Genomic DNA, 55,489 nt, shown 5'->3' with positions numbered 1-55,489 from the left:
TGCAATCACTGAGAAAACGCGAGGGGAGCAGGCCACGGCAAGGGCCAATGGGGAGGCGGTGGATCGTTTTTCCTCGCCCCCACCGCCCCTTACCCGTCCCGTCCTCAGGGGCTGCCGCCCCTTCGACCCCGCTCGTGGGAGAGGTCGGAGGTAAGCGTGTACGGCGAGTGCGGGTGGGTGGTGGTTGTTCGCGCAGTTCCCCGCCCCCCTGAAAGCCAAGGCACGGGGCGGAGGCCCTGCCTTTGCAGGGGGGCGGTGAACTGCGCGACCAGCCCGCACCTACGCGCAGCCGAAGAAGGCACCCATGGGGTCGAAGGGGCGCAGCCCCTGGGGACGGGACGGGACGAGACAGGACGGGACGGGTAAGGGCGGCGGGGGCGAGAAGAACCTGGGTCAGGCGGTCGCTCGGTCCGCCAGGGCGGCCGGGGGCTCGTCGTCCATCTCGAAGGCCATCGGGAAGGGGGCGTGGCCGGCCAGACGGAACCAGCGGACCTTGCGGTGGCGGCGCAGGGCACGGGCAGCACGTACCGCGTCATTGTGGAAGCGCCGCGCCATCGGCACCCGCCGAACGGCCTGCGCCAGTTCGTTCGCCGCGTCCTCACCCCCCGGCGCCGCCCGCACCATCTCCACCTGCTGCGCGTCCGCGAACACCGCCCGCAGCGCCTGGCTCAGCTCGCTCTCGGCGACCTCGCGCTGTTCCTCCTCGGCCTGCCGGGCCGCGTGCGCCGCCTCGTAGAGGACGATCGAGGCGGCCGGGTCCAGGACCCCGGAGGTGGCCAGCTCCTGGGCGACCGAGGCGCGGCGCAGCAACTGCGCGTCGAGCGCGGCGCGGGCGGCGTCGATGCGCGCGTGCAGCCGGTCGAGACGTCCCGCCGTCCAGCTCAGGTAGAGGCCGATCGCGAAGAGGACGACCGCGATCCAGATGAGTGTGGAAGTCACGGGCGGAAAGGCTACCCGTGCCGACCGCGCCGCCCCGCAGCGACCGAACCACGCCTGCCCCTGGGCGCCGCACCCCGAGCCCGGACCCGCACCCCGAAGAACACCCTGTGAAGCACCGGCCCACGAGCCGAGCGCCACCACGGACAGGCCCCGCACGAACGCGACGACGGACAGGCCCCGCACGAACGCGACGACGGACAGGCCCCGCACGAAGATGGGGGCGCCCACTGACGATCCCGGGGCAGCCGGTCCCGATCCTGGGGCAGCCGGTCCGGATGGCCTTGAAGCTGCCGCTCCCGGCGGACCTTTGGGCAACCAGTGCTGACGATCTCAGGCAACTCGTCCGCGACCACCCGCCTGGATCCCCGCTCAGCCGGTCCCACGCGGCCCCTCGGGCAACAAGTCCTGACGCCCCTAACAAGTCCTGACGCCCTTCAGGCAGCCGTCCGCGACCACCCGCGCGCCCGGCCCTCGGCCGGCCGGCACGCGACCGCCACCGGATGCCCTCGGGCAGTAGGCCCGCCGGCACACGGGCCTCGGCGGCTCGTCCGCCGAGCCCCGGCCACGGTGTTCCCGTCAGTCCCGCGCCAGCCCCAACCGCGCCCGCAACCCGGCCCGTTCGTCCGCCGCCACCGAGGCCGCGCCCTCCGTGACCGTCTCGTAGACGCCGAGGATGTCGGCGCCCACGGTCGACCAGTCGAAGCGGCGGACATGCGTGCTGCCCCGCTCGCGCAGCTCGGCACGCCGGTCGGGGTCGCCGAGGAGGCGTACGGCGGCCGCCGCGAGGGCGTCCGCGTCCTCGTTGGCGAACAGTTCGCCCGCCGTGCCCTGGTCGAGGACCTGGGCGAAGGCGTCGAGATCGGAGGCGAGGACGGGGGCGCCCGCGGACATGGCCTCGACGAGGATGATGCCGAAGCTCTCGCCCCCGGTGTTGGGGGCGACGTAGACGTCGACGCTGCGCAGGAAGCGGGCCTTGTCCTCGTCGCTGACCATGCCGAGGAACTCGACGCGGGAGCGCAGCTCCTTGGGCAGGGTCTCGACGGCCTCCTCCTCGTCCCCGCGCCCGGCGACCAGCAGACGGGTCCGGGGCCGCTCGGAGAGGATCTTCGGCAGGGCCTTCATCAGCACCGGCAGGCCCTTGCGGGGCTCGTCGATACGGCCGATGAAGCCGAGTGTGTCGCCCTGCCAGTCGGGGTTGGGCTTGGCGCGGGCGAAGAAGTCGACGTCCACGCCGTTCGGGATGACGACGGCGTCGCCGCCCAGGTGTTCGACGAGAGTGCGACGGGCGTACTCGCTCACCGCGATCCGCGCGCTGATCTTCTCCAGCGCGGGCTGCAGGATCGGGTACGCGGCGATCATGGCCCGGGAGCGCGGGTTGGAGGTGTGGAAGGTGGCGACGATCGGGCCCTGCGCCGCCCAGCAGGCCAGCAGGCCGAGCGACGGGGAGGCCGGCTCATGGATGTGGATCACGTCGAACGTGCCCTCGTGCAGCCAGCGCCGTACCCGGGCCGCCGAGAGGAAGCCGAAGTTCAGGCGGGCCACCGACCCGTTGTACGGCACCGGGACCGCCCGGCCGGCGGAGACGACGTACGGCGGCAGGGGTGTGTCGTCGTCGGCGGGGGCGAGCACCGAGACCTCGTGGCCGAGGCGGATGAGGTGGTCGGCCAGGTCGCGGATGTGGAACTGGACTCCCCCGGGCACGTCCCAGGAGTAGGGGCAGACGATCCCGATCTTCACGGGCGTCCCTTCTCGGACCCTGACGCGGAGCCGGCCTGGGGCTCCCTCCCGGAATCGGCCACGGGGCGCACGATGTCCGGGGACTCCTGGCCCGTGGGCCGGGGGCCGTCGGGGCTCTTCGCGGGATCGACGTCCGTGGGCCGGGGGCCGGCGGGACCCTTCGCGGGATCGAGGTCCGCGAGCCACAAGCGCTGGAGCATGTGCCAGTCCTCCGGGTGGTCGGCGATGCAGGTGGCGAAGGCGTCTGCCAGCGCCTGTGTCATCACAGACGTCTTCTCGGCACGGGTACCTGTCCCGGGTACCTCGATCGGGGGATGCAGGCGTCCTCGCATGACGGGCGAGTCGTCGTACCAGAGCGTCGCCGGCAGCAGCAGTGCGCCGGTGTGCTGGGCGAGGAGGGCGGGGCCCGCGGGCATGCGGGTCGGCTCGCCGAAGAAGTCGACCTCGACGCCGGACGCGGACAGGTCGCGGTCGGCGACCAGGCAGACCAGGCCGCCGTCGCGCAGCCGCCGCGCGAGGGTGCCGAAGGCGGAGCCGCCGCTGTGCGGCAGGACCTCCATGCCGAGGCCCTCGCGGAAGGCGACGAAGCGGTCGTAGAGCGTCTCGGGCTTGAGGCGTTCGGCGACCGTGGTGAAAGGGGTCTTGAGTTCGGTGGTGACCCAGGCACCGGCGAGGTCCCAGTTGGCCAGGTGCGGGAGCGCGAGTACGACGCCCCGGCCGGCGGCGAGGCCGTCGGTGAGGTGGTGCAGGTCCTCGGGGGCGAAACCGGTCCTGATGCGCTCCTCGCTCCAGGCGGGGAGGCGGAAGGACTCCATCCAGTACCGCAGGTACGAGCGCATGCCCGCCCGGGACAGTTCGGCGAGGCGCTCGGGGCCGGCGTCGGGGACCACGCGCGCGTAGTTGGCCTCCAGGCGGCGAACGAGAGGGCCGCGCCGCTTCCAGGTGACGTCGGCGATGGTCCGGCCGAGGCGTACGGCGACGGGCTCGGGGAGCTTCTTGACGGTGCCCCAGCCGAGGCCGTACAGCCCGTCGGTCGCACGCTCCCGCAGAGCGCTCACGGCGTGGCCTCACTGTTCCGGGAGGTGTCCGGCGTCTCCTGGGCCGCCGCCGCGGTGGCCTCCGCCTCCGCCTCGGCGGACTCGCGACGGACGGTGACGACGCGCTGGATCAGCGTGACGAGGCTGCCGACGGCGACAATCCACAGGGCGATGGGCAGCAGGACGTCGATCCCGGGCACACCGAACGCGTGCAGACCCGACAGACCGGCCGCCACCAGTGAGATCACCAGACGCTCGGCACGCTCGACCAGGCCGTTGACCGCCACCGGCAGACCGATCGACTCGCCGCGCGCCTTCGTGTACGACACCACCTGTCCGCTCGCCAGGCAGAAGATCGAGACGGCGCACAGCACGTTGTCGTTGCCGCCGCCCGCGTACCACAGGGCGAAGCCGCCGAAGATCGCGCCGTCGGCCACGCGGTCGAGCGTGGAGTCGAGGAAGGCGCCCCAACGGCTGGAACGGCCCATCTGGCGGGCCATGTTGCCGTCGACGAGGTCCGAGAACACGAAGAGCGTGATGACGACCGTGCCCCAGAAGAACTCGCCCCGGGGGTAGAAGACCAGTGCGCCCGCGATGACTCCGGCGGTACCGAGGAGCGTGACCGTGTCGGGGCTGACGCCCCTGCGGATCAGAAACGCGGCGAACGGTGTGAGGACACGCGTGAAGAATGCACGCGCGTACTTGTTCAGCATGGCCTTCCCGAGGGTCGGTGTCGCCGCGTGGCCCCTGCTGGCCATCCGGCTGGCCCATCGTAGCCACGCGTGCGCGTGTGCGACCGTCGGGCACCGGCCCGCCGTGTCCTGTCCGGAGGGCGCCGGTCTCGCGGCCGGATCGGGGAGTCTGCCGTACCGGCGCCCACCAGGGCGGCGAGGAGCGGTCCCGTCCCCCGTATGGACGAGTGGTGAGGCGAGTGCGAAGCTCGAAGACACCGCGGGCGTCATCGGAGCCGCCACCGCACGCGGATCCGCATGTCCGCGCCCACAGTGACCTCACCGTGCACGGGAGGCAGGATCATGGGCGACAAGGCGAACGCACACCCCGGAGCCGCCGGCAGGGCTACGGCGGCCGACCACCCCGCGTCCGTACGGAATGTGGTGCTGGTCGGCCACTCCGGTTCGGGCAAGACGACCCTGGTGGAGGCTCTCGCGCTGACGGCGGGAGCGGTGAACCGGGCGGGCCGTGTGGAGGACGGCGGCACCGTCTCCGACTACGACGAGATCGAACACCGGCAGCAACGCTCGGTGCAGCTCTCCCTCGTCCCCGTCGAATGGGGCGGGTACAAGATCAATCTGCTGGACACCCCCGGATACGCCGACTTCGTCGGGGAACTCAGGGCCGGTCTGCGAGCGGCGGACGCGGCCCTTTTCGTCGTCTCGGCCTCCGACGGCGTCGACGGCTCCACCCGCATGGTGTGGGAGGAGTGCGCGGCGGTCGGCATGCCGCGGGCGATCGTGATCACGCACCTGGAGGCCGCGCGGGCGGACTTCGAGGAGATGACCAGGATCTGCGCGGAGACGTTCGGCGGGGACGACCCCGACGCCGTGCTCCCGCTCTATCTGCCGCTGCACGGCCCCCAGGGCCCGGACGGGCACGCGCCCGTGACCGGACTGACCGGGCTGCTGTCGCAGAAGCTGTTCGACTACTCCTCCGGGGAGCGCAAGGAGTCCGAGCCCGGCCCGGAGCAGTTGCCCGCGATCGAGGAGGCACGCAACCGGCTCATCGAGGGGATCATCGCCGAGAGCGAGGACGAGACCCTGATGGACCGCTATCTCGGCGGCGAAGCCATCGACGTCAAGTCCCTCATCGACGACCTGGAGCGGGCCGTCGCACGCGGGGTCTTCCATCCCGTACTGGCCGCCGCCCCCGCGGCCGACGGCGCCAAGCAGGGCCTCGGCACGGTCGAGCTGCTCGACCTGGTCACCGGCGGCTTCCCCACGCCCCTGGAACGCGAGACGCCCGCGGTCACCACGCCCGACGGCAGGCCGCGCGAGATCGAGGCGGCCTGCGACCCGGACGGACCGCTGGTCGCCGAGGTCGTGAAGACCGCCAGCGACCCCTATGTGGGCCGCATCTCGCTGGTACGGGTCTTCTCCGGCACCCTGCACCCCGACGAGACGGTGCATGTCTCCGGGCACGGGCTCACCGACCGGGGGCACGAGGACCACGATGTCGACGAGCGGATCGGCGCCCTGTCCACCCCGTTCGGGAAACAGCAGCGGACGCTCACGCACTGCATCGCGGGTGACCTGGCGTGCGTGGCGAAGCTGAACCGCGCCGAGACCGGGGACACCCTTTCCGCCAAGGACGACCCGCTCCTCATGGAACCGTGGGAGATGCCCGACCCGCTGCTGCCGCTCGCCATCCAGGCGCACAGCAAAGCCGACGAGGACAAGCTCTCCCAGGGCCTCGCCCGGCTGGTCGCCGAGGACCCGACCATGCGGCTCGAACAGAACCAGGACACCCACCAGGTGGTCCTCTGGTGCCTCGGCGAGGCGCACGCCGACGTGGCCCTGGAACGGCTGCGCAGCCGGTACGGCGTCCAGGTCGACGTCGTACCGCACAGGGTTTCCCTGCGCGAGACGTTCGCCGACAGGTCGGCCGGGCGCGGCCGGCACGTGAAACAGTCCGGAGGTCACGGGCAGTACGCGATCTGCGAGATCGAGGTGGAGCCGCTGCCCGGCGGCTCGGGCATCGAGTTCGTCGACAAGGTCGTCGGCGGCGCCGTGCCCCGGCAGTTCATCCCGTCCGTCGAGAAGGGGGTGCGGGCGCAGGCCGCCAAGGGGGTCGCGGCGGGCTATCCGCTCATCGACGTCCGGATCACACTGCGGGACGGCAAGGCGCACTCGGTGGACTCCTCCGACGCCGCCTTCCAGACGGCGGGCGCGCTGGCGCTGCGCGAGGCGGCCTCCGACGCGAGGATCCACCTCCTGGAACCCGTGGCCGAGGTGTCGGTCCTGGTCGGCGACTCGTACGTGGGCCCGGTGATGAGTGATCTGTCCGGACGGCGCGGCCGGGTCGTCGGCACCGAGCAGGCGGGCGGCGGACGCACCCTCGTCCGGGCCGAGGTACCGGAGATCGAGATCGACCGGTACGCCGTCGATCTGCGGTCCCTCTCCCACGGCACCGCGCGCTTCGGCCGCCGGTACACACGGCACGAGCCGATGCCCTCCCATGTCGCCGAGAAGGTCCGCGAACAGGCCAAGGAGAACTGACGCCTGACAGTTCGGGATCGACGAAGGGTGCGGGTGACCGCGCGGCGGGCGGCTGTGGCCGCCCGCCGTCGGACGCGGGACCCCAAGACCGGGTCGCGGCCGGTGGGTTCCGTGAATGTCCGTTCCTCACGCCGCGCGATGACCACGGCTGCGGATACGCTGATCACCTGATCGACAAGTGTGGCTTGATCAGGTCCGGATCGGGTGATGACCTGATCAACAGGTGTGCGGAGCACGGAAGTCGGGAAGAGCCGCAGAAGCGAGTGTGCGGCGATGGGGGCGGCAACGGTGGCGGACGGATTCGATTTCACTCCCGGGGCACAGGTGCCGTTGACGGGCGCCGCGGGCCAGACCGCGGCGACGTACGCCCTGGCGTCCGCGGCCTACCGGGACAACGAGATAGCGGAGCTCCTCAAGGCCGACAACGACTGGCACAAGTCCACGGTGAAGCCGGGCCGCAAGTGGGCGACCATCTTCCGGCCCAACCTCGGGGAGGCGTTCTCCCTCGCGGTGCGGGACCGGATGGTCGGCGCGGGCCGCAAGCCGCTCATCCAGTCGTTCGGCATGGAGCCCCAGGTCGTTGTCGAGCACTGCCTCGCGGCGACCAACATCCGCAGGGAGCGCGACAACTGGCTCTCCGCGGTGGTGGTTTTGTGCGGGGTGCTCTTCCTTCCCGGGCTGCTCCTGTGGCTGCTGGTCTTCCAGATCCGTACGACGATGGCCAGGCGTGAGGACAAGCGGGCCGGAGCCCTCGGCACCACGCTGCTGTTCGCCGTGGGCGCCCTCGCCGTGATCTTCCTGCTCAGAACGCCGTTCGACGGTTTCTGGGCCTGGTACGCGCGCGCGTGCGTCGTGCTTCCCGTCGTCGGCTGGTTCTGGGCCAAGCAGATCTGCGAGCGCACGGCCAAGGACCTGCGGGACCGCTGGGCCGGCCTGCTGGCCGGTGGCGGCATCGGCGCCAAGATCCCCGAGGCCGTGCCCGGCAGCCCCGGCGAGACCAAGGCCGAGCAGTTGCGCAAGGAACTGGCCCGGCTCAGCGCCGAGCAGCGCTCCAACCTCGTCTTCTACGCCGGCCCCAAGGGCATCCTCGGCATGGGCACCCGCTGGGGAAGCTGGCAGCTCGCCGAGGACCTGGTTCCGGCCGAGGCCGGCAAGGAGATCCACCCGTTCCGCAGTTGGGACGTCATACGCGCCATTCACGACCAGTTGCGCATGCTGGAGCGCACCCCCCTCAACACCGGGGGTTTCACGGCGCCCTCCATCAAGCACTGGATCGTCAGCCCCATCAGCGAGGGCGCCGGTGCCGTCGCCCGGCCCGACAGCACCGACGTGGACGCCTACCAGTACAAGACCCACGCCATACAGGAGATCTGCAACAAGCAGCACTTCGGCGGCGGCAACCGCCACTACCTGGGCGTCCAGTGGACGCTCTGGGACGGCCAGTTGATCATCACCATGCTGGTCACGGTCACCGTCCTCCACCAGACCCTCCGCATCGAGGTGACCGGGCACGCCCTGGGCCCGGTCCACGGGCTGTTCACGACGGGGCCGGCGGCCAAGGAGAAGGAAGTCCAGAAGTCGCTCCGCTTCTGGGAGACCCGCAAGGTGAAACTCCCGCTCGTCGACGCCGACGAGGTCGTACGACTCACCGCGCGCGCCCCGCTGACCTGGTACCCGCCGCTGCTCAACTGGCTCGGCGGCTCCATCGGGCTGCCCGAGCCGTTCGGCCTGCGGCACGCCTGGGCCGCCCAGCCGTGGCGCCACCGCTTCATGGCCGACGACGCGCTGCGCGCCGCCACGCCGGTGCTCCGTGTGGTCCACAACGCCGCGATCAAGGTGCTCCAGGAGAACGGCGTGGACACCGAGAAGTTCGGGTCGCGGGCCGGGTTCCTCAGTGGGGCGGTGCAGGATCCTACGCCGCGGAAGGCGGACCTCTACGACGCGTGAGCGCTGCGCCCGCCTTGGCCGGGGAGTGCGTGGGGGCCGGGGGCCGATTTCGGGTGCGGGTCCGGTGGGGCTTCTCGCGCAGTTCCCCGCGCCCCTGGAAAGCCGGGGCCGCGCCCGTGCTTTTCCGGGCGCAGCCCCGGCCGACGACGTACCCGACCCGGCGGCTACACCGTCGGCCAGGCCTCCGCCAGCATCTTCCTCGTGTCGGCCAGGAGTTGCGGCAGGATCCGGGTGTGGCCGACCACCGGCATGAAGTTCGTGTCGCCGCCCCAGCGGGGCACGATGTGCTGGTGGAGGTGGGCCGCGATGCCCGCTCCCGCGACCGAGCCCTGGTTCATGCCGATGTTGAAGCCGTGGGCGCCTGAGGCGGTGCGCAGCGCGGTCATGGACTGCTTGGTCAGCTCACCCAGCTCGGCGGTCTCCGGCCCGGTGAGGTCGGTGTAGTCCGCGACGTGCCGGTAGGGCACGACCATGAGGTGGCCGCCGTTGTACGGGTAGAGGTTGAGCACCGCGTACACGTGCTCCCCGCGCCTGATGACCAGGCCGTCCTCATCCGACTTTGCCGGGATCGAGCAGAACGGACAGCCGTCGCCGGCCCCAGGACCGGTCGGCTTGTTCTCGCCCTGGATGTACGCCATCCGGTGGGGCGTCCACAGGCGCTGGAACGCGTCCTGCGTTCCCACTCCGATCTGCTGCTCCGGCTCACTCGTCATGCAGTGCAGCATATGGCTTCGCCCGTTCGCGGCGTGTCGCCGGGGGCGGGGGCGGGAGGGGCGGGGCCAAGCTGAGGCGATGGACCACGACAGCCGTGTACTCCGGTGGGAGCGGCGCACCGGACGCGCCCTCGCCGGGGCGTCGGCCCTCTTCCTCGCCTCGTACGCGGTACGGGTACTCGGCCACGGTCTGGAGCAGGGCTGGCTCGACCTCTGTCTCGCGGTGACGCTGCTGACCTGGGCGGTCTTCGCCCTCGACTACGCGGTGCGGTGGCGGCTGAGCGGGCTGGGGCCGAAGTTCGTGCGCGTCCACTGGCTGGACACCCTCGTCCTGGTGCTGCCGCTGCTGAGGCCGCTGCGCGTCGTGCAGATCCACGACGCCGTACAGCGTCACCACGACAGGCCCCGGCTGTCGCTGCACGCGCGCGTGGCCGTGTACGCGGGCCTCTCGGTGACTCTGCTCGGCTTCACCGGTGCCCTCGCCGTCTACCAGCAGGAACACGCGGTGCCCGACGCGACGATCCTGACCTTCGGTGACGCCGTGTGGTGGACCTGCGCCACGCTCGCCACGGTGGGGTACGGGGACGTCACCCCCGTGACACCGGTGGGCCGGTTGATCGCGGTGTTCCTGATGGCATGCGGTCTCGCGCTGCTCGGGGCGGTGACGGGGTCGTTCTCGTCGTGGCTGCTCAAGGTGTTCGCACGGGAGGACGACCGCAGGCCCCCGGGGAGCTGAACCCTGAGGGCCTGCGGCTCGGCTGTGCGGCCGGCTCAGATCTGGACGCGGTCCTCCACGACCTTCACGATCTTCGCGATGGCCTCCTCGACGGGGATGCCGTTCTCCTGGGAGCCGTCGCGGTACCGGAAGGAGACGGCGCCGGCCGTCATGTCCTCGTCGCCCGCGATGACCATGAAGGGCACCTTCGCCTTCTGGGCGTTGCGGATCTTCTTCTGCATGCGGTCGGAGGAGGCGTCGACGTCGACGCGCAGACCTGCGGCCTTGGCCTTCTTGGCGAACTCCGCCAGGTAGGGCACATGCGCGTCACCGATCGGGATGCCGAGTGCCTGCACCGGCGCCAGCCAGGCCGGGAACGCACCCGCGTAGTGCTCCAGGAGCACCGCGAAGAAGCGCTCGATCGAGCCGAACAGCGCACGGTGGATCATGACCGGCTGCTGCTTGGACCCGTCAGCCGCGGTGTACTCCAGCTGGAACCGCTTGGGCTGCTGGAAATCGACCTGGATGGTGGACATCTGCCAGGAGCGGCCGATCGCGTCCTTGGCCTGGACGGAGATCTTCGGCCCGTAGTAGGCGGCACCGCCCGGGTCGGGCACAAGGGGCAGGCCCTGCTTCTCGGCGGCTTGGCGGAGCGCCTCGGTGGCCTCCTCCCACTCGGCGTCCTCACCGATGAATTTCGGGGAGTCGTCCCGGGTGGACAGCTCCAGCTCGAAGTCGCTCAGGCCGTAGTCGCGCAGCAGGTCCAGAACGAAGGTGAGCAGGGAGTCCAGCTCGTCCGCCATCTGCTCCTTGGTGCAGTAGATGTGCGAGTCGTCCTGAGTGAAGCCGCGCGCGCGGGTCAGGCCGTGCACGACGCCGGACTTCTCGTAACGGTAGACCGTGCCGAACTCGAAGAGCCGTAGAGGCAATTCGCGGTACGAGCGGCCGCGCGCCTTGAAGATCAGGTTGTGCATGGGGCAGTTCATCGCCTTGAGGCGGTAGTTCTGGCCGTCGAACTCCAGGGGCGGGAACATGCCGTCCGAGTAGTTCGGCAGGTGCCCAGAGGTCACGAAGAGGTTTTCCTTCGCGATGTGCGGGGTGTTCACGAACTCGTAGTCCGCGTCCTCGTGCTTCTGCCGCGAGTAGGTCTCCATCTCCCGGCGCACAATGCCGCCCTTGGGGTGGAACACCGCGAGACCGGAGCCCAGCTCCTCCGGGATGGAGAACAGGTCCAGCTCGGCGCCGAGCTTGCGGTGGTCCCGTTTCTCGGCCTCGACGAGGAAGTCGAGGTACGCCTTCAGCTCGTCCCTCGACGGCCAAGCGGTGCCATAGATCCGCTGGAGCTGCGGGTTCTTCTCGCTGCCACGCCAGTAGGCGGCGGCCGACCGCATCAGCTTGAACGCCGGGATGTTCCGGGTGGTGGGCAGGTGAGGACCGCGGCAGAGGTCCTTCCAGCACAGCTCGCCGGTCTTGGCGTCGAGGTTGTCGTAGATGGTCAGCTCACCGGCCCCGACCTCGGCGTCCGCGCCCTCGGCCGCGTTCGCGGCGTTGCCCTTGAGGCCGATCAGCTCCAGCTTGTACGGCTCGTCGGCCAGCTCGACGCGCGCGTCCTCGTCATTGGTGACCCGACGGGAGAACCGTTGTCCCCGCTTCTGGATCTCCTGCATCTTCTTCTCGATGCGCTTGAGGTCCTCGGGGGTGAACGGCTCGGCCACATCGAAGTCGTAGTAGAAACCGTCCCGGACCGGCGGGCCGATGCCCAGCTTCGCCTCCGGGAACAGCTCCTGCACCGCCTGGGCCATGACGTGCGCGGTGGAGTGGCGCAGGATGTTGAGGCCGTCCTCGGAGGAGATCTCCACGCCTTCGACGGTCTCGCCGTCCTGCACCTCGTACGTGAGGTCCTTGAGCTCACCGGCCACGCGGGCCGCGACGATGGTCCGCTCGCCGGCGAAGAGGTCGGCGGCCGTAGTGCCCGTCGTCACCACGCGCTCTTCCCGCTCGGAATCGCGTTGGATGATCACACGGACGTCTGACACCGGACTCTCCTGCCTGATGGTGGTCGCGCACGCGTCCGCGTACGCAGACAGGAATCGTACCGAGCCATGGGCGCGCTCCGCTAAACGGTTACGGCTCCCCGGGCGGGGCCCCGGTGTCACTCCTCTCCACGCGCCTCCTCGAAGAAGTCCAGGTTCTCCTGGAGGGACTTCATCAGCTGGTCCCGTTCGGCCTCGTCGATCTGTACGGGTGCGATCCCGTCGGGGTTGGTGAGCCGTCGGAAGCCCCCGCGGCTCTCCAGCCGCCCGTTCACCCGGACCGGCAGCCCGACGAGGTGGGCGTGCCCGGCTATCCGGTACGCCTCCTCGTCCAGGGTCATCCGGACGTGCGGGACTGCGGCCCCGGCGATGACCCGCAGTCGTACCGTGCCCTCGCCGCGCGCGGCCGACCGGCGCATCCGCACCACGGCGCCGGTGATCCGCACCGGCATCGAGGGCTCCTCGCGCAGATAGCGGGCCCCGGCCTCGCGCAGCACGGGCAGGTCGCCCGGTGAGAACTCGACGGGCTCGGCCGGTGTGCCGCCGCCCTCGGGGATCCCGGCGGCGGGCGCCCAGTCGACGGCGATCCGGGCGCCCTCGGTGCCCCGGACGAGGGCGCCGAGGGCCTCGGTCAACTCGTGACTCACTCCGGCCGCGACGGCGCCGTCGAAGGCGTCCATGCCGCCGGTGGCGCGCTGGTAGTCGATGGCCTCGCGGGCGGCGTACAGGGCCTGGTGGAGGCGCAGGGCGAGGGGGCGGCCGGTGGCCACGGGCACGAAGGCGGTGAGGTGGCGGCCGCCGGGGGCGGTGCCGACGAGGACTCCGTCGAGGGAGGCCGTGGCGGGCAGGCGGTGCCGGGCGCCGTGGTAGCCGGCCCGGGCGCGTGTGGCCAGTGCCGCCGCGAGGAGCATCTGGCGGGCGGCGGAGCGCAGTTGGTCCTCGACGGCCCAGGAGGCGGTACCCAGGGGGCCGGTCGGCACGTCACGCCACCAGTGGATCTCGTCGCTGGGCACGGCGAGGGCGACCAGCACGTCGCGCGCGGCGGGAGAGCCGCTGCGGGACAGGGCGGTGAGGGCTTCGCCGAGCAGGTCGTCGCTGTCGGGGAAGGCCCGGTTCTCGGGGACGAGCAGGCTCATGCCCCGGCCGGCCGGTCCCGGTGGGGTCCAACGGCCGTACCGTCCGGCGGCTCCGCCGCGCCGCTGCCAGCCGTGGCGGCGCAGGAGGGTGCCGAGGACCGCGGGGTCGACCTGGGCGGGGTCGGGTGGCCGAGTCCAGGCGGGTTCGGTGGAGTGGGGCCGCACGGGGCGTGCGGGGTCGCCGATGGGCCGGCGTGCGGACACGTCCTGGCCGGGCGGGCGTCGGCCGGACACGTCGTCGTCGATGGGGCCGTGGGTCAAGGTCTGCCTCCCGTTCCGACCCGCGTCATGATCTCGCAGAGCGCTCGGTCGTCGAATATGCGCGAGGTCGGGATGCGCACGGTGGTGCGGCGCCGGCCGGTGATCGGGTGTCCGGCGAGATTGGTCCAGTAGCAGCAGTGCCGCAGGTCGAGCCGGTCGTGGCCGGCCCGCAGCCACTGCTCCCGCGACCTGGGGACGATCATCACGACGAGGATCTTGTGCACCGAGACCGGGGTGCGGGCGAGCTTCGCCAGGTGCTCGTTGTCGAGGGTGAAGGAGAAGAAGCGGCCCGGGGGGTTGGGCGCTAGCTGGTAGGTGGCCTTGAGCTGCACCTTGATGGTGACCTCGTCGTCGACCGTGTGCCCGGGTGAGCCGTGGCTGACGTGCCAGTCGATGCCGTTGTCCGGGAAGGGCTGGGACAGCGAGCAGCCGGCCGCGGCCGCCACCGCGTGCAGATAGCCCACCTGCAGTGTCTCCATGCAGGCGGTGGTGGCGAGGGAGCCGCGATGCGATGCCGCGTGCTCGGGCAGCAGCCCGCCCCGCTCGGGCTGCGCTATGGCCATGACCAACAGCCTTCCACATGCAGGTGTTTCCCTGTACCGAGCCTCTGAACTGCACGGACCCGTACTTCTGTTGTCTCCTTCCGGCGTACGGCGCAAACAGCCCGGGTATCACCAAACAGGCAGAAGACGGGACGTCAGCTGCCGTGGGTGAACGAGGAGTTGTGTACCTATGACGTATTGGTACGAGGGACCCTTGGCGGCGTTCGACACGGAGACCACGGGTGTGGACGTCGAGACCGACCGGATCGTGTCGGCCGCCGTCGTCGTCCAGGACGCGCCCGGCACCCGCCCCCGGGTGACGCGGTGGCTGGTGAACCCGGGGGTGCCGGTGCCCGAGGCGGCGACGGCCGTGCACGGGCTGACGGAGGAGCGTCTGCAGCGCGACGGCCGCTGGCCGGCGCCGGTGATGGAGGAGATAGCCAGGGCGCTGGCCGAGCAGGCGGTGCGCGGCCGTCCGCTGGTGGTGATGAACGCGCCGTTCGATCTGACGCTGCTGGACCGCGAGTTGCGTCGCCACCGCGCGTCGTCGCTGGACCGCTGGTTCGAGACCACGCCGTTGCGTGTGCTCGATCCCCGGGTCCTGGACAAGCATCTGGACCGCTATCGCAAGGGCCGTCGTACGCTCACCGACCTCTGTGCGCACTACGAGGTCGTCCTGGACGGCGCGCACGACGCGGCGGCCGACGCACAGGCGGCGATGGATGTCGTGCGTGCGGTGGGACGCCGTTTCGCGGGCCGACTCGAACGCCTCTCCCCCGCCGAACTGCACACGCTGCAGGCGGTGTGGCACGCGGCGCAGGCGCGTGGTCTGCAGGCGTGGTTCGCGCGCAGCGGCACGGAGGAGGCGGTGGACCCGGCGTGGCCGCTGCGTCCGGATCTTCCGGCGGCGGCATGAAAAAAGCCGGTCCGCGTGTGCGGACCGGCCTTACCCGGTGGGCGATACTGGGTTCGAACCAGTGACCTCTTCGGTGTGAACGAAGCGCTCTCCCACTGAGCTAATCGCCCGGGAACGCAGTGAACAATACAGGCCCTGACTGGTCTGGTTCAAACCGCTTGCCCACCGGCCTCGAGGTACCCGAGGAGCCCCCTCCTGCCCGCCCGCATCATCAGCGCGTGGTTGGCGCGGAACACGGCCCGGCCCGGTACGGCGAGCCGGCGCAGCAGGGGCTTGGTGACGTCGACTTCCTGGTCGTAGCAGGCGAGGGTGTTGTCGCCGTCGGCGGTGAGCGTCCAGCGGGCCCAGCCGTCCATGTCACCGGTCATCGCGATCTCCAGGATCCCGGCTCCCCGGTCGCCGCGCACCTCGCGGGCGGTGAAGGCGAGGTCGTACGGGAGGACGGAGCGGATGGTGAGGATGCCGGTGGTGTCGTCGATCCGGGTCACCTCGCGCACCTGCGGCCACCAGTGGGGGTAGTCGTCGGCCCGCCGGAGCACGTCGTACACGGCGTCGGGCGGCGCGGGCAGGTTCCAGCGGCTGTGGAAACGGTAGTGGCACCAGTCCATGGTCGGATTGTGCCTGCGCGGAGAGTGCCTGTGCGACGCACGCCGAGTGCGGGAGGCGCTCGGAAACTGACGTGAGACCCCTGAGGAGCGCCCCGCGCCTCGTGAGGGGCGCGGGGAACTGCGCGGCCAGCCACAACGAACCCGCAGTTCCCCACCGAGCCCAGGCCCCCACCCCCCGGCTCCCCCAGCGGAGCGTCACGGCATCTTGTCACCCACCAACGCCAGGTTCTGGATCGCCGCCAGCCCGTACAGCGCCGTCGCGTTGGTGGACACCCACGCCGCCTCGCTGCCAGGCACCAGCGCCGTCGGCCCCTCGATCTTCTTCGTGGACCAGTCGGTGGACTCCTTGTAGTCCCAGGTGTCGGCGCTGTTGTAGAACTGCCGCCAGGCACGGGCAGCGAGCTTGTCGTCCTTCAACTGCACGGCGGCGTACGCGTCCTGCCGCGAGTGGCCCTGGAAGAGCAGCAGCGTCCCGAAGTTGGAGCCGTAGCGGGCGGTCTGCTCGGCCTTTGTGGCGTTGAAGTAGCGGCAGTAGTCCAGCCATGCCTCCTTGAACTTGGGCATGTCGATCTGGTCGAGGAGTTCCGCGCACATCTCGACCAGGCCGAACATGGCCGACAGATGGGAGACGCTGACCGCGGGCTTGTCCGGGACGGCGAACTTGCCCGTGTCCAGGTCGTACAGTCCGTTGCCCTGGACGAAGCCGTTGGGCTGGGCCGCGATCGTCTCCATCGTGGAGAGCACGCGCGCCTTGGCCTTCTCCCACTTGGGTCCGCGTCGCTCCCACTCGGTCAGCCAGGCAGAGACCAGCCCGGACCAGTCGGTGCCGAAGCCGATCGACAGCGCGTTGCGGTCGGGGGTGTACGGCTCGGTGCGGATCTTGCGGATGGGGTCGAGGACGAGGAACGTCTCGTCGGAGTCGACGTTGGCGTGCATCAGGTCACCGACGCGTTCGTCAGCGGTGAGGAAGTAGTAGTAGCGGCGGTAGGTGGTGTTGGCGATGCGCTGCTGCTTGGCGCTGTCGGCGTAGTGCTGCACGCCGTGGCGGGTGCCGAGGCCCGCCCACTTGCCGAGATGGTAGACGTCGACCTCACCGGTGTGCCGGGTCATCGCCTCGGCGAACCGGAAGATGTCGGCGCGTCCGGAGCGCATGTAGGCGAACCACAGCCACAGGTCGGGCGAGAGCTCGGAGTTGTCCCAGGCGTAGCCGCCGACGTCGTAGCACCACTGGTGGCGGCTGGGGTCGTAGCTGTGCATGATGTCGCCGTAGTCCCAGAAGCCGTACCACCGGCGCATCTCCACCTGGTCCTTGTAGTAGGTGAAGAGGAAGTCGAGGTGGTCCTCGATCTTCGCCTTGGCGGCGGTGGAACGGTCCGGCTCGGAGAACAGCCGGCCGAAGACACCCGCCTTGATGAGCTGCTTCGGCGGGGCGGCGAGCTGCGGGGGCGTACGGACGGCCTCGACCTGCTTGGCCATGTCCTCGGCGCTCGGGGTGGACTCGTGGGCCCAGAAGAGGAGTTCGCTGGTGCGGGCGATGCCGTAAGGGGTGCCGAACCCGGGCTCGTAGTCCTCGTAGGTGATGTTGAGGCCTTCGAGCTGCTCGGGGTAGGTGTCCTGGCCCATGCCGTCGTGGTAGAAGCGCAGGTCCATGGGCTGCGCCTCGGGCGACCAGAGCCAGAGGGTGACCTCGGCCGTGTCGGTCTGGGCGTCGCGGATGTCGAGCTGCGCGGGGAACTTCTCCCAGAAGTCCCGTAGGCCGAAGGCGAACCCACCGGACGCGCCACCGACGTACCCGAAGCCGCTCGCCCGCCGGCCGCCACCGGCCGGGATCCAGCCGTGGCCCTTCTTGGTGCGTTTGCGGACGCCGAACCCGTCGGCGGAGAGCTGCGAGAGCGTGTAGTCGCCCCACTCGGGGATGTACTGGAGGCGGGTGGTGACCCGCTGGTCCCAGGTGGCGGGGTCGGGCAGCTTCTTCCCCTCGAACTGGGCCGTGCGCACCGCCGCGCCCGGGTCGCGCCGCAGGCCGGTGACGCCCTTGACCGCCTCGCGCAGCAGACCGGTCCCGTCGCCGCCGATGCGGATGTGGCGGTCGTACGCGGCGTCGCGCATCGGCACCTTGAAGCGGACGCCGATGCCGCGGATGAAGTCGCCGCTTGCCTTTCCGGGCTCCTGGGTGCCGTCGAAGGTGATGGTGTGCACCATGCGGAACGACTCGGCGCCCGCGTAGAAGTAGAGGCGGACGGAGAACGGCAGCCAGCCGCGGCCGCCCTTGCGGTGCTTGCCGTCGATGCGGACGACCGCGCGGACGGGACCCTCCTGCTCGACCTCGACGTCGCCGATGACGCTCTCGAAGCGTTCGTACTTCTCCGTGCCCTGGTCGCCGTCCTCGATCTCCGGCTGGCGCAGCAGCACCAGGCGGCCGGTGTGGGCGATCTCGGTGGAGCCGCGTCGCACGGACTTGACCAGGGTGGAGCCGCTCTTGCCTATCTTGGCGGTGATGACGCCGGTCGACACGTCGATGGTGCCGCCGCGCTTGTCGACGGTGATCTTCTGGGCGGGCGCCGCGGGGCTGCCTGCGGCGAGGGTGAGCTTGCCGGAGCCGGCGCCCGCGCCGACCGCGTGCGCCGTCCACTTGACCGATCCGTCGGGCCAGTAGCCGATGGGCCAGGACTGGACGGGAACGTCCTTGCCGTCCGCGTCCTTCAAGGAGAACGACTGTTCCTTCTCGTAGGCGCCCTTAGGCCACGGCACACCCACGGTGGACCCCGGAGCGGCGCCGAGCCCGCCGTCCTCCAGCCAGTCCAGGGTCACCGGGTCCGCCTCAGCGGCCTCGGCTCTCGGTGCCGCCTGTGCGGTCGTATTCCCTAGCGCCCAGCTGAACTGCGCGGCGGCTCCGGCGACGGCGGCCGCCTTGAGAAGGGACCTGCGGTCGATGGGGGACATGGCCTTTCCTTTCCGTACGGGAAGTCTTGCGTGCGGTAGTCAGGGGCATGACAGAGAGAGGTGCGACGCCCCGGGGCGCCGACCTTGTGCGAGGCACCGCCTTCGGTCAGTGGCGGCGCCGGTACCGTTCCTCCACCGCGACGGCGGCCGCCACGACGGCCCCGAGTACCGGGACCGCCAGCGGCGCGACGAACCAGGCGGAGCAGGCCACGACGGCCAGCCCGCCGACGACGAGGAAGGACCCGGCGGGGTCGAGCACGGTTCGCCGCCCGGCCCCGGCGAGCAGCGCCGGCCAGCCGCCGCCGGGCTCCCAGACCGCCGCCGCGCGCAGTGCGGCCACGGCGGCGCCGATCAGCGCCAGGATCCCGACGACGCCGACCAACGGCCCACCCGGGACCCCGGCGCGCACTGCCTGGACGTCCACCCATACCGCCGCGAGCGCCGCCCACCCGGCGAGCCCGACGAGCCATCCGCCGCGCACCGCCGCCCGGAAGTCGGCCACGAACTCCCGCCAGCCGCCGCCCTGATGGGTCGCGCGACGGCGCAGATGCCGTGAGCCGGCAGCCAACGCGGCGGGGTACGTCACCAGCGGCAGCGAGGCCACCGCGATCCACACCCCGGTGAGCAGACACTCGGCGAACAGCGCGAACCGCTCGGCTAGCAGTGACTCCCCACGGGGTTCGGCGGCCTTCACCCGGGCCCGGGTCATGTTCAGCTCACCTCAGCCCTTCAGGCCGGACGTGGCCATACCGTCGATCAGGTACCGCTGGAAGGCCAGGAAGAAGGCCAGCACCGGCAGCAGGGCGACCAGCGACATGGCGATCATTCCGCCGTAGTTGGCCACGGCGTCCTGGTCCACGAACATCTTCAGGCCGAGCGAGACCGTGTACTTGTCGGGCGTATTCACATAGATCAGCGGGCCCATGAAGTCGTTCCAGGCGTTGATGAAGGTGAAGATCGCGCTGGTGATGAGCGCGGGCCGGCACAGCGGCAGCACGATCGACCAGTAGATGCGGAAGTGGCCGCAGCCGTCGAGCCGGGCCGCCTCGTCGAGCTCCTTGGGCAGGTTCCGCATGAACTGCACCATCAGGAAGACGAAGAACGCCTCCGTGGCCAGGTATTTCGGGAGCAGGAGTGGGGTGTAGGTGTCGATCGCGTCCATGTTGCGGAACAGCACGTACTGCGGGATCAGCAGCACGTGGTAGGGCAACAGGAGGGTGCCGATCATCAGGGTGAAGAGCAGGTTGCGGCCGGCGAACCTGATCTTCGCGAAGGCGTACGCGGTGAGCGAGCAGGAGACGAGGATCCCGACCACCGAACCCACGGCGAGTGTGAGCGAGTTGAGGAAGAAGGTGGAGATCGGGATGTCGGCGATGCCGTCGGTGAGCCGTGTGTAGTTGGAGATGATCGGGTCGCTCGGAAACAGGTCCAGGCTGCCGACGATGTCGTCACTGTGCTTGAACGAGCCCCCCACGACCCAGAGCACCGGATAGAGGATCACCGCCAGGATCAGCAGGGAGCCGATGTGCCAGGCGAGGGAGCCGGGCAGCTTGCGCCTGAGGGCGCCCTCCTTCGCGGGCGGGGCGGGGGCTGGGGTGATCTCGGTGGCCTGTGCGCTCATCAGGCACCCTCCTCGTAGTGCACCCAGCGCTTCTGGGACCAGAACAGCACCGCCGTCACCAGGGCGACCGCGACCAGCAGCACCCAGGCCATGGCGGAGGCCAGGCCCATGCGGCTGTTCTCGAAGCCCTGGACGTACAGATAACAGGTGTAGACCATCGAGCCGTCGGCCGGACCGCAGGCGCTGCCTCCGGCACCGCCGCCGACGATGTACGCCGAGCTGAAGATCTGGAAGGAGTGGATCGTCTCCAGCAGGACGTTGAAGAACAGGACCGGGGAGATCATCGGCAGGGTGATGTTCCAGAACCGCCGGAACGTACCCGCCCCGTCGACCTCGGCCGCCTCGTACAGCTCGCGCGGGACCTGCTTGAGACCGGCGAGGAAGATCACCATCGGAGCACCGAACTGCCAGACGGTGAGCGCCACCAGGCTGTAGATGATCAGGTCCGGGTCACCGGTCCAGCCGCCGACGTCGATGCCGAAGAGCTTCTGTGTACGGTCGACGACGGCGTCGTCCGAGAAGATCGCCTTCCACACGATGGCGATGGAGACGCTCGCCCCGATCAGCGACGGGGCGTAGAAGGCGGCACGGTAGAAGGCCTGTCCGCGCCGCTTCTGGGCCAGCAGCAGCGCCACACCGAGGGCGGCGACCAGCTTGATCGGCGTACCCACGACGACGTACCAGAGCGTCACCCGCACCGAGTTCTGCCAGCGTGGATCGGCGAACATCTCGGAGAAGTTGTCGAGGCCGATCCACTTGGGGGCGTCGAACAGGTTGTAGTCGGTGAAGGCGAAGTAGAGCGAGGCGACCATCGGGCCCGCTGTCAGCAGCAGGAACCCGGCGATCCAAGGAGACATGAAGAGATAGCCGGCCAGGGTCTCCCGGCGGCCCCGCCGCTTGAGTGCGGCGGGGCGCGGGGACTTGGCCGGACGGTGCCGCGGCTCGGAGTCCTTGGTCAGGTCCTCCATCGCAGGGGCGTGTGTCACGGCGGTTCCCATCAGCTGCCGAGAGCCGTCTTCGACTCGGTGAAGAACTGCTTGACGGCGTCGTCGACCGACCGCTTGCCCAGGGCGAGTTCCTCGGCGATGCGCATGAACCCGGCCTCACAGATGTCCGCCCCGTTCGGATGCGGGGTGATGGGCTCCAGGACGCCCGCCGCGACGAGGGACTCCTCGTACTCGGCGATGGCCTTGTTCACCGGGTCGGTCGGCTTGAACGCGTCGTACTGGGCCTGTGTCGCGGGAACACCGCGGTCGTAGCCCATGATCTCGGCGACCTCGGGCTCGTGCACCATGAAGTTGATGAACTGCGCGACTTCCTTGGGGTGCTGGGTGCGCTTGGACGCGCTGAGCATGAGGGAGCCGAGGTACTGGCCGGTCTTCTTGCCGTCGGTGGTCGGGATGGGAGCCAGACCGTACTCGCTCTTGCCCTCGGAGGTGTAGCGGACGGTGAAGTTGTCCCAGGTGAACTCACCGGCGGCGAGCTCCGCGGCGACCGCCGACTTGGGCTTGGTCTGGGCGACCTTCTTGGGGTCGGCGTAGATACCCTCCTTGATGCCCTTCTCGGCCTTCGTCCACCACTCCTTCAGGTCCGCCTCGGTGAAGCCGAGACCCTCCTCGGTGAAGAACGCCTTGCCGTTCTGGCGCAGGTAGAGGTCGTAGAGGTACATGACCCCGTACATGCCGCTGTCGCCGGCGCGCCCCGCCTTGTCCCGGATCTTCTTCATCGCCGCGTCGAAGTCGTCCCAGGTCCAGCCCTGCTCCGGCTTCACACCGGACTTGGTGTAGACGGGCTTGTCGATCACCAGCGCCATCGAGTTGGAACCGACCGGAATCCCGAGCAGCTTTCCGTCGACCTCGCCGAACTTCTCCAGGCCCGCCCGGAAGCCGTCCAGGGAGAGGTTGCCCGCCTCGACCTGTGCGTTGAGATCGAGCAGCACATTCTTCGCATCGTATTTCCGCAGGAAACCGATGGCATTCTGGAAGACATCCGGCGGATTGCCACCGGAGGCCTGGGTGTTGAACTTCTTCCAGAAATCGGGATACACCTGGAAGTCCGTCTTCACCTTGATCTTCGGGTACTTCTTCTCGAAAAGCGCGATGGTCTTCTTGATGCGCTCCGCGCGGTCCTCGGCACCCCACCACGCGTAACGGATCGTCACCGTCCCGTCCCCCGACCCGCTGCCACCGCCGCAGGCCGTGGCCGTCGCCCCCAGCCCCGCGACGGCCAGTGAGGCTCCGGCCGCCTTGAGGATCGTCCGCCTCTCCACGTTGTTGCCCTGCTGCATGGTTGAGCCTCCCCGCGACCGCACGTCCGCCTCATGAATCGTTTCAAGTAAGCGCTTGCTGGCACAAGCTACGGAGCCCCGCAGGAGACGTCAATGATTCGGACAGGATTTACTCGAACGCGAGGAGGCGGCCGGGCGGGCCGCGCGGGCCGTGTCGTGACGGCCGGTCAAGTAAAGTCCCAGGTAGGAGAGTTGCCACGGACGGAACAGCCGCGACGACGACCTTGAGACGCGGTCGCGGCGGGGCCGCAAGCGCCACCGGGCGGTCAGGACCCCGCCACGCGCCGCGATCAGGTCGCGGCGGCGCCGACCGTGGCGGGTGAGGTGCGCGCTCCGACGGAGGCCGCGTCCGTCCGGTCCGGGAGAACGCCACCGGCGACCGACCGACCCAAGATCAGGCGATCCGGCCGACACCCCAAAGGACACTGCCCTTTGGGTCACTACCGCGCCTGATCCGACCTCTGAAACGATCTGGATCCGGCTCGATTCGACGAGCTTCGCATCGCTTCGATTCCCGAATGGGGCGAAAGGAACCTCATGCGTAGGACATTAGGCATGACCCTGGCCACCGTCGCTGCCGCCGGCAGCCTCGCCGTCACCACTCCCGCGTCGGCCGCGCCTGTCGCGCCGATCGCGCCGGTCACCGCCGTGACGGCACCGATAGCGCCCGCCGCCCCCACCGCCGACGTCGCGGCGGCAGGGTCGCGCCTGCTCTACAAGTACAACTTCCAGATCGTGAAGCGAAAGACGAAGGCAGGCGCCGAGAAGAAGGCGTACAACGCCCTGAAGAAGTGCTTCGGCGGCTGCACCTTCCCGGTCAAGGGCGCAGCGAAGAAGCTTCCCACACGCGACGGCACGACCATGAACCTGACAGCGTGCTTCGCGGATCCCTTTGGCTGCAAGAAGGCCCCGGTGAAGGTCTACCGCGGCGGCGTCAAGTACGGCTGGCACTTCATCGCGAAGAAGGGCCACTTCGACGGCACGGGCTCCCGGATCTACTTCACCATCTACCGGAAGCACGGGTACCTCTACCTCGGTGTCCGCGCCTACGTCACCAAGCCGACCATACCGGACAAGCTCAACAAGAACACCGCCAACAGGACGTGGGGGACGTTCGCCGCCAACATCGGCCACAAGATGGGCAGCAGCTGAGAGGCCTGGCCTGTTGAGCAGGCGGTGGACAGCCGGGTCCAAGCGGGGGGTGCGCCCGGAGATCGGCCCACCATGACGAAAACGACCCGGCCCACGGTTTCCGTGGGCCGGGTCGTCATCGGATGGTGGGCGATACTGGGTTCGAACCAGTGACCTCTTCGGTGTGAACGAAGCGCTCTCCCACTGAGCTAATCGCCCGGGTGCAGGAAGAACATTACCCCAAGTCAGGGGGTGCACCCGACCATGCTCGGAATCCTCTGCGCGCCCCGTCCCGGATCACTGGTTCTTGATCTTCCAGGGCATCTCGAAGCCGAACTTCCAGACATAGACGCCGACGACGGCGGCCACGATCACCAGGCCGATCGTCGTCAGAATGATGTTGCGACGCCTGACCTTGGGGTCGAGGGCCCGCTGGGTGGCCTCGGTGACCTTCCGCTTGGTCCAGCGGAGCACCAACTGGGCCCAGACGAATTCGGTCGCCCAGATCGCCATGCCACCGAAGATCACTACCCAGCCGGGACCGGGCAGCGGAAGCATGATCACGCCGGCCACGACCACCGCGAGCCCGACGATGAAGATGGCCACCTGCCAGCTCAGGTGCAGCATCCGGCGCGCCTTGACGAATTCCGGCGCGCGAGACCCGAGCGGCGCCTCGTCCTTCGCCACATCGGCCTCACTGTTCGCTACGTTTGTCTCACTTTTTGTTCCGTCGCCCATCACGGCGACCGCCCCCGTTTCGTCACTCCCCGTATCCATACAGCCAAACCCTACCGGAGAGAAACCAGTCACCGGAATGGCCGTACCGGATGAAGACGGTCTCGGCCGGATGAGCTACCAAAAGCGACGCAAAACTCCCAGAGGGGTTTACAACGGCACCGTAGGTGGCATGTCGATTTCGCCGACGTGCGAATCCCCGAGCGCACACTGAGCGAAAGGCCTTGGCGCTTATGAACACCACGGTCAGCTGCGAGCTGCACCTGCGCCTCGTTGTGTCGAGCGAGTCCTCACTGCCTGTTCCCGCGGGACTGCGGTATGACACGGCCGATCCCTACGCCGTGCACGCCACCTTCCACACCGGAGCCGAGGAAACGGTCGAATGGGTGTTCGCCCGCGACCTCCTCGCCGAGGGCCTGCACCGGCCCACCGGCACCGGCGACGTCCGAGTCTGGCCGTCCCGCAGCCATGGTCAGGGCGTCGTGTGCATCGCCCTGAGCTCCCCGGAGGGCGAGGCTCTCCTCGAAGCCCCGGCGCGGGCCCTGGAGTCCTTCCTGAAGCGCACAGACGCCGCCGTGCCGCCCGGCACGGAGCACCGGCACTTCGACCTCGATCAGGAGCTCTCGCACATCCTGGCGGAAAGCTAGAGCGAGGCCCCATCCAGCCGCCCGGCGCCGTCCACTCGGGGAGACGGCTCGGGCCAACACAACCGAATACGGCTCAGGCCGACCCACTCGACGCCGTCGTCGCGGACCTCCGCGCGGCGGCGTCGCCACGCAGGGCCGCCCGAGGCACCCCGGGCGTCGCACTGCGCGTGGACGGCTCATGAGTGATCGGGCACCTATCGGATCCCGACCCGTTCCGGTCGTACCAGGGCACTCCTGGCCGGTTCCCACCGGTCTCCGCCTCGCCGAGCCATTACCATCGGCCAGCATCGGCGGGCGCCGGCCCGACCCTCGCAGGCCAGGGAGCGAAACGTGCTGATCACCCACGACACCCGGTGCGCCCTCGACACCGTGGTGGATCTGGTGAACACCGCGCCGGAGAACGACGCGGCGACGGACGGGCTCAGCGATGTCCCGTCGCTCGCCGACTTCGTACGAAACCACGAGGTCAGCGATGTCGATGTGCTGTCGGAGTTCGATCTCTCGACCGTACGCAAGGTCCGTGCCCGCTTCTCCGAAGTGTTCGCGGCCCCGGACGCGGGCTCGGCCGCCTCGGTGATCAACGATCTGATCGCCGCCGCGGGCACCACCCCTCGGCTCACCGACCACGACGGCTACGACTGGCATGTGCACTACTTCGCGCCGGGCGCGTCCCTGGCCGACCACCTCGCGGCCGACTGCGGCATGGCGCTCGCCTTCTTCGTCGTCGCCGGGGAGCAGGAGCGGCTGCGGCGGTGCGAGGCGCCCGACTGCAGACGGGCTTTCGTCGACCTCTCCCGCAACCGCTCGCGCCGGTACTGCGACAGCCGCACCTGCGGCAACCGCCTGCACGTGGCTGCCTACCGGGCGCGCCGCAAGGAGGCGGCCGGCTGAGGCACGGCGGGTCGGCAGCGAGGCTGCAGACGCAAGGGACGGAGTTCGGGGACGTGGGCGGGGCGGGGGCGGGGGCGGGGACTGACGGAGCCCTCGACGGGTGACGTCGGGGCTCCGTTTACGGTTCAGAGCATCAGCAGGTCGTGCAGTGACGCCATGAGCAGCAGGCAGCCGATCACCGCAAGGAAGATCATCAGCGGTGGCTGGGAGAGCGCGAAGAGACAACCTCGCCGCTCCTGAGGTGGGGCAGTGGTGTCGCTCTGTGTTGTGTCCAGCATCTCGCCGCGATGATGACGCAGCGGACGCCCTCCGCGCGATCAACCCACCCGGAATGACGGGTAGTTCGCCAATATCCACAACGTCGGGAACGAACGTGATCACTTCGTCGTCGCCGCCCGACCTACTGTGTCGTTTCTGTCCGCTCGGCCCGCGGGCGCTCAAGGCGGTCGACGCCGTGCCTCGTACATCAGATGCCGTGCTTCTTGAGGATCGCCTCGATGTCGCTGAAGTCGTCCGCACCGGACGCACCGGACGCACCGGAACCGGTCGCACGGGGAGCTGCCGCCGGGCGGGCCGCCGGTGCCGCGCCGCGACCCAGGGAGGGCGCCGAGGCGGCCGGGGCTATCGCCTCGGTACGGGAGGACCGGGAACCGGTCTCCTTGCGCTCCTTGCCGCCGACTCCTCGGCGCCGCTCCACGGCGCGGGTCGTCATGAACAGGAGCCAGGCCGCGCCGAGCACACCGAAGCCGGCCCACGCGGTCGGGCTGAACGCGGTGTCGGCCACCCACTCGACGACACCGGTCATCACCAGGCCGAGAGGCACGAGCGCGTACGCGGCGATACGAGCCGCCCTGAGGAAGCGCTTCCGGTACGCCGTGATCGCGGCGATGCCCAAGCCTGCCGCGGCAACGGCGGCACAGACTGTCTCGGCAATCATCCGGTCCTCCAGGCGGTGCTCGATCGGGCGGTCTCGTTCCGTCCCTTCCATCCTGCACCGCCGCGCGTCCTATATGCCATGGTCCGGGGAGACCTCAGGGACATCTCCGGGTCGTCTCGGGGTCGGTCCCCCTCACCGGGGACCGGCCCGGCGGGCCGCCGGGAAGCCGACCGATTGGGCCGGTGCGGACCCGGACTGGGAGACTGATCCCCATGAGCGACTCCTCCCCCGTGCCGTCCGCCGTCGTCCTGGACGTCTGGTGCGAACTCCAGTGTCCCGACTGCCTCAGCGCCCTCGACGACATCCGCGCGCTGCGGGCCCGCTACGGCGACCGGCTCGACGTACGGCTGAGGCACTTCCCGCTGGAGAAGCACAAGCACGCCTTCGCCGCCGCGCAGGCCGCCGAGGAGGCTGCGGAGCAGGGGCGGGCGTGGCCCTACGTCGAGGCCGTACTCGGCCGGGTCGAGGAACTGGACCGCTCGGGCGAGCCGTTCCTGGTCGACGTGGCCCGTGAACTCGGGCTGGACGCCGAGGAGTTCGACACCGCGCTCATCGACGGCCGGCACATCCTGATCGTCGACGCCGACCAGGCCGAGGGCAAGGCGATCGGTGTGACCGGCACCCCCACCTACGTCATCGGCGGCGAGCGCCTCGACGGGGGCCGGAGTCAGGCCGGGCTGCGCGAGCGGATCGAGGAGATCGCCGACCGGCTGCTGGCCCAAGGCGCCTGAGTCCCCGGCATCCCGTTCGGTGGTGTCAGATCAGGTCCTTGGCCAGGTGGTGGGCGGTCGTCTCGTAGCCGAGGGAATCGTAGAGGCACTCGGCGCGGACGTTCCCCGCGAAGACGTTGAGGGCGACGGCGGACTTCCCCGCCGCCACCGCCTGGGCCTCCGCCAGCAACATCAGGGTGCGGCCGTGCCCCCGGCCCCGGTGCGCGGCGTCCACCTCCACGTCGTACACATAGGCGCCGTCGTCGGTCAGTGCCAGCCACAGCACGCCGACCCTGGCCCCCTCGTGTTCGAGGACGCTGATCAGCACGTTCTCCGTCGCCAGTCCCTGGCCCAGCAGCCGCTCATGGTCCCGTTCGGCCTTGGCGTGCGCCTCCGCCTCGGGTACCCCTCGCTCGATCCAGTCCCGGGCGTAGCCCCTCCGGCTCGCCTCCTCCCACGGCCCGAACTCGGCCTCCGTCATGGGCCGGCCCCGGCTGCCCGGGGGCAGTTCGGGCGAGGTGCCGTCCAGGGGCTTGCGCATACTGCGGTTGCGCGGGACATATCCGAGGGCCTGGGTCAGGCGCAGGGCGGCCTCGGCCTCGGCCGGGACGGACGTCTCGATGCGCCGGCAGCCCCAGCCGCGCGCGACCTCCTCGGCGGCGAGCGCGGCCACGGTGCCCCGTCCGCGCCGCCGGTCGGGCTCCTCGATCCACAGGTCCCGGAGCCGGGCCACGGAGTTCCCGTGGACGGGATGGGTGCTCAGGTGTATCGCGCCGACGGGACGGCTGTTCACGCACACCTGATAGCGGCGCGAACGCGTCCCGTCGGCGGCGTGCTGAAGCGGCTCAACGGGCCGCAGGGTGGTGGTCATCAGGGGTGTTCTACCCGCTCGGGGCCGCCGGGTCAGCCTCGCTTCGGCGGCTTTTACGGATCGAGGTCGTCCCCGGCCCGCTCGTCGAAGACCCGCATCGCCTTGGCGGTGACCGGGCCCGGGGCGGGCGCCAGTGCGCGGGAGTCGACGCGGTGGACGGCCTGTACGTCGCGCAGGGTCGAGGTCAGGAAGATCTCGTCGGCATGTTCCAGGACGTCCAGTGGCAGATCGGTCTCGCGGGCGCCGGTCCACTCGACGACGAGGGCGCGGGTGATGCCCGCGAGGCAGCCGGAAGCCACCGGCGGCGTGTGGATCTCGCCGTCGAGGACGACGAAGACGTTGGAGCCCGTGCCCTCGCAGAGCCGTCCCACCGTGTTGGCGAAGAGCGCCTCGGTCGCGCCGTGTTCGTGGGCGCGGGCGAGAGCGACGACGTTCTCGGCGTACGAGGTGGTCTTCAGGCCGGTGAGGGCGCCGCGCTCGTTGCGGGTCCACGGGACGGTGATCGCGGCGGTGGAGTCCGCGCGCCGGGTGCTCTCGCCGAGGGCGACGACGAGCGTGGGGCCGCTCTCGCCCCGGTCGGAGCCGAGCGGGGAGACACCTCCGGTGTACGTGATGCGCAGACGGCCCAACGCCATGGGGTTGGCGGCCACGACGGCCTCGCAGGCGCGGCGCACCTCGTCGAGGTCGGGCTCGGGCAGCCCGAGTCCGCGCGCCGAGCGGGCGAGCCGGTCGAGGTGGCGGGTGAGCGCGAAAGAACGCCCGTCGACCGCCTTCACGGTCTCGAAGACGCCGTCGCCCACGGTCAGCCCGTGGTCGAGGACGGAGACACGGGCGGAGTCGATGTCCTGCAGTCCGCCGTCCAGCCAGATCTTCACGTAAGGGTCCTCCCACTCGCCTCGTACGTCCCCGACGCTACCGCGAGCAGTCGCGCGGCCTTCAGCTCGGTCTCCCGCCATTCCGCCTCGGGGTCCGAGCCCCAGGTGATGCCCGCGCCCGTGCCGAAGCGCAGCTCGCCCGCCGCCCGGTCGATCCAGAAGGTACGGATGCCCACGGCCAGCTCCGCGGTGCCCCGGTCGGCGTCGACCCAGCCGACGCCCCCGCAGTACGGGCCGCGCGGGGCGGTCTCCAGGGCGTCGATGATCCGCAGTGCGCTCGACTTGGGAGCGCCGGTGACGGAACCGGGCGGGAAGGTGGCGGCGAGCAGTTCCGGCCAGCCGGCGTCCGCGCGCAGCTCGCCGCGCACCAGGGAGACGAGGTGGACCAGCCCGGGGTGCTTCTCCACGGCGCACAGGTCGGGCACGGTGACGGAGCCGGTGGCGCAGACCTGGCCGATGTCGTTGCGGACCAGGTCGACGATCATGACGTTCTCGGCGTAGTCCTTCTCCAGGAGGTCCGCCTCGGTGCGTCCGGTGCCCTTGATCGGGCCGGACTCGACGACCCGGCCGTCGCGGCGCAGGAAGAGTTCGGGGGACGCGGTGGCGATCTCGACTCCGTGCGACGGCAGACGAATCGTTCCTGCGAAGGGTGCCGGGTTGCCGTGTGCCAGCAGCGCGGTCAGGGCGTCCACGTCGGCGTCGGGCGCGACGGGCGCCGACAGGACGCGACAGAGGTTCGCCTGGTACACCTCGCCGGCCGCGATGTGGTCTCGGATCCGGCGCACGCCCGCCGTGTACGCGGCGCGGTCGAGGGACGACGTCCAGTCGGCGACACCCGGCCCCCGCCACTCCCCCGGCACCACGGCGGGCGCCGGCTCGCGGCGTACGTCACCGAAACGCGCGCACACCAGACCGCCCTCGTAGTCCGCGCACACCGCCCAGAAGCCGGACGAGTCCAGGGCGGTGGCGTCGCTGGTCACGTCGGTGAGACCGGTGGCCAGGAGGTTGCCGAAGCGGGCGAGCGGAGGGAGGTCGGGCACGCAGTCGAGTCTAGGACGGGTGCCCCGCGGGCGGGCCCGGCCGGGTCCCGGACCAGGCGCACCGCAGCACGCTGCACAAACGCGTTTTTGTACTGGCCCCGGAATCCGCTAGAGTTCAACTCGTCGCCGGGACGCGGAAGCGGTCGGAACCGACAAGCGGACGTAGCTCAGTTGGTAGAGCGCAACCTTGCCAAGGTTGAGGTCGCCAGTTCGAACCTGGTCGTCCGCTCGCAGGAAAGTGGGGGATCTTATCGAGACCCCACACTCCTGGTGGAGTGGCCGAGAGGCGAGGCAACGGCCTGCAAAGCCGTCTACACGGGTTCAAATCCCGTCTCCACCTCCAAGGACGATTAGCTCAGCGGGAGAGCGCTTCCCTGACACGGAAGAGGTCACTGGTTCAATCCCAGTATCGTCCACTGAGGCCTCAGGGCTTCTGGAGCCGTCCGGCTTCGACCCGCGCGATTAGCTCAGCGGGAGAGCGCTTCCCTGACACGGAAGAGGTCACTGGTTCAATCCCAGTATCGCGCACGCAAGATCCACAGTCCTCGGGCTGTGATCCCGAGGACGATTAGCTCAGCGGGAGAGCGCTTCCCTGACACGGAAGAGGTCACTGGTTCAATCCCAGTATCGTCCACACACGCCGAGCCCCCGGCCGTCTCGTACGGTCGGGGGCTTCGTCGTACGTATGGCGCGGGTGCGCCATACGCGTGGGCTCAGCTGGAGAAGAGCATGTGGCCGAAGCCGCGGTTGTGACCGTGGTGGCCGTGGTGTCCGCCGTGGTGACCGGCGTGCGGGGCGCCCCAGGCGGGAGCGCCGTGGCCGCCACCGGCCGGGTACTGCGGGGCAGCCGGCGGGGGCGGAACGGCCGGGCCGCCGGCCCACTGGCCCTCCAGGCGGGTCAGGGCCTCCAGCTCGCCGTAGTCGAGGAAGATCCCGCGGCAGCCGCTGCACTGCTCGATCTGGACGCCATTGCGGTTGTAGGTGTGCATCGGCGCATGGCACTTCGGACACTGCATGTGCATGGTTCGGCTCAACTCCTCGCCGTTCGGTCCTGCTTCGCGTTACGCCAGGACAGACACTGTCCGGCGGCGGTCGGTTGCACCCTACTTCGGGAAACCGCCGACCAACTCCGGCGGGATGCCTTCCATTCGGTCACATGCGTCCACAACGGACCGCTGGGCGTCGTCGAGAGGTCGGCCGGACGCCGTGGACTTCGCGATCGCCAGGGCCGCCGTCTGCACGGTGAGCGCGCGGGCCGGCACGTCCAGTACGGGCCAGGGGTCACCCTGCGCGGGGACCGCCGGGCCCCTGGCCCGCTGGTACGCGGTGAGGAAGCGGGTCCACTCGTCGGGCAGGAGAAGACCGCAGGCGTACCAGGCGGCCGGGCGGGCGAGATCCCAGGCGGGGACGCCCACACCGAGGTCGTCGACGTCTATCAGCCGCCAGGGGCCGGTGGTCGCCGGGTTGCGGACCAACTGGCCGAGGTGCAGGTCGCCGTGGCAGAGGGTGGTCGTGTCGGACATGGGGGCCTCGGCCCTGGCCCAGGCGGGCAGGGTGTGCCAGGCACGGAGGATCGAGGTGGTGGCCGGGTGGTGCGGTGCGGCGGCCTTGAGCCGGACGATGGCCTGGGCCGCCTTGACCGGGCCCCGCATGGGCGGCAGGCCCGGGGGCGCGAGCTGCCGGTGGAGGCGGGCAAGGAGGATGGCCGCCTCTTCCCAGGGGGCGTGCTCCGGAGCTTCCGGGTCGACGGGGGTGCCGTACGGCCAGAACGTGATGAGGCGGCCGTGGAGGGGGGCGGCTGTGGGGTGGAGAGGGGCCAGGAGGATGTCGGGGTTGTCGGTGGCGACGGTCAGGCGGAGGGTGAGGGCGGTGGGGTTCGTGTCGGGGGCGTGCGCTTTGGCCACGGTGTCCGCGTGGCGGACCACCGTGCCGTCGTCGCGTTCCGCGAGGACCGTGTCGGGGTGGGAGCAGGGGGTGGGTTCGGGATGGACCGTGCGGCGTGCCTTGGCCCTGAGCGCGGGGAGCACGCCGGGATCGGCTGTGGCGGTCATGGGTCTCCCTGCTCGGTCGTACGGCGCTGTGGTGAGCCTACGTTTCGGGTGCGCTTTGCGGGGGTGGCCGGGGGGTTTCCGATGCTCGGCGGCCGCGAGGTGCCGTCTGCGCCCGCCCATGCCGCCTCAGCGGCACGACTGTCCGCAGCGCGCGAAGGGGTGGGAGCAGAGCGAAGAGGGTGGCACGGGAAGCAGGGCGAGGGCGGGAGGCGGCACAGCGGCGTGCGTGCGCGTGGTGGGGGGAAGCGGGTGAGCTGTCGGGCGGGCCACGCAAAAAGCAACGCCCGCGCAGCTCCCCAGCTGCGCGGGCGTCTGTTGCCGTCCGCCGCACCCCCGTCCCCACGGGGTTTCATGGATGGATGTCCCCACCCGGACCGCTCTTCCGGGCCTGAGGTCGCCGCTCAGCGCCCCAGCATCACACCCACGGACGACGCTTGTGTGACCACTGCCTCCCAGCCGCCGAAGGCGTACACGAGCAGGGCCGCCAGGGGGAGGACCATCGCGGTCGCCACCAAGGGGTGACGACGACCCACGCGGCGGTCGGCGGTGAACACCCTGCGCTCCCGAGTCCGGATCGCCGTCCGCGGCGCCGTGTGGGCCATGGTCCCTCCTCCTGTTCGATCTCGGTTGTCGTTCGTCGTTGGCAGCGGCGGGTGTCTGACCTCGGGGGACGAGTGCTGCACCCGCCGCTTGACCTCAAATCTAGGCGCGCGGCGGGTGTGGGTCGTCATGCCCTCGTACCGATTGGCTGGCCTCCCGGAGGATGAGCGATGACCTGCGACGTACTCCCCAGGGTGGAGACGAGGTCCTAGGTCTCGGGGTCTTCCCGGAGGGGACGCCTGGCTGATGCCTGGAGTGCCCCGGCTTGTTACTGGTTTCGCTCCGCGCCGTCCTCGCGGGGAACCGGCTGTTCCACCAGCACCGGCACTCGTCGCCGTGACCTCGCCGTCCGCACGACGGAGCAGACGGGGGTCCCCCGCGCGAGCCCGGCCGGGCGCGGGGAGGGTGACTTCGCTCACTTCCGCCACACCCCGTTCGACCGCCGACTCCACGCGGCGGACCGCCCCGCTCACGATCACCTCGTAGGTACACGTCGTGTCCCCGGCGTACACGACCGTCTCCACACGGTCACCCTTCACGGGTTCAATCCCCCTTCTGAAGAGGGCGGTTGAGGTAAGGCACCACCCAACAGGGTCCCGAACTCCTGTTCCCTGACCACCCTTCGGGTTTTCCACCCGGCACGGACAATCGATCGGGTCGTGAGGGCGCGGCCTCTGCGCACGCCCGGCCGTGGAAACGTAAGCTGTGGCTCGTCAGATGGAACGGGCAGCGGGGATGAACATGGCGATGATGCGCCTGAGGCGCGAGGACCCGCGCGTCGTCGGCTCGTTCAGGATCCACAGACGGCTCGGCGCGGGCGGGATGGGCGTCGTCTACCTGGGCTCCGACCGGCGTGGCCAGCGAGTCGCGCTGAAGGTGATCCGGCCGGATCTGGCGGAGGATCAGGAGTTCAGATCGCGGTTCGCGCGCGAGGTGTCGGCCGCGCGGCGGATCAGGGGCGGGTGCACGGCCCGGCTGGTCGCCGCCGATCTGGAGGCGGACCGGCCCTGGTTCGCCACGCAGTACGTGCCGGGGCCCTCGCTGCACGACAAGGTCGCCGAGGAGGGGCCCATGTCGGCCGCCGATGTGGCCGCCGTCGGAGCCGCCCTCTCCGAGGGGCTGGTGGCCGTGCACGAGGCCGGTGTCGTACACCGGGACCTGAAGCCGTCCAACATCCTGCTGTCCCCCAAGGGCCCTCGCATCATCGACTTCGGTATCGCGTGGGCCACCGGGGCCTCAACCCTGACCCATGTCGGTACGGCCGTCGGTTCGCCCGGCTTTCTCGCACCCGAACAGGTGCGCGGGGCCGTGGTCACACCGGCCACGGACGTCTTCTCTCTCGGCGCGACGCTCGCCTACGCGGCGACCTCCGACTCCCCCTTCGGACAAGGCAGTTCGGAGGTCATGCTCTATCGGGTGGTGCACGAGGAGCCGCAACTGCGCGGGGTGCCCGACGCGATCGCCCCCCTCGTCCGCGCCTGTCTGGCGAAGGACCCCGAGGAGCGGCCCAGCACGCTGCAACTGTCGCTGCGGCTGAAGGAGATCGCCGCCCGCGAGGCGCAGGGGCCGGCCGATGCCCGGCCGCCCGCGCCACGTACGGATCCTGACCGCCCGTCGGGGCGGCTCGCCGAGCAGTACGTCCAGCAGCGCACACTGCGGCAGCCGCCCGAGACACGGAGGTCACAGCCAGGCAAGCCGGGGTCGCAGGGTACACCGCCGCCCAGGACCGGGGGCGGTTCACGGACCGGCGGGGGCGGCGGTTCACGGACCGGCGGGGGCGCACGGCCGACGGGACGTCCCGTTTCCTCCCGCAACTCCACCGGATCCGGGAAGCGGCCCGGGCCGCGCAATGGCACCGGGCGGACCGGGCCCCGTACCAACGGGACGGGGCGGCGGCCCGCCAATCCTCGGTTGCTGCGGCAACGGCTCGTGGTGTTCGTCGTGGTGACGCTGCTGGCGGCGCTCGGTATCGCAGCGGCGCAGGGGTGTCAGGGGCCGTCGCAGGGGCTCAACGGGGAGAGTGTGCGGCAGGGGCGGTCGCTGCCGGAGCTGGGCGGCGACTGACGAGGCCGGGCGACAAGTTCGTCAAGGTCGTCAAGGTCGTCAAGGACAGAGCTCGGGACTGTGGCTACGTCGTTCACCGCGGGTCGGTGGGGGGGGCGGGGCGCGCCCACGCGGCCAAGCCGCCGCACATCGACACGGGCCCGCGCCCTGACTATGCCCCTCCGCTGACCTCCCGTCAGGCCTGTGGTCGCCCCGTCGCCACCGCGTAGAAGGCCACTGCCGCCGCCGCGCCCACGTTGAGGGAGTCGACTCCGTGGGCCATGGGGATGCGGACCCATTCGTCGGCGGACATGAGGGCCTTGGTGGAGAGGCCGTCGCCCTCGGCGCCGAGCATCAGGGCGACGCGGTCCATACGGTGAGCGGCGGTCTCGTCGAGGGACTTCGCCTTCTCGTCCGGAGTCAGTGCGAGAAGGGCGAAGCCGGCGTCGCGCACCGCGTCGAGACCCTTGGGCCAGGTCTCCAGACGGGCGTACGGGACCGAGAAGACCGCGCCCATGGAGACCTTGACGCTGCGCCGGTAGAGCGGGTCGGCGCAGTCCGGGGAGAGCAGGACCGCGTCCATGCCGAGGGCGGCGGCCGAACGGAAGATCGCGCCGATGTTGGTGTGGTCGTTGACCGACTCCATGATCACGACACGGCGGGCGGCCCCCAGGAGCTGGTCGGCCGCCGGCAGGGGCTTGCGCTGCATGGAGGCCAGGGCGCCCCGGTGCACGTGGTATCCGGTGACCCGTTCGGCGAGTTCCGGGCTGACCGCGTAGACGGGGGCCGGGAGTTCGTCGATGACATCGCGCATGACGTCGACCCACTTGGCGGAGAGCAGCATCGAGCGCATCTCGTAGCCGGCTTCCTTGGCGCGTCTGATGACCTTCTCGCCCTCGGCGATGAACAGGCCCTCGGCGGGTTCGCGCTTGCGGCGCAGCTCCACGTCGGTCAGGCCGGTGTAGTCGCGCAGGCGCGGGTCGTCGGGGTCCTCAACGGTGATGAGATCGGCCACAGGGTGATACTGCCTTGTCCTGGGTGTGGTGCCAACGGCTCGGGACGGGTGGGTTACCCGTGGTTACGTGTCGCTGCCCCGGGGTGTGACCCGGAATCAGAGGTTCGACTGGGGGCCCACCTTCACGACCTCACCGATCACGATGACGGCGGGCGGCCTGACTTCCCGGGTCCGCGCGGTCTCGGCGACCGTGGCGAGGGTCGCGTCGACCCGGCGCTGGGCGGCGGTGGTGCCTTCCTGGATCAGGGCGACCGGGGTGTCCGGGGACTTGCCGTTGCCCACCAGGGTCTCGGCGATCCGGCCGATCTTGTCGACGCCCATGAGGATCACCAGGGTGCCGGTCAGCTTGGCGAGGGCGGCCCAGTCGACCAGGGAACGCTCGTCGTCGGGGGCCACATGGCCGCTGACCACGGTGAACTCATGGGCGACGCCCCGATGGGTGACCGGGATGCCGGCCGCGCTCGGGACGGAGATCGAGCTGGAGATGCCGGGGACGACCGTGCAGGGGATGCCGGCCTCGGCGAGCGCGTGCAGTTCTTCCATGCCGCGGCCGAAGACGTACGGGTCTCCGCCCTTCAGCCGTACGACCGACTTGCCCTGCTTCGCGTGCTCGATCAGCGCGTTGTTGATGGCCTCCTGCGCCATGAAACGGCCGTACGGGATCTTCGCCGCGTCGATCACCTCTACGTGCGGCGGGAGTTCGGCGAGGAGGTCGCGTGGGCCGAGGCGGTCGGCGATGACGACGTCGGCCTCGGCGAGGAGGCGGCGGCCGCGCACAGTGATCAGGTCCGGGTCGCCGGGGCCGCCGCCGACGAGGGCGACGCCGGGGGTGCGGGTGCGGTGGTGGGGGGCGACGAGGGTGCCGTCGCGCAGGCCCTCGACGACCGCGTCGCGGATGGCGGCGGTGTGGCGGGGGTCGCGGCCCTCGGCTCGGGCGGTCAGGACGGCGACGGTGACGCCTTCGCTGTGGCCCGTGGCAGGGGTCCAGGCGGTGGCTTCCTCCGCGTTGTCGGAGCGGACGCACCAGATGCGGTGACGCTCTGCCTCGGCGGACGCACGCGCGTTCGCTTCGGGGTCGCCGGTGGCGATCAGGACATACCAGGCCCCGTCGAGGTCACCTTCCGTGTAGCGGCGCTTCTCCCAGGTCAGCTCGCCGGCGTCGGCCATGGCCTCCACGGAGGGGGTGGCCGACGGGGACACGAGGAGGATGTCGGCGCCGGCCGCGATGAGGGCGGGCAGGCGGCGTTGGGCGACCTGGCCGCCGCCGATAACGACCACTCGGCGGCCGGTGAGGCGGAGGCCTACGGGGTAGGCGGGGTGTTCGGCCATGAGGGTGCGGCTCCCTGCGGGGCTTTGTGCGGGTGAGGTGCGCTGCGGCTCTGGAGCGCCTCTGACGTGCGGAATTCTAGAGTGCGGGTCGAGTGGGCGGCTTGCTGGTCCCGTGGTGAGCGCCGTGGCCGACTGAACGTCCGTGGGCGGTTGTGCCCACCCTCCCCCGCTCTCGGCTTCGCTCGAGCGGGAGGTGCCCGCATCGCCCCGGTGGAGCGGCTGGCCACAACCGCGCCCGGGTCACCGAGGCACCCGGCGCCCCCCTCTGCTACTTCTCGGTCACCCCCGCCGAGTCGAAGGTCGCCACCTCGTGCATGGCTCGGGCCGCGCTCTGGACGACCGGGAGGGCGAGCAGGGCGCCGGTGCCCTCGCCGAGGCGGAGGTCTAGGTCCACCAGGGGGCGCAGGCCCAGTTTCTGGAGGGCGGCGACGTGTCCCGGCTCGGCACTGCGGTGGCCGGCGATGCAGGCGGCGAGGACCTCGGGAGCAATGGCGCGCGCCACCAGGGCGGCGGCACCGGCGCTGACGCCGTCGAGGATCACCGGTGTACGGAGGGAGGCGCCGCCGAGGAGGAGGCCGACGATGGCGGCGTGTTCGAAGCCGCCGATCGCGGCCAGAACACCGATGGGGTCCGCCGGGTCCGGCTGGTGGAGTTCGATGGCCCGGCGCACGACCTCGGTCTTGCGGGCGAGGGTCTCGTCGTTGATGCCGGTGCCCCGGCCGGTGACCTCGGAGGGGTCGGCGCCGGTGAAGACGGCGATCAGGGCGGCGGAGGCCGTGGTGTTGGCGATGCCCATCTCGCCCGTGAGGAGTGCCTTGTTGCCGGCGGCCACGAGGTCGCGGGCCGTCTCGATGCCCACCTCGATGGCCTTCTTGGCCTCCTCGCGGGTCATCGCGGGCCCGGTGGTCATGTCGGACGTACCGGCGCGCACCTTGCGCGGCAGCAACCCGGGGGTAGCCGGGAGCTCGCTCGCCACACCCACGTCCACGACGCAGACCTCGGCGCCGACCTGGGTGGCGAAGGCGTTGCAGACCGCTCCCCCGCCGAGGAAGTTGGCGACCATCTGGGCCGTCACCTCCTGCGGCCAGGGGGTGACGCCCTGGGCGTGGACACCGTGGTCGCCCGCGAAGATCGCGACGGCGGCGGGCTCCGGGATGGGCGGCGGGCACTGGCGGGAGAGACCGGACAGCTGAGCGGAGATGATCTCCAGCATGCCGAGCGCGCCGGCCGGCTTGGTCATCCGCTTCTGGCGCTCCCAGGCCTCGCCGAGCGCCTTGGCGTCCAGCGGACGGATGCCGGCGACGGTCTCGGCGAGGAGGTCGTGCGGCTCGGCGCCGGGCAGGGCGCGGCGGCCGTACGTCTCCTCGTGGACGACCCAGGACAGCGGGCGCCGCTTGGCCCAGCCCGCCTGCATCAGCTCGGGCTCCTCCGGGAACTCGTCGACGTACCCGACGCACAGGTACGCCACGACCTCCAGGTGTTCGGGCAGGCCGAGGGCGCGGACCATCTCGCGCTCGTCGAAGAAGCTGACCCAGCCGACGCCGAGGCCCTCGGCGCGGGCCGCGAGCCACAGGTTCTCGACCGCGAGCGCGGAGGAGTACGGGGCCATCTGCGGCTGGGTGTGGCGGCCCAGGGTGTGGCGGCCGCCCCGGGTCGGGTCGGCGGTGACCACGATGTTCACCGGGGTGTCGAGGATGGCCTCGATCTTCAGTTCCTTGAACTGCTTCGCCCGGCCCTTCGGCAGGGACTTCGCGTACGCCTCGCGCTGGCGCTGGGCCAGTTCGTGCATCGTACGGCGGGTGTCGGCCGAACGGATGACGACGAAGTCCCAGGGCTGCGAGTGGCCGACGGAGGGCGCCGTGTGGGCGGCCTCCAGGACGCGCAGCAGCACGTCGTGGGGGATCGGGTCGCTGCGGAAGCCGTTGCGGATGTCACGGCGCTCGCGCATGACCCTGAGGACGGCCTCGCGCTCGGCATCGTCGTAGGGGGGTGCGGCCGGGCCCGTGGGCTGCCGTACTTCGTCCCGTACGTCTTCGGGTGCTTCGTCCACCGGGGCCGCGCTCTCTTCGGCTGCTGCTACTGCTTCCACCGCTGTCGCTTCACTGTCCTCGGGCGCCGCGGCCTCGCTGTCTTCCTGGTCGGCGGCCCGGGTGTCCAGGTCCTCGGCGTTCTGGACGACCTCGGGATCCGCCCCGGCCGCCGCGAGCGGCTGCGGTACGACGGCCGGGTCGGCCTCGGCGCTGCGGGGAGCGGGGACGGTGGCCACGGGCTCCGCCGTCGCGTCCGGCTCCGGTGCCTCCTCGGCGCTCCCGGCCTGTCCCTCGGCCGCCGGGAACTCGGTGGCCACGGGCGTCGGCTGGTCGCCGGTGGGCGACTGCGGGACCGCCACCCCCTGCGGCGGGGTCGGAGCCAGGTGCGGAGCGGTCGGGACCGACCCCTCGACGGGCGCGAACTGGCCCAGGGGCTGGTCGGCGTCGGCCTGCGACTCGGGCTCGGGCCCGGGCTCCTCGTGTGCGTCCGTGAGCTGCCCCTCGAGGGTGGGCTCGCCGGGTGTCTGGACGACGGCTCCCTGAGGGGCGTCGATCCGGGAGGGCATGGGGGCCTGGGTCTCGGCGACGGAAGCGTCGTCGGTCGCGGGGTCGCCGGCGGGGGCGGCCGTGGGCTCAGCCGGGTTCTCGGGGGTCGACTGCTCGGCGGGCACGGGCTCCCCGGCAGCCGGGGCCTCGTCCGCCTGGTCCGCCTCCACCGGCTCGGACGCGTTCGCTTCCGTGGCCTGGGGCTGGGCTTCGACCACGGTCTCGGCCACGGTCTCGGCCACGGACTGCTGCCCGGCCTCCGGCTCCGGAGCGCTCTCGACGGTCTGCGCGGTCGGGTCCGCCGTCGCCGCGGGATCGACCGTGGGGTCCGCGACGGTCTCGGCAACCGCGACCGTGGCGTCCGCGACGGTCTCGGCAGCCGCGCCGGGTGCGAGCGGCTCGGCGGCCTGCGGGCCCTGGACAGCTGTGGGCTGAGGCTCCGCCTGCGCGGGCTCCAGCGGCTGTGCCTCTTCGGCGGCGGCCTCCGGCTGCGGCGGTGCGGAATCCGTCGGCAGGGCCTCGGGCGTCTCGGTTTCGGCCGCGTCGGCTGCCTCGGCCGGGGGCTGCGCCGACTGTGGCTCCTCGGCGACCGGGACTTCCGCCGCCTGCTGTGCCTGGTCCTGGGTGGGGGCCGGGTCCTGGGTGGGGGCCGGGTCCTGGGTGGGGGCCGGGTCCTGGGTGGGGGCCGGCACCGCATGCGCGGCCTGCTCGTCCGGGGCGGCGGCGGCGTTCTCCTGGTCCGGAGCGGCGGCCGTGATCCGCGCGTCCGACACTTCGGCAGCGGGCTGCTGCTCGGCTGCGGTGGTCGCGGCCTGCTGCTCGGTCGTGATCGCGGGCTGCTCGGGAACGATGGACTCCTGACCAGGGGCGGCGGGAGTCTGCTCAGGAGCGGCGGAAGTCTGTTCGGGAACGACGACGCCCTGCTCGGCGTCGTCCGTCACGACCTCCGCAGCAGCCTGTGGCAGGGCCGTGTCGGTCTGCGGAGGTGCCACGGCTGCGGGATCGGCCTGCGACTGCCCGCCCGCCTCGGGGGCGTCGGCCGCCTCGGGGGCGTCGGCCGCCTCGGGGGACGGCGTCGGCGTGCCGGTCTCGGCGGGACGGGGCGGTGCGGACGCTTCGACGGGCTCGATGCCCTGCTCGGGCTCCTGTGGGACCTGGGGCACATCCTGCGCCTCGGCGGCGGGCTGGGCCTGGGCCGGGTCGGGATCCTCGGCGGCCGGGGGGAACGGGATGGCGTCCGGCGACTGCGCGGCCGGGGCGCCGGGCACGGTCTCGTCCGGGGTCCGGGCCTCTGGGGTCTCGGCGGGCTGGGGTGCCGTCTCTCCGGGCTCGGGTGCCGACGGTGCCTCGGTCTGCGGGACCTCGGCGACCGGCGGAACCTGTGGCACCGCTGCGGTGTCTGCGATGTCCGGCACGGGCGCTACCGCGGCTGCCTCCGGGGCCTGTGGCTGGGCGTCGGCCGGTGCCTCGGCGACCTCGGTGGTCCGGGGTTGGACGTCGGCCGGGGCCTCGACCGTCTCCGGGGTCTGCGGTCGGGCGGCCACGGGGGTTCCGACGGCCGGGGTGCGGAACTGGGCGACCGCGGCTTCCTGGGCCAGGGCGTAGGCGGCGTCCTGGGCCTGGTGCAGGGCCTCCGGGTCCTGGGGGTCCGCAAGTGCCTGGGGTGCTTCCGCGACCTGCGGCGCCGCTGCGGCGGTCGATGTCTCCGCCACGGCCACGGAAGCCTGCCGCTCCTGCGGAACGACCGTTTCTGCCGCGCCCCCGGTGGCCACTCCCGGCGCGGGGGCCGCCTGTGCGGGGGCGCCGACCCACTGCGACGCTGGCTGCGGGGAGACGTCCAGGTATTCCGGGCCGGTGGTGGCGGGGCCGGGCTGGCGTGTGGCGCCGGGCGTGACGGGGGCGCCCGCCGGCCCTCGGTCGGCGAGGGAGCGGACCGGGCTGGCGGAGGCGTCGGGGGTGGGCGGGCCGAGGTGCAGCGGGCGGCGGGCCACCGGCGGCTGCGGGACGGCGGTCGCGACGGTCTGGCGGACGGCACCGAGGTCGATGGAGCCGCTGTCGCGGCCGGAGATCTCGTGCGGACCGGGCTCGTGGACCACCTGCTCCTGGGCGACGGCTTCGTGGACGACCTGGACGACGGGCTCGGGGGCCGGCGGCGGCATCTCGTTGCCCCACGCGCCCTGGGCGCCCGGCAGCAGGAGGTCTTCGTCCTCGGCGGCGGTCTCGGAGAGGTAGGTGTACGCACCCGGAGCGGGGACGCCCGGCTGCTCCACCATGCCTGCGCTCTCCGGCTGTCCCTCGGCCGGGACCTGGCCGGTGTCGGTCATGCGTACCCCTCGCCCATCGGTTAGTGCCTCCATGCCAGCTGGCCCGGGAGCGGCGCACCTACCGCCCCACTGTGGAGAACGAGCGTGCGTGCCCAGCGGCACGTGACGACCCGCCTGCATGTCGACAAAGCCATTGAATGGCCATTGTCGCGGTCGTTCCCCCGTCGCGACAGCTTGATCCGCGACGGTCCGCTGTGGACTGCGCCACGTTGCGCGTCCTCCCCGTTACGCCGTACCACACACGCCCTCAAAACGGGCGCTCTTTCCGGACATTGACCGACGAAGTGCCGGGTGTCCGGTGCGGTACAACGGTCGGCCAGCCTACCGCGCCGGTACGACAACCGGATCACGGGGAACGTTCGGGCAACGCCCCGCTGAGCAGGAACGCGACGCTCCGTTCCCGCTCCGTCCAGGCCCTCGTGTCGAGTTCGACGGACTGCACGAAGTCGCAGCGGACCTCGTACCCGTGCTCGGTCAGGTCCCGTCCGATGCGCTCGGCGGCGGGGCGGGTCAGGGCGTGGGTGACGATGCGCTGCGGGCGGCGGTCGGCGACGGCGGAGACCACCGCCGCTCCCCCGCCGCCGACGCGGACCACGTCGGGTTCGGGGAGGTTCTCCAGGACATGGGGGGCCATTCCGTGGACGACCTGGAGCTGGACGCCGAAGCGGCGGGCGGCGAGGGTCGTACGGCCGCAGGCCTCGGGATCGCGGTCGATGGCGATGACGGCGGCGCCGCAGCGGGCGGCCTCGGTGGCGAAGGCGCCGCTTCCGGAACCGATGTCCCACACCAGGTCGCCCACGCGCGGTCCCAGGTGGGCCAGTTGGGAGGAGCGCAGCAGGTCGGCCTCGCCCTCGCCCATGGCGCCGCCGTAGACGCCGGAGGGCAGTGCCCAGCCGCGTGGTCCGGTGCCGGGGTCGCGGCCGGCGAGCCAGCCGCCGCCCTCGCCCGCGGTGATGGGTCCGCCGATGACGATGACGAGGTTGGGGTCGCGCCAGGTGTGGTCGACGGCCTTGTCGGAGGTGACGACCGTGACGCGTTCGCGTTCGGTGCCGAGTTGCTCGCAGATGACGAAGGTGCGGTGCACTCCGTCGAGGAGCAGCCCGAGTTCGGCGGGCCCGGCGCCGGGTGAGGTGAGGACAGCGACCTTGGTGTGGGCGCGGCACACGTTGACCGCGCGGCGCAGCGTACGGGGGTGGGCGACGACCACCTGGGCGTCGTCCCAGGGCATTCCCGCGCGGGCGAAGGCGGCGGCCACTGAGGAGACGCCGGGGACGACCTCGACCTCCAGGCCGAACTCGGGGGCCCTGAGGGTGCGGACGACTCCGAAGAAGCCGGGATCGCCGTCGGCGAGGACGACGGCGGTGCCTCGGTGGGCGGCGATGCGGCGGGCGGCGAGGGCGACGCTGCCGAGCCGGATGCGTTCGGCGGCCGGGGGCACCTCGGGCAGTGCCAGGTGGTGGGCCGCGCCGGCGACCAAAGTGGCGGCGGCGAGGGCGGAGCGCGCCGCGTCAGTCAGGGGGGAGCCGTCCCAGCCGATCACCGTGACCCGGTCGGCCATCGTCGTCAGTCTCCAGGGTCTTCGCGAGTCGTCGGGATTTCCCGCACGGGGTCCCGTGAGACTACCTGGTGACGCGGAGGGACCCGGCGGCCGGGCGGCGGCCGTGCGCGTGCCCTTGGGTTGTTCAGTTCCAGTCCGAGTAGGACCCGAAACCACCGCTGTCGGCCAGTTCTTCGCTGACCCCTTCGATGTCCTCGGGGAGCAGGCTCCAGACGATGAAGTCCGTGCGGACCTCGGTCCAGCTGTCCTCGGCGGTGCGGGTCCGCGCTATGCAGGCGTTGCGCAGCACGCCCTCGCTGATACAGCCGATCTTCTGCGCGACCTGCTGGGAGGCGGTGTTGTCGGCGGCGGTGCGCAGCTCGATCCGCTCGAACTTCTGCTCGCGGAACAGCCACTGGGCGGTCGCGAGGGCGGCTTCGGAGGCGTAGCCCTCGCCGCGCGCCCAGGGGGCGACGACGTAGGACAGTTCCGTGGACCGGACGTGCCAGTTCGTCTTGGTCAACTGGATGACACCGACCAGGCGCTGGGTGAGGAACTCGGTGACGGCGAGGTCGATGCCGCGTCCCGAGGTGCGTTCGGTGGGCGCGTACTCGGTGATCCAGGTACGCGCCCCGCGTTCGGTGAAGGGCTGCGGGACGTCGGTCCAGGCCAGCACCTGCTCGTCGTTCATCATCTCGGTGAGCGCCGGGACGTCGTCCTCGTCGAACGGGCGCAGGACCAACCGCTCCGTGCTGATGGAGATGTCGGGGAAGGTGCTCGTCATGCGCCGCTCCGTAACCTTCGAAAACTTTGAGGGCCTGCTGAACTGCCCAGCATGCAGCATGAAAGCACCGAACCGCACCACAGGGGTCCACCCGCCGTGAGCGAGTGGACCCTGTGCGTGGCGATACGCCGTATACGTGCCGTCGGCTCGAAAGGACGGGCAGAAGGACGGCGAGGAGGACGGCCGGAAGGACGGCAAGAAGGAGGCCGGAAGGACGGAGCCGTTGCTCCACGCCGAGCCTGCTCCAGCAGGGGCCGCGACTCGGGCCAGGTCACCGGGCACCTTCCTTCACGTGGGGACTCATGGCCGAGGACGTCGATCCGCAGGCCCTGCTCGCGCGGAAACCGATCTGGGTCGCCGTCTCGCCCTGGAAGGTGACGTCGAGGGCGGTGCGGTCGTCGCCGGAGGTGTGGCCGCCCGCCGGGAAGCGGGCGGAGGTGAGTTCGGAGCCGGGGTGGCGAGCGCAGATGTAGGGGACAGACGCGAGCGGGTGTCCGTATGGCAGACAGTCATTGGGAATCATTTGTGCTGGTGAGAGCCAGTTCCATCCACATTGTGGGCATCGCGCGCTGTGGCCAGGGCCACCATGTGGCCCTGGCGGGTTTCACGGCCCGGGGCCGGGCGTGGCAGGGCTTTTGAACCGTAATAGGGTCACGGCATGCTTGTTGCCCTGACGGTGACGACCGCCGTCGCCGCGCTTCTGCTCGCCGCCTGGTGCGGTTGGGCTGCCTACCGCGATCAGCCGACCAAGGACTGGCACTTCATCGGGATGGCCGTGGTCTCGGTGCTGGCCCTCGTCCAACTGGTGGTCGGGATCGTGCAGTTGGCGCGCGGGCAGAAGCCGGAGCAGGGGACCACGATCTTCGTCTCCTACCTTCTCGGGGCGTTCGCCTGCGTCCCGGTGACCGGGTTCATGTCCCTGGCGGAACGGACCCGCTGGGGCAGCGTCACCGTCGCGGCCGGCGGCGTGGTACTCGCGGTGCTGCAGGTGAGGCTCTATGACATCTGGGGAGGCTGAGGTGAGTGTCGCTCCGCCGGAGAAGCCGGAGAAGCCAGCGAAGCCGCGGACCGGGCGGGCGCGGCTCATCAGCGGGCCGGGGATGCTGCTGGTGTGGCTGTACGGCGTGATGGTAGTCGGGGCGGTGTCACGGTCCGTCGTGCAGATCTCGACCGAGTTCGAGCACGCGCCGCTCGCGTACGCGCTGTCCGCGCTGGCCGGTGTCGTGTACGGCTTCATCACGTACTCGCTGGTGCGGGGCGGGGAGTTCGCCCGGAAGGCGGCGCGGGTGTGCTGCGCGGTGGAGTTGGCGGGTGTGCTGATCGTCGGCACGTGGACGCTGGTCGAGCCGTCGGCGTTTCCCGACAAGACGGTGTGGTCGGACTACGGGATCGACTATCTCCTCATTCCCGTGATCCTTCCGGTCACCGCCATGTACTGGCTGCGCAAGAGCGCGCAGCGGGGCAAGGCCGCCTGAGGGCCGTCAGGCGGCTGCAGGGTCCGTAACGGCTGGACGCGTCCACGCGGCGAAGCCGCAGGTCGAAACAGCCTCGTACCCTCGGGGACGCTCACGCCGTTGCCGCGTACGCCCCCGCCGGCTTCTCCAGGACCACCATCGGTACGCCGTCCTGACCCTGGCTCGTGCCGACGGTCCGGTATCCCACCCGGCGGTACAACCGCAGGTTGCCCTCGCTGCGGTGGCCGGCGCTGAGGCGGAACCTGGTGGCGCCGCGCTCCTCCGCGAGGGCGGACTCGGCGGCACGCAGCAGCCTCGCGCCGATGCCGTGGCCCTGGAGGCGCGGGTGGACGCAGAGCTTGCCGATGGAGGCGGTGCCGTCCTCGTCGAGGGCGCCGCGCACCGAGCCGACCACCTCGTCACCGAGCCGGGCCACGAACACGCAGTCCGCGGCGACCTCCGCGCGGACGGAGTCGAGGCTCTGGACGAGCGGATCGATGCGGTAGTTGCCGTACAGCGCCGCCTCGCTCTGGAAGCACAGGTACTGCAGCTTGAAGATCTGCTCGGCGTCCTGCTCGGTCGCCACCGAGATGGTCACGCTCATGCCCATGTGTGCATGCCTCCCGCTCACCTGCTCACCTGTTGTCCCTCACTCCTATCCCCGCGGTTCGCGTGCCGCAACCTCCGTGGCGAGCAATCGCCGAAGACATCCCAGACATCTGGAACGTTCCGGGCCGAGGCTGCCCTGTGAGATACCCAACTCGCCCGCGATCTCGCGGTAGGTGAGGTCCTGCGGGGAGAGCAGCGCCGCGAGGAGCCGGGGGCAGCGGCCCGGGAGTCGGCGGACGGCCGCGTGCAGCGCACGGCGGCGGACGGCCGTGAGGGCCTGCTGTTCGGGGCCCGGGGCATGGTCGTCCACGGGCTCGGCGACGTACGGGCGTTCGAGACGGGCCGTGCGGCGGCTGAGGCGGGCCTCGAAACGGACGGCGCTGCGCAGCCAGCCCTCGGGGTCGGCGGGTGGGCCGTCGGCGTCGAGCCGTTCCAGCAGGCGCAGCCAGACCGCCTGCTCCAGGTCCCCCGTGTCCGCGCCGGCCGCGTACGCCTCGGCCGACACCTCCGCGACCAGGAGCGGACGGAGGCCGGCGAGCATGTCGTGGGTCATATGCCCCGGGACGCAGCCGCCCCGGCGGTGGGTTGCCGGGGCGGACGGGAGTCACCCCAAGAGGGACGACCGGGCTCGGGCGTTGACGGTCGGGTCCCGCGCGGGCCTGACGTCAGCGGTCGGTGAAGTCCGCGTGGGCCAGCAGGCCCGTGTCCGGGTTGTCGGTGAAGATGCCGTCGATGCCCGTCTCGAAGTACACCTTGAAGGCGCCGAAGGCGTCACCGTAGGCATTGGCGTCCGTGCCCTTGCGGAAGTCGGCCGGCAGGAAGCTGTTCTCGTTGCGCATCGTGTAGGGGTGCAGGATCAGGCCCTCGGCGTGCGCGTCGGCGACCAGGGAGGTCGGCGTGGTGAGCCTGCCGCTCGAGTCACGCGGGATGATCAGGTCGAGCGTGGGACCGATGCCGTTGGCGAAGGAGGCGATCCAGGCAAGCCCGGCCGGCTTGACCAGGTCTGCGACGGTGCGCGGGTCACCGGCCTCGACGAAGTCCCAGGGGCGGGTGGCGGCGCCGGAGAACAGGACGACCAGCGGGCTGTCGACCAGTCGGTTCAGGCGCTGGATGCTGCTCGGCTCGAACGACTGCAGGAAGACCGGCGAGTTCCTCCTGTGCCGGTTGTACTTGCGCAGCAGCTTGGCGAGCGGCTCCTCCAGACCGAGGCCCAGCTTGCGGAAGTAGGTGGGGTGCTTGGTCTCGACGTGCAGCCAGATCCGCCTGCCCCGCTTCCTGCCCTCCTTCTCGGCCCAGCGCAGCACCTCCTCGAAGGAGGGAATCTCCCAGCGGCCGTCGTAGAGCGTGTTCTCCTGCCGGTTGCCCGGGATGCGCTCCTTGGCCCGCAGGGTCTTCAGCTCGGCGAGGGTGAAGTCCTCGGTGAACCACCCGGTGTAGGTGACGCCGTCGACGACCTTGGTGGTCTTCCGGGCGGCGAACTCGGGGTGGGAGGCGACATCGGTCGTGCCCGTGATGTCGTTCTCGTGACGGCATACGAGATGACCGTCCTTCGTGGGCACGAGGTCCTGCTCGATGACGTGCGCGCCCATGTCGAGCGCCAACCGGTACGAGCCGAGCGTGTGCTCGGGGCGGTAGCCGCTGGCACCCCGGTGCGCGATGACCGTCGGGACGGGCAGGCTCCGGTAGCCGTCACCCGAACCGCCCCCCGACGTGGACGCGTCGGCTCTCGCCGTGGCCGGCAGTCCGAGCACCGTTCCGCCCGCGCCGAGCACCGCGGCACCGAGCAGCGCCCGTCGGCCCGTGCCGTGCCCCTGCTCGTTCGAGATGTGCGACTGCCGCGACTCCTGCGTCCCCATGACGGCTCCTCACCGTGATGCCCTGCACCTGTCAAAGCGGAACCGATCGTAGGTGTCCCGAGGTGACCGCCGGGAGACCTGGGACCGAACACGCGGAAGACGCCTTGTGTCACGCCGGAGGCGGAAGTTGACGGATTATTGGCTCGGTGGCGCGACGTCCGTCACATGTTGCGGCCGGTGACGGCCCACCGACGGTGCGTCACCGCAGGTAAAGGCGTGTCAACACCAGGTATCCACTCGGTGAACCCGATGTGCGTCATCCTGTGAGCCGGGAGTATCGTCCTCACCTGCACAGACTTGTACCGGAACGCTTGACATGGGAGGGCCCGTTGTCCCGCTTCGTGCTCATCAAGGCAGTGCTCGGACCGATCATGCGCCTGATGTTCCGCCCACGGGTGGAGGGTGCGGAGCACATCCCGGGGGACGGTCCGGTGATCCTCGCCGGCAATCACCTCACCTTCATCGACTCGATGGTGCTCCCGCTGGTCTGCGACCGGCAGGTCTTCTTCATCGGCAAGGACGAGTACGTCACCGGAAAGGGCGTCAAGGGCCGTCTGATGGCCTGGTTCTTCACCGGCGTCGGCATGATCCCCGTCGACCGCGACGGCGGACGGGGCGGGGTCGCCGCCCTGATGACCGGGCGGCGGGTGCTCGACGAGGGCAAGGTGTTCGGCATCTACCCGGAGGGGACGCGGTCACCCGACGGGCGGCTGTACCGGGGGCGCACCGGGATCGCCCGGCTGACGTTGATGACGGGCGCGCCGGTGGTGCCCTTCGCGATGATCGGGACCGACAAGCTCCAGCCGGGCGGGGCGGGGTTGCCCCGGCCGGGGCGGGTCACCGTGCGGTTCGGTGAGGCGATGGAGTTCTCCCGGTACGAGGGGATGGACCGGGACCGGTATGTGCTGCGGGCGGTGACCGATTCCGTGATGGCCGAGGTCATGCGGTTGTCGGGGCAGGAGTATGTGGACATGTATGCGTCCAAGGCCAAGGAAGCGGCTTAGCTCCGCTGGTTGTACGGGGACTTTGGTTGTTCGTCGGGCGCGGGTCGGTGGGGGCTGGTCGCGCGGTTCCTCGCGCCCCTCAAGGTCGGCTGTCCAAGTGTTGGCCGCGGAGCAGGAACCAGGCTGCCGCTGCCGTCGCCAGCAGTACTGCCGCGCCCGCGCCCGCGGCGATGGTCAGGCCGTCGACGAAGGCTTCCTGGGCCGACGTCAGCATTGCCTGCGCCGCGTTCGGCGGCATGACCGCCGCCGCCTCCACCGCTCCGCCCAGGGACTCGTGGGCCTCGGCCGGGGTGCCCGCGGGGGCCGTGAAGTCGCGGTAGACGCCGGTCACGATGGAGCCCAGGAGCGCGATGCCCAGGGCCGCGCCCAGTTCGTACGCCGTCTCGGAGACCGCGGAGGCCGCGCCCGCCTGTTCCTTGGGAACGCTGGAGAGGATGACGTCGGCGGTGACGGTGAAGGAGAAGCCCGCGCCGATGCCGACGACCAGCAGCGCGACACCGATCAGGGGATAGCCGGTGGACTGGTCCACCAGGGTGAGCAGGCCCAAAGCCACGCCGATGGCCGCGAGGCCGCCGGCCACCACGGAGCGGACGGAGAAGCGGCGGGCGGCGGCTCCGGCGAGCAGCCCCGCTGCCACCGCGCCGACGGCTGCCGGGAGTTCCGCGATGCCGGCCTCCAACGGACCCCGCTGCTGCACGAGTTGCAGGAACTGGGAGAGGAAGAAGACCAGCCCGGACAGGCCGAGAACGGTCAGCAGGTCGGCCAGTACGGCTCCTGAGAAACCTCGGCTGCCGAACAGGCGCATGTCCAGCAGGGGATACGGCAGGGTGAGCTGGCGGCGCACGAAGAAGAACAGCCCGGCGCCACCGAAGAGGCCCGCGGCGAGGGCGTTGCCGTCGATGCCGTGCGCGGCGGTCTCCTTGACCGCGTACACGACGCCGATCATGCCGACCAGCGACAGGACGACGCTGAGCAGGTCCCACGGGCCGGGGTTCGGGTGGCGGGACTCGGGCAGCAGCTTGCTGCCGACGAGGACCAGGACGGCCATGACCGGCAGGTTGATCAGGAAGACCGAGCCCCACCAGAAGTGTTCGAGCAGGAAACCGCCGACGACCGGGCCGACCGCGGTGCCGGCGGAGGCGGTGGCTCCCCAGATGCCGACGGCGAGGCTGCGTTCGCGCGGGTCGTGGAAGAGGTTGCGGATGAGGGCGAGGGTGGCGGGCATCAGGGTCGCGCCGGCGACGCCGAGCAGCGCCCGCGCGACGATCATCATCTCGGGAGTCGTCGCGTACGCGTTGAGCACCGATGTCGCACCGAACGCGGTGGCGCCCACCAGCAGCAGCTTCTTGCGGCCGACGCGGTCACCGAGGCTGCCGGCGGAGACGAGCAGGCCCGCGATGACGAACGAGTAGACGTCGCCGATCCACAGGAGCTGGGTGCCCGAGGGCCCCAGGTCCTCACTGATGTACGGGGTCGCGAGGCCGAGGACGGTCGCGTCGACGGCCACCAGCAGCACGGCGAGCACGAGGACGGCGAGCGCGAGCCAGCGGCCGGGGCTCTGCTCCGTCTCCGTCGTGCGGGCCGGCCGCAGGGTGCTGATCATGATTCCTCTCTCGGTCGTCGGGGATGACGCAGTGCGCCGCCGAGCAGCAGCTCGACGATCATGAAGTGGAAGTCCCTGGGGGCGACGCGGCCCTCCGAGACGGCCCAGGCGCCGGAGGCCAGCAGGCCGTACAGCGCCTCGGTGAGCCAGGCCGGGGTGAGGTCGATACGGAACTCGCCGGCCGCCTGGCCGCGCTTGAAGAGGGCGGCGACCCGGTCGTCGATCCGGGTCCAGCCCTCGTTGCGCTCCTCCCCTTCGAAGAGCTGGTTCTCGGAGTAGAGGAAGGCGAGCAGGCCGGCGGCCGGTTCGATCTCCCGTACGAGCCGTCGTACGGCGTCGTGCGCCGGGCCCTCAGTCGGGCGGGCCGCGTCCAACGCGGCCTCGCACTCCGCGATACCGAGTGCCTCCAGCGCCCGCACGAGCGCGTCGCGCCCTGCGAAGTGGCGGTGCAGTGTGGCCCGGCTGATGCCGGCGGCCTTGGCGACCTCGTCCATGGTCGCGGTCGATCTACGGGTCAGCAGAGCGGCTGCGCTGCGCAGCACGTGCTCACGGTCGACAGCCATGAGACGACCATAGCCCATTTGAGACATTCATGTCTCACGAGGTGCATAGCCGTCTCATGGCTGATGGTGCAGCGGGTCCTGTGGGGGCGTCGCTCCCCCGGGTCTCGCTCAGTGCCAGGGCAGTCGGGCGCGCGTGTCCCAGTACGTCCGCGGGTCTTCGACGAGGCTCGCGAGGCGGGTCAGCTGCCCTTCGTCGAGGTCGACGACCGCCGCGTGCAGGTTGGAGGCAAGCTGGGTGGTGGTGGCGGCGCCGGAGAGGACGACGCCGGCCCATGACTGGCGCAGGACGAGCGCGAGGGCGACCGCGTCGCAGCCGAGGCCCGTCTCCCGGGCGACGGTTTTGAGCGCGTCCGGGGCGTGCGGGTCGGCCAGACGGCCGTTGGCCATGGCCTCCTTGACGATCACCGTGAGCCCGGCGTCGTGCGCCTCGGCCAGCGCGGGGGCGGCGGAGGTCTCCAGCGCGTTGTACGTCGACTGGACGGTACGGAAGAGGGGTTCGCCGTCGACGGTCACAGCGAGGGCGGCGCGGATGGCGTCCGCCTGGGCCGGGCCGCTGGTGGAGAACCCGACGGTGACGCCCTGGGAGGCGGCCTCCGCCAGCCTGGCGTGGAGTTCCTTGTCGGTGAGGGCCGGGCTGTCCGGGGTCACCGAGTGGATCTGATAGAGGTCGAGGTGGTCGCCGAGCAGCTCGGCGGTCTCGGCGCGCTGACGCTCGTACGTCCTCAGGCCGTGGTCCTTGACCTCGTGCCGTTCGGCGTCGGTGGTCCAGTCGGCGGTATAGGTGTAGCCCCATTTGCTGCCGATGACCACGTCGTCGAGGCCGGGGTGGGCGTTGAGCCAGTCGGCCAGGAACTCCTCGGAGAGGCCGTAGGAACGGGCCGCGTCGAAGTAGCGGACGCCTTGGGCGTAGGCGGCGTCGAGGAGTTCGTGGGTGCGGGTGCGGAGGGCTTCGACGGTGCGGGCCTCGCCGAGGTCGGCGTCGCGGCCGAGGTTGATGTAGCCGGGGCGGGCGACTGCGGCGAGGCCGAATCCGATGTGGCAGGTGGGGGTGGTCGCTGCGGCCAGTCGGGTGAAGGGCATCGCGGGCTCCGTTCGGTTCGGCTCCTTGCGGTCCTGAGCCAACGTAACCCGTGATGACCTTCGTTGTGCGGCGTGGGGTGCGGGGGTGGGGTGCGGGGGTGCGGGGGTGGGGGTGCGGGGGTGGGGTGCGGGCTTGGCGCAGTTCTCCGCCCCCGCCGCCCCTACCCGTCCCATCGTCGAGGGGCTGCGCCCCCTTGCCCCCCATCCGCGGGACGGTGGGGCTTCTCGCGCAGTTCCCCGCGCCCCTTACGGGCGCGTTGGCTCAGCTCTTCTTGGCTGTTGCCCATGTGTGCTGGGCCGCCACGTCACGCTTGATGTCCGCCAGTTGGATCGCCACCGCGCTCGGGGCCGTGCCTCCCCGGCCGTTCCGGGAGGCCAGGGCGCCCGGGACGTTCAGGACGGAGCGGACCTCGGGGGTGAGGTGGGACGAGATCTTGGCGAACTGGTCGTCCGTCAGATCGTTCAGTTCCTTGTTCTCGGCCTCGGCGGCCTTCACACACTCGCCGGCGACCTCGTGGGCCACGCGGAACGGAACGCCCTGCTTGACCAGCCACTCGGCGATGTCGGTGGCGAGGGAGAAGCCGGCGGGGGCCAGTTCCTCCATGCGGTCGCGGTGGACGGTGAGCGTGGCCATCATGCCGGTGAAGGCGGGCAGGAGGACTTCGAGCTGGTCGATGGAGTCGAAGACCGGCTCCTTGTCCTCCTGGAGGTCGCGGTTGTAGGCGAGGGGAAGGGCCTTCAGTGTCGCCATCAGGCCCGTCAGGTTGCCGATCAGGCGGCCGGACTTGCCTCGGGCCAGCTCCGCGATGTCGGGGTTCTTCTTCTGGGGCATGATCGACGAACCCGTCGAGAACGCGTCGTGGAGGGTCACGAAGGAGAACTCCTTCGTGTTCCAGATGATGACCTCCTCGGCGATCCGGGAGAGGTTCACCCCGATCATCGCGGTGATGAAGGCGAACTCTGCGACGAAGTCACGGGACGCCGTGCCGTCGATGGAGTTCGCGGAACTGCCGTGCTCGAAGCCGAGGTCCTCGGCCACCGCCTCCGGGTCCAGGCCGAGGCTGCTGCCCGCGAGGGCGCCCGAGCCGTACGGGGAGACCGCCGTGCGCTCGTCCCACTGGCGCAGGCGCTCCGCGTCCCGGGAGAGGGACTGCACATGGGCGAGGACGTGGTGGGCGAACAGGACCGGCTGGGCGTGCTGCAGGTGGGTGCGGCCGGGCATGGCCACGTCCGGGTGGGCCTCGGCGAGGCCGATCAGCGCGTCCTGGAGGTCGGCGATCAGACCGCCGACGGTGCGGGCGTGATCGCGCAGGTACATCCGGAAGAGAGTGGCGACCTGGTCGTTCCTGGACCGGCCGGCGCGCAGCTTGCCGCCGAGGTCCGGGCCGAGGCGCTCCAGGAGACCGCGTTCCAGGGCGGTGTGCACGTCCTCGTCGGCGATGGTCCCGACGAAGGAGCCGTCCGCGACGTCGGCCTCCAACCGGTCCAGGCCGGCCAGCATGTTCGTCAGCTCGTCGTCGGTGAGCAGGCCCGCCTTGTGCAGCACGCGCGCGTGGGCGCGGGAGCCCGCGATGTCGTACGGCGCCAGCCGCCAGTCGAAGTGGACGGACGCGGACAGCTTCGCCAGGGCCTCGGCCGGACCGTCGGCGAAACGACCGCCCCAGAGCCGTACGTCACCGCTGTTGCTGCTCACTTGCGTTGCTCCTAGGGGGATCGGTCGGGCTCACACCACGTTCTCTGTCGTGCATGAGTATGCAGAACTCTGCATGAATCGTCAATCTGGGAGAACTTTGAGAGATGCCGCGAAACCTTTGAACAAACGAAACCGCTTACTCGTAACTCTCCCCGAACGCAGGCGCCGCGTCAGTACACACCGACCACACCCGACCCGAGTGAGGCATCCGCATGTCCAGGGCTCTTCCGAAGTACAACAAGCGTCGCGTAGGGATCATCGGCGGCGCCGCCGCGGTCGTGCTCTCCGGAGCGGTCATCGCGGGTTCCGCGCTCGCCGGTGAGGGTGCCGACAACGACGGGCAGGCCGCCGCGGGGAACGCCTCCCCCGGCACCATCTCCTGCCCCGCCGTCGAGGGAAGCCTCCCGGCCATCCCCGCCTCCGCCAAGGCCGAGGTCGACCGCAACCTCGCCCAGCTGCAGACCCAGATCCAGGAAGCCAACCAGCGCCTGATCGACACCGTCGGCCAGGGCGGCCCCAACTTCGTCCAGAACGCCATCCTCGGCCCCCTGGAGGACAAGCGCGTCGCCGCCCTCAACCGCATCGAGACCGCCATCGGCCGCGCCGCCGCCAAGCCCGAAGGCCTCGAAGCACTGGCCCCCTGCCAGCTCAACCAGGGCGGCGCCGCAGGCCAGAACGCCGGAGCCGGCGCCGCGGCGGGTGCGGGTGCGGGCAACGCCGGTAACGCCGGTAACGCGGGCAACGCGGGTAACGCGGGTAACGCCGGTGCCCCCGGCACCATCTCCTGCCCCGCCGTCGAGGGAAGCCTCCCGGCCATCCCCGCCTCCGCCAAGGCCGAGGTCGACCGCAACCTCGCCCAGCTG

General features: G+C 70.9%; 47 protein-coding genes, 7 tRNA genes and 3 pseudogenes. 18 read left to right on the top strand and 39 right to left on the bottom strand.

Annotated elements, in window-relative coordinates; translation table 11 throughout:
- Positions 1 to 393 precede the first annotated feature (393 nt).
- From ACFY9I_RS16380 to pgsA, 4 genes are all read right to left on the bottom strand, one after another.
- Complete coding sequence (locus ACFY9I_RS16380; RefSeq protein WP_391002032.1) at positions 394 to 939, bottom strand: hypothetical protein; 546 nt, start codon at positions 937 to 939, stop codon at positions 394 to 396.
- Positions 940 to 1,515: 576 nt separating this feature from the next.
- Positions 1,516 to 2,676, bottom strand: a complete 1,161-nt coding sequence (locus tag ACFY9I_RS16375; RefSeq protein WP_391002030.1) for a glycosyltransferase — start codon at positions 2,674 to 2,676, stop codon at positions 1,516 to 1,518.
- Positions 2,673 to 3,734 (bottom strand): phosphatidylinositol mannoside acyltransferase, encoded by a 1,062-nt coding sequence (locus ACFY9I_RS16370; RefSeq protein ID WP_391002028.1) that lies wholly within the window; start codon positions 3,732 to 3,734, stop codon positions 2,673 to 2,675. Before ACFY9I_RS16370 ends, ACFY9I_RS16375 begins: the two co-directional genes overlap by 4 nt.
- Entirely contained in the window at positions 3,731 to 4,471 is a 741-nt protein-coding gene (pgsA, locus tag ACFY9I_RS16365) for a phosphatidylinositol phosphate synthase (protein ID WP_391002026.1), read from the bottom strand. Before pgsA ends, ACFY9I_RS16370 begins: the two co-directional genes overlap by 4 nt.
- A 276-nt stretch (positions 4,472 to 4,747) precedes the next feature.
- Here pgsA and ACFY9I_RS16360 point away from each other — a divergent pair, with 276 nt between their 5' ends.
- Both ACFY9I_RS16360 and ACFY9I_RS16355 read left to right on the top strand, forming a co-directional pair.
- Complete coding sequence (locus tag ACFY9I_RS16360; RefSeq protein ID WP_391002024.1) at positions 4,748 to 6,946, top strand: elongation factor G-like protein EF-G2; 2,199 nt, start codon at positions 4,748 to 4,750, stop codon at positions 6,944 to 6,946.
- Between the two features lie 273 nt (positions 6,947 to 7,219).
- Positions 7,220 to 8,893 (top strand): hypothetical protein, encoded by a 1,674-nt coding sequence (locus ACFY9I_RS16355; RefSeq protein ID WP_391002022.1) that lies wholly within the window; start codon positions 7,220 to 7,222, stop codon positions 8,891 to 8,893.
- A gap of 164 nt (positions 8,894 to 9,057) precedes the next feature.
- Here ACFY9I_RS16355 and ACFY9I_RS16350 read toward each other — a convergent pair whose 3' ends face one another.
- On the bottom strand, positions 9,058 to 9,618 hold the full coding sequence (locus ACFY9I_RS16350) for an HIT domain-containing protein (protein WP_391002020.1): 561 nt from the start codon (positions 9,616 to 9,618) through the stop codon (positions 9,058 to 9,060).
- Between the two features lie 67 nt (positions 9,619 to 9,685).
- Here ACFY9I_RS16350 and ACFY9I_RS16345 point away from each other — a divergent pair, with 67 nt between their 5' ends.
- Positions 9,686 to 10,342, top strand: coding sequence for an ion channel (locus tag ACFY9I_RS16345; RefSeq protein WP_391002018.1), 657 nt, complete (start codon positions 9,686 to 9,688; stop codon positions 10,340 to 10,342).
- A 35-nt stretch (positions 10,343 to 10,377) separates the two neighbouring features.
- Here the strand turns inward: ACFY9I_RS16345 and thrS are convergent, their stop codons facing one another.
- The 3 genes from thrS to ACFY9I_RS16330 form a co-directional block, all read right to left on the bottom strand.
- Positions 10,378 to 12,357, bottom strand: a complete 1,980-nt coding sequence (thrS, locus tag ACFY9I_RS16340; RefSeq protein ID WP_391002016.1) for a threonine--tRNA ligase — start codon at positions 12,355 to 12,357, stop codon at positions 10,378 to 10,380.
- Between the two features lie 116 nt (positions 12,358 to 12,473).
- Entirely contained in the window at positions 12,474 to 13,751 is a 1,278-nt protein-coding gene (locus ACFY9I_RS16335) for a hypothetical protein (protein ID WP_391002014.1), read from the bottom strand.
- Positions 13,748 to 14,314, bottom strand: coding sequence for a DUF4365 domain-containing protein (locus tag ACFY9I_RS16330; protein WP_391002012.1), 567 nt, complete (start codon positions 14,312 to 14,314; stop codon positions 13,748 to 13,750). The genes ACFY9I_RS16335 and ACFY9I_RS16330 overlap by 4 nt, the downstream gene beginning before the upstream one ends.
- 169 nt (positions 14,315 to 14,483) lie before the next feature.
- Between ACFY9I_RS16330 and ACFY9I_RS16325 the strand changes: the two genes are divergently transcribed.
- Positions 14,484 to 15,209: an exonuclease domain-containing protein gene (locus tag ACFY9I_RS16325; protein WP_391002010.1), complete on the top strand. Its 726-nt coding sequence runs from the start codon at positions 14,484 to 14,486 to the stop codon at positions 15,207 to 15,209.
- Between the two features lie 38 nt (positions 15,210 to 15,247).
- On the opposite strand, the gene ACFY9I_RS16320 is transcribed toward ACFY9I_RS16325, so the two are convergent.
- The 7 genes from ACFY9I_RS16320 to ACFY9I_RS16290 form a co-directional block, all read right to left on the bottom strand.
- A tRNA-Val gene (locus ACFY9I_RS16320) sits at positions 15,248 to 15,319 on the bottom strand.
- A 39-nt stretch (positions 15,320 to 15,358) separates the two neighbouring features.
- Positions 15,359 to 15,817 (bottom strand): SRPBCC family protein, encoded by a 459-nt coding sequence (locus ACFY9I_RS16315; protein WP_391002008.1) that lies wholly within the window; start codon positions 15,815 to 15,817, stop codon positions 15,359 to 15,361.
- Positions 15,818 to 16,012: 195 nt separating this feature from the next.
- On the bottom strand, positions 16,013 to 18,760 hold the full coding sequence (locus ACFY9I_RS16310; RefSeq protein ID WP_391002007.1) for a Tat pathway signal sequence domain protein: 2,748 nt from the start codon (positions 18,758 to 18,760) through the stop codon (positions 16,013 to 16,015).
- A 106-nt stretch (positions 18,761 to 18,866) separates the two neighbouring features.
- The gene (locus ACFY9I_RS16305) at positions 18,867 to 19,469 is read right to left on the bottom strand and encodes a hypothetical protein (RefSeq protein ID WP_391002005.1); all 603 of its coding nucleotides are present in this window, start codon (positions 19,467 to 19,469) and stop codon (positions 18,867 to 18,869) included.
- 12 nt (positions 19,470 to 19,481) lie between these two features.
- A complete protein-coding gene (locus tag ACFY9I_RS16300; protein ID WP_391002003.1) occupies positions 19,482 to 20,381 on the bottom strand; it encodes an ABC transporter permease subunit in 900 nt (299 codons plus the stop codon).
- Positions 20,381 to 21,379, bottom strand: a complete 999-nt coding sequence (locus ACFY9I_RS16295; protein WP_391002001.1) for an ABC transporter permease subunit — start codon at positions 21,377 to 21,379, stop codon at positions 20,381 to 20,383. The genes ACFY9I_RS16300 and ACFY9I_RS16295 overlap by 1 nt, the downstream gene beginning before the upstream one ends.
- Positions 21,379 to 22,668: an extracellular solute-binding protein gene (locus ACFY9I_RS16290; protein ID WP_391001999.1), complete on the bottom strand. Its 1,290-nt coding sequence runs from the start codon at positions 22,666 to 22,668 to the stop codon at positions 21,379 to 21,381. The genes ACFY9I_RS16295 and ACFY9I_RS16290 overlap by 1 nt, the downstream gene beginning before the upstream one ends.
- 537 nt (positions 22,669 to 23,205) lie before the next feature.
- Between ACFY9I_RS16290 and ACFY9I_RS16285 the strand changes: the two genes are divergently transcribed.
- Positions 23,206 to 23,820 carry a hypothetical protein gene (locus ACFY9I_RS16285; protein WP_391001997.1) on the top strand — a complete coding sequence of 205 codons (615 nt, stop codon included), beginning with the start codon at positions 23,206 to 23,208 and terminating at the stop codon, positions 23,818 to 23,820.
- A 123-nt stretch (positions 23,821 to 23,943) separates the two neighbouring features.
- Here the strand turns inward: ACFY9I_RS16285 and ACFY9I_RS16280 are convergent.
- Both ACFY9I_RS16280 and ACFY9I_RS16275 read right to left on the bottom strand, forming a co-directional pair.
- Positions 23,944 to 24,018: transfer RNA gene (locus ACFY9I_RS16280), tRNA-Val, on the bottom strand.
- Positions 24,019 to 24,096: 78 nt separating this feature from the next.
- The gene (locus ACFY9I_RS16275; RefSeq protein WP_391002126.1) at positions 24,097 to 24,576 is read right to left on the bottom strand and encodes a TIGR02611 family protein; all 480 of its coding nucleotides are present in this window, start codon (positions 24,574 to 24,576) and stop codon (positions 24,097 to 24,099) included.
- Between the two features lie 191 nt (positions 24,577 to 24,767).
- On the opposite strand from ACFY9I_RS16275, the gene ACFY9I_RS16270 reads away from it, so the two are divergent.
- Positions 24,768 to 25,181: an SsgA family sporulation/cell division regulator gene (locus ACFY9I_RS16270; RefSeq protein WP_004002642.1), complete on the top strand. Its 414-nt coding sequence runs from the start codon at positions 24,768 to 24,770 to the stop codon at positions 25,179 to 25,181.
- Between the two features lie 330 nt (positions 25,182 to 25,511).
- On the top strand, positions 25,512 to 26,072 hold the full coding sequence (locus tag ACFY9I_RS16265; RefSeq protein WP_391001995.1) for a CGNR zinc finger domain-containing protein: 561 nt from the start codon (positions 25,512 to 25,514) through the stop codon (positions 26,070 to 26,072).
- A gap of 125 nt (positions 26,073 to 26,197) precedes the next feature.
- Here ACFY9I_RS16265 and ACFY9I_RS16260 read toward each other — a convergent pair whose 3' ends face one another.
- Together ACFY9I_RS16260 and ACFY9I_RS16255 are read right to left on the bottom strand one after the other, a co-directional pair.
- On the bottom strand, positions 26,198 to 26,350 hold the full coding sequence (locus tag ACFY9I_RS16260) for a hypothetical protein (RefSeq protein WP_200300465.1): 153 nt from the start codon (positions 26,348 to 26,350) through the stop codon (positions 26,198 to 26,200).
- A gap of 188 nt (positions 26,351 to 26,538) precedes the next feature.
- On the bottom strand, positions 26,539 to 27,009 hold the full coding sequence (locus ACFY9I_RS16255) for a hypothetical protein (RefSeq protein ID WP_391001993.1): 471 nt from the start codon (positions 27,007 to 27,009) through the stop codon (positions 26,539 to 26,541).
- Between the two features lie 212 nt (positions 27,010 to 27,221).
- Here ACFY9I_RS16255 and ACFY9I_RS16250 point away from each other — a divergent pair, with 212 nt between their 5' ends.
- Positions 27,222 to 27,740, top strand: a complete 519-nt coding sequence (locus ACFY9I_RS16250) for a DsbA family protein (RefSeq protein WP_391001991.1) — start codon at positions 27,222 to 27,224, stop codon at positions 27,738 to 27,740.
- Between the two features lie 25 nt (positions 27,741 to 27,765).
- Here ACFY9I_RS16250 and ACFY9I_RS16245 read toward each other — a convergent pair whose 3' ends face one another.
- The 3 genes from ACFY9I_RS16245 to ACFY9I_RS16235 are packed head-to-tail and all read right to left on the bottom strand — an operon-like array spanning position 27,766 to position 30,505.
- Complete coding sequence (locus tag ACFY9I_RS16245; RefSeq protein ID WP_391001989.1) at positions 27,766 to 28,590, bottom strand: GNAT family N-acetyltransferase; 825 nt, start codon at positions 28,588 to 28,590, stop codon at positions 27,766 to 27,768.
- A 53-nt stretch (positions 28,591 to 28,643) separates the two neighbouring features.
- The gene (locus ACFY9I_RS16240; protein ID WP_391001987.1) at positions 28,644 to 29,465 is read right to left on the bottom strand and encodes an aminotransferase class IV; all 822 of its coding nucleotides are present in this window, start codon (positions 29,463 to 29,465) and stop codon (positions 28,644 to 28,646) included.
- Entirely contained in the window at positions 29,462 to 30,505 is a 1,044-nt protein-coding gene (locus ACFY9I_RS16235; protein WP_391001985.1) for a chorismate-binding protein, read from the bottom strand. The genes ACFY9I_RS16240 and ACFY9I_RS16235 overlap by 4 nt, the downstream gene beginning before the upstream one ends.
- 156 nt (positions 30,506 to 30,661) lie before the next feature.
- Between ACFY9I_RS16235 and ACFY9I_RS16230 the strand changes: the two genes are divergently transcribed.
- The 5 genes from ACFY9I_RS16230 (at position 30,662) to ACFY9I_RS16210 (ending at position 31,139) form a co-directional block, all read left to right on the top strand.
- A tRNA-Gly gene (locus ACFY9I_RS16230) sits at positions 30,662 to 30,734 on the top strand.
- Positions 30,735 to 30,774: 40 nt separating this feature from the next.
- Positions 30,775 to 30,848: transfer RNA gene (locus ACFY9I_RS16225), tRNA-Cys, on the top strand.
- A 1-nt stretch (position 30,849) separates the two neighbouring features.
- Positions 30,850 to 30,921: transfer RNA gene (locus ACFY9I_RS16220), tRNA-Val, on the top strand.
- 40 nt (positions 30,922 to 30,961) lie between these two features.
- Positions 30,962 to 31,033 (top strand) — tRNA-Val (locus tag ACFY9I_RS16215).
- Between the two features lie 34 nt (positions 31,034 to 31,067).
- Positions 31,068 to 31,139 (top strand) — tRNA-Val (locus ACFY9I_RS16210).
- Between the two features lie 79 nt (positions 31,140 to 31,218).
- Here the strand turns inward: ACFY9I_RS16210 and ACFY9I_RS16205 are convergent.
- From ACFY9I_RS16205 to ACFY9I_RS16190, 4 genes and pseudogenes are all read right to left on the bottom strand, one after another.
- Positions 31,219 to 31,521, bottom strand: a complete 303-nt coding sequence (locus tag ACFY9I_RS16205) for a zf-TFIIB domain-containing protein (RefSeq protein WP_391002124.1) — start codon at positions 31,519 to 31,521, stop codon at positions 31,219 to 31,221.
- A gap of 87 nt (positions 31,522 to 31,608) precedes the next feature.
- Positions 31,609 to 32,556 carry a phosphotransferase gene (locus tag ACFY9I_RS16200; RefSeq protein WP_391001983.1) on the bottom strand — a complete coding sequence of 316 codons (948 nt, stop codon included), beginning with the start codon at positions 32,554 to 32,556 and terminating at the stop codon, positions 31,609 to 31,611.
- Between the two features lie 401 nt (positions 32,557 to 32,957).
- Positions 32,958 to 33,158 carry a hypothetical protein gene (locus ACFY9I_RS16195; RefSeq protein WP_391001981.1) on the bottom strand — a complete coding sequence of 67 codons (201 nt, stop codon included), beginning with the start codon at positions 33,156 to 33,158 and terminating at the stop codon, positions 32,958 to 32,960.
- Between the two features lie 266 nt (positions 33,159 to 33,424).
- Positions 33,425 to 33,695 (bottom strand): annotated as a pseudogene (locus tag ACFY9I_RS16190) (hypothetical protein).
- A 196-nt stretch (positions 33,696 to 33,891) separates the two neighbouring features.
- Here ACFY9I_RS16190 and ACFY9I_RS16185 point away from each other — a divergent pair.
- The gene (locus ACFY9I_RS16185; RefSeq protein ID WP_391001979.1) at positions 33,892 to 35,220 is read left to right on the top strand and encodes a protein kinase; all 1,329 of its coding nucleotides are present in this window, start codon (positions 33,892 to 33,894) and stop codon (positions 35,218 to 35,220) included.
- 175 nt (positions 35,221 to 35,395) lie between these two features.
- On the opposite strand, the gene ACFY9I_RS16180 is transcribed toward ACFY9I_RS16185, so the two are convergent.
- The 6 genes and pseudogenes from ACFY9I_RS16180 to ACFY9I_RS16155 form a co-directional block, all read right to left on the bottom strand.
- Positions 35,396 to 36,214 (bottom strand): TrmH family RNA methyltransferase, encoded by an 819-nt coding sequence (locus ACFY9I_RS16180; protein WP_391001977.1) that lies wholly within the window; start codon positions 36,212 to 36,214, stop codon positions 35,396 to 35,398.
- A gap of 96 nt (positions 36,215 to 36,310) precedes the next feature.
- Positions 36,311 to 37,543: a uroporphyrinogen-III C-methyltransferase gene (cobA, locus tag ACFY9I_RS16175; RefSeq protein ID WP_391001975.1), complete on the bottom strand. Its 1,233-nt coding sequence runs from the start codon at positions 37,541 to 37,543 to the stop codon at positions 36,311 to 36,313.
- A 268-nt stretch (positions 37,544 to 37,811) separates the two neighbouring features.
- Positions 37,812 to 42,443, bottom strand: coding sequence for a nicotinate-nucleotide--dimethylbenzimidazole phosphoribosyltransferase (cobT, locus tag ACFY9I_RS16170; RefSeq protein ID WP_391001973.1), 4,632 nt, complete (start codon positions 42,441 to 42,443; stop codon positions 37,812 to 37,814).
- Between the two features lie 346 nt (positions 42,444 to 42,789).
- On the bottom strand, positions 42,790 to 44,001 hold the full coding sequence (gene cbiE, locus ACFY9I_RS16165) for a precorrin-6y C5,15-methyltransferase (decarboxylating) subunit CbiE (protein WP_391001971.1): 1,212 nt from the start codon (positions 43,999 to 44,001) through the stop codon (positions 42,790 to 42,792).
- A gap of 124 nt (positions 44,002 to 44,125) precedes the next feature.
- Positions 44,126 to 44,764, bottom strand: coding sequence for a GNAT family N-acetyltransferase (locus ACFY9I_RS16160; protein ID WP_391001969.1), 639 nt, complete (start codon positions 44,762 to 44,764; stop codon positions 44,126 to 44,128).
- Positions 44,765 to 45,113: 349 nt separating this feature from the next.
- Positions 45,114 to 45,218, bottom strand: a pseudogene (locus tag ACFY9I_RS16155) (methionine ABC transporter ATP-binding protein); the annotation flags it as partial.
- Between the two features lie 204 nt (positions 45,219 to 45,422).
- Between ACFY9I_RS16155 and ACFY9I_RS16150 the strand changes: the two are divergent.
- Positions 45,423 to 45,782 carry a hypothetical protein gene (locus ACFY9I_RS16150; protein WP_391001967.1) on the top strand — a complete coding sequence of 120 codons (360 nt, stop codon included), beginning with the start codon at positions 45,423 to 45,425 and terminating at the stop codon, positions 45,780 to 45,782.
- Positions 45,763 to 46,239 (top strand): hypothetical protein, encoded by a 477-nt coding sequence (locus ACFY9I_RS16145; RefSeq protein WP_391001965.1) that lies wholly within the window; start codon positions 45,763 to 45,765, stop codon positions 46,237 to 46,239. The genes ACFY9I_RS16150 and ACFY9I_RS16145 overlap by 20 nt, the downstream gene beginning before the upstream one ends.
- Before the next feature lie 91 nt (positions 46,240 to 46,330).
- Here ACFY9I_RS16145 and ACFY9I_RS16140 read toward each other — a convergent pair whose 3' ends face one another.
- The 3 genes from ACFY9I_RS16140 to ACFY9I_RS16130 form a co-directional block, all read right to left on the bottom strand.
- On the bottom strand, positions 46,331 to 46,828 hold the full coding sequence (locus ACFY9I_RS16140) for a GNAT family N-acetyltransferase (protein WP_391001963.1): 498 nt from the start codon (positions 46,826 to 46,828) through the stop codon (positions 46,331 to 46,333).
- A gap of 45 nt (positions 46,829 to 46,873) precedes the next feature.
- A complete protein-coding gene (locus ACFY9I_RS16135; protein ID WP_391001961.1) occupies positions 46,874 to 47,380 on the bottom strand; it encodes a sigma-70 family RNA polymerase sigma factor in 507 nt (168 codons plus the stop codon).
- Positions 47,381 to 47,492: 112 nt separating this feature from the next.
- Positions 47,493 to 48,683: a glycerophosphodiester phosphodiesterase family protein gene (locus tag ACFY9I_RS16130; RefSeq protein WP_391001960.1), complete on the bottom strand. Its 1,191-nt coding sequence runs from the start codon at positions 48,681 to 48,683 to the stop codon at positions 47,493 to 47,495.
- A 329-nt stretch (positions 48,684 to 49,012) separates the two neighbouring features.
- Between ACFY9I_RS16130 and ACFY9I_RS16125 the strand changes: the two genes are divergently transcribed.
- Positions 49,013 to 49,687, top strand: coding sequence for a 1-acyl-sn-glycerol-3-phosphate acyltransferase (locus ACFY9I_RS16125; protein ID WP_391001958.1), 675 nt, complete (start codon positions 49,013 to 49,015; stop codon positions 49,685 to 49,687).
- Positions 49,688 to 49,766: 79 nt separating this feature from the next.
- Here the strand turns inward: ACFY9I_RS16125 and ACFY9I_RS16120 are convergent, their stop codons facing one another.
- From ACFY9I_RS16120 to argH, 4 genes are all read right to left on the bottom strand, one after another.
- Positions 49,767 to 51,290: an MFS transporter gene (locus ACFY9I_RS16120; RefSeq protein ID WP_391001956.1), complete on the bottom strand. Its 1,524-nt coding sequence runs from the start codon at positions 51,288 to 51,290 to the stop codon at positions 49,767 to 49,769.
- Positions 51,287 to 51,853 carry a TetR family transcriptional regulator gene (locus ACFY9I_RS16115; protein ID WP_391001954.1) on the bottom strand — a complete coding sequence of 189 codons (567 nt, stop codon included), beginning with the start codon at positions 51,851 to 51,853 and terminating at the stop codon, positions 51,287 to 51,289. The genes ACFY9I_RS16120 and ACFY9I_RS16115 overlap by 4 nt, the downstream gene beginning before the upstream one ends.
- 108 nt (positions 51,854 to 51,961) lie before the next feature.
- On the bottom strand, positions 51,962 to 52,933 hold the full coding sequence (locus ACFY9I_RS16110) for an aldo/keto reductase (protein ID WP_391001952.1): 972 nt from the start codon (positions 52,931 to 52,933) through the stop codon (positions 51,962 to 51,964).
- Positions 52,934 to 53,195: 262 nt separating this feature from the next.
- Complete coding sequence (argH, locus tag ACFY9I_RS16105) at positions 53,196 to 54,626, bottom strand: argininosuccinate lyase (RefSeq protein WP_391001950.1); 1,431 nt, start codon at positions 54,624 to 54,626, stop codon at positions 53,196 to 53,198.
- Positions 54,627 to 54,838: 212 nt separating this feature from the next.
- Between argH and ACFY9I_RS16100 the strand changes: the two are divergent.
- Positions 54,839 to 55,489, top strand: a pseudogene (locus ACFY9I_RS16100) (hypothetical protein); the annotation flags it as partial.

The sequence above is a fragment of the Streptomyces sp. NPDC012510 genome, from assembly GCF_042955065.1.
In the GTDB taxonomy this organism is placed as follows: domain Bacteria; phylum Actinomycetota; class Actinomycetes; order Streptomycetales; family Streptomycetaceae; genus Streptomyces.
The sequence above is the reverse complement of the archived record's forward strand: the minus strand, read 5'-3'. Positions and strand labels throughout refer to the sequence as shown.

Bases quoted from the DNA above. Each gene is read 5' to 3' on its own strand.
- ACFY9I_RS16330 (WP_391002012.1), bottom strand. From the start codon at position 14,314: ATGGCCATAGCGCAGCCCGAGCGGGGCGGGCTGCTGCCCGAGCACGCG.
- ACFY9I_RS16285 (WP_391001997.1), top strand. From the start codon at position 23,206: ATGCGTAGGACATTAGGCATGACCCTGGCCACCGTCGCTGCCGCCGGC.
- ACFY9I_RS16295 (WP_391002001.1), bottom strand. From the start codon at position 21,379: ATGGGAACCGCCGTGACACACGCCCCTGCGATGGAGGACCTGACCAAG.
- ACFY9I_RS16160 (WP_391001969.1), bottom strand. From the start codon at position 44,764: ATGACGAGCACCTTCCCCGACATCTCCATCAGCACGGAGCGGTTGGTC.
- ACFY9I_RS16275 (WP_391002126.1), bottom strand. From the start codon at position 24,576: ATGGATACGGGGAGTGACGAAACGGGGGCGGTCGCCGTGATGGGCGAC.
- ACFY9I_RS16255 (WP_391001993.1), bottom strand. From the start codon at position 27,009: ATGATTGCCGAGACAGTCTGTGCCGCCGTTGCCGCGGCAGGCTTGGGC.
- ACFY9I_RS16305 (WP_391002005.1), bottom strand. From the start codon at position 19,469: ATGACCCGGGCCCGGGTGAAGGCCGCCGAACCCCGTGGGGAGTCACTG.
- cbiE (WP_391001971.1), bottom strand. From the start codon at position 44,001: ATGGCCGACCGGGTCACGGTGATCGGCTGGGACGGCTCCCCCCTGACT.
- ACFY9I_RS16355 (WP_391002022.1), top strand. From the start codon at position 7,220: ATGGGGGCGGCAACGGTGGCGGACGGATTCGATTTCACTCCCGGGGCA.
- ACFY9I_RS16300 (WP_391002003.1), bottom strand. From the start codon at position 20,381: ATGAGCGCACAGGCCACCGAGATCACCCCAGCCCCCGCCCCGCCCGCG.
- ACFY9I_RS16350 (WP_391002020.1), bottom strand. From the start codon at position 9,618: ATGCTGCACTGCATGACGAGTGAGCCGGAGCAGCAGATCGGAGTGGGA.
- ACFY9I_RS16195 (WP_391001981.1), bottom strand. From the start codon at position 33,158: ATGGCCCACACGGCGCCGCGGACGGCGATCCGGACTCGGGAGCGCAGG.
- ACFY9I_RS16115 (WP_391001954.1), bottom strand. From the start codon at position 51,853: ATGGCTGTCGACCGTGAGCACGTGCTGCGCAGCGCAGCCGCTCTGCTG.
- ACFY9I_RS16245 (WP_391001989.1), bottom strand. From the start codon at position 28,590: ATGACCACCACCCTGCGGCCCGTTGAGCCGCTTCAGCACGCCGCCGAC.
- ACFY9I_RS16145 (WP_391001965.1), top strand. From the start codon at position 45,763: ATGACATCTGGGGAGGCTGAGGTGAGTGTCGCTCCGCCGGAGAAGCCG.
- ACFY9I_RS16260 (WP_200300465.1), bottom strand. From the start codon at position 26,350: ATGCTGGACACAACACAGAGCGACACCACTGCCCCACCTCAGGAGCGG.
- ACFY9I_RS16140 (WP_391001963.1), bottom strand. From the start codon at position 46,828: ATGGGCATGAGCGTGACCATCTCGGTGGCGACCGAGCAGGACGCCGAG.
- ACFY9I_RS16205 (WP_391002124.1), bottom strand. From the start codon at position 31,521: ATGCAGTGTCCGAAGTGCCATGCGCCGATGCACACCTACAACCGCAAT.
- ACFY9I_RS16185 (WP_391001979.1), top strand. From the start codon at position 33,892: ATGAACATGGCGATGATGCGCCTGAGGCGCGAGGACCCGCGCGTCGTC.
- ACFY9I_RS16135 (WP_391001961.1), bottom strand. From the start codon at position 47,380: ATGACCCACGACATGCTCGCCGGCCTCCGTCCGCTCCTGGTCGCGGAG.
- ACFY9I_RS16250 (WP_391001991.1), top strand. From the start codon at position 27,222: ATGAGCGACTCCTCCCCCGTGCCGTCCGCCGTCGTCCTGGACGTCTGG.
- cobT (WP_391001973.1), bottom strand. From the start codon at position 42,443: ATGACCGACACCGGCCAGGTCCCGGCCGAGGGACAGCCGGAGAGCGCA.
- ACFY9I_RS16290 (WP_391001999.1), bottom strand. From the start codon at position 22,668: ATGCAGCAGGGCAACAACGTGGAGAGGCGGACGATCCTCAAGGCGGCC.
- ACFY9I_RS16200 (WP_391001983.1), bottom strand. From the start codon at position 32,556: ATGACCGCCACAGCCGATCCCGGCGTGCTCCCCGCGCTCAGGGCCAAG.
- ACFY9I_RS16150 (WP_391001967.1), top strand. From the start codon at position 45,423: ATGCTTGTTGCCCTGACGGTGACGACCGCCGTCGCCGCGCTTCTGCTC.
- ACFY9I_RS16325 (WP_391002010.1), top strand. From the start codon at position 14,484: ATGACGTATTGGTACGAGGGACCCTTGGCGGCGTTCGACACGGAGACC.
- ACFY9I_RS16120 (WP_391001956.1), bottom strand. From the start codon at position 51,290: ATGATCAGCACCCTGCGGCCGGCCCGCACGACGGAGACGGAGCAGAGC.
- pgsA (WP_391002026.1), bottom strand. From the start codon at position 4,471: ATGGCCAGCAGGGGCCACGCGGCGACACCGACCCTCGGGAAGGCCATG.
- ACFY9I_RS16110 (WP_391001952.1), bottom strand. From the start codon at position 52,933: ATGCCCTTCACCCGACTGGCCGCAGCGACCACCCCCACCTGCCACATC.
- ACFY9I_RS16310 (WP_391002007.1), bottom strand. From the start codon at position 18,760: ATGTCCCCCATCGACCGCAGGTCCCTTCTCAAGGCGGCCGCCGTCGCC.
- ACFY9I_RS16345 (WP_391002018.1), top strand. From the start codon at position 9,686: ATGGACCACGACAGCCGTGTACTCCGGTGGGAGCGGCGCACCGGACGC.
- ACFY9I_RS16270 (WP_004002642.1), top strand. From the start codon at position 24,768: ATGAACACCACGGTCAGCTGCGAGCTGCACCTGCGCCTCGTTGTGTCG.
- cobA (WP_391001975.1), bottom strand. From the start codon at position 37,543: ATGGCCGAACACCCCGCCTACCCCGTAGGCCTCCGCCTCACCGGCCGC.
- ACFY9I_RS16360 (WP_391002024.1), top strand. From the start codon at position 4,748: ATGGGCGACAAGGCGAACGCACACCCCGGAGCCGCCGGCAGGGCTACG.
- ACFY9I_RS16130 (WP_391001960.1), bottom strand. From the start codon at position 48,683: ATGGGGACGCAGGAGTCGCGGCAGTCGCACATCTCGAACGAGCAGGGG.
- ACFY9I_RS16315 (WP_391002008.1), bottom strand. From the start codon at position 15,817: ATGGACTGGTGCCACTACCGTTTCCACAGCCGCTGGAACCTGCCCGCG.